Source organism: Kineococcus sp. AC630 (assembly GCF_979255925.1).
In genome coordinates this window covers 223,539-278,183 of record NZ_CEEDMJ010000003.1, presented here as the reverse complement: position 1 = coordinate 278,183, position 54,645 = coordinate 223,539, and the positions used below count along the sequence as shown (strand labels likewise).

The following is a 54,645-nucleotide window of genomic DNA, read 5'->3' as shown; positions in this document are numbered from 1 at the left end:
ACCGCCCTGGCCGGCGCACTCGACAGGATCGGCTTCAGCCGCGCGCAGTTCGCGGTCCTCATGCTGATCCTCGCCGGTGCCTTCTTCGACACCCTGGAGCAGAACTCGGTGGGGGCCATGGGCACCCACCTGAAAGACTCGCTCGGGATCACCGACGTCAACCTCACGACGATCAACACCGCCACCGTCCTCGGTGGTCTCGTCGGCCGCTTCCTGGGCGGCTGGCTCGCCGACAAGCACGGCCGACGCTTCTCCCTCAGCTTCAACCTGCTGATCTACAGCCTGGGCGGGATCATCAGCGCCCTGGCCGTGAACTACGAAGTGCTGCTGGCCAGCCGGTTCATCGTCGGCATCGGTCTCGGGGGCGAGTTCACCATCGGGATCGCGATGCTGTCCGAGATGGTGGCCACGAAGTACCGCGGGGGGATCGTCGCCGCGCTCAACGTCGGCGCCGGCGGTCTCGGGAACTTCCTCTCCTACGGCATCTTCCTCCTGCTGCTCGGCCCGCTCGCCCCGAGCCTGGGTGGCGACGGCCACGTGTGGCGCTGGACCTTCGTCCTCCTCGCCCTGCCCGCCCTGCTCGTCGTCCTCTACCGCCGACGCCTGCCCGAGACCCCGCGCTGGCTGCTCCAGCAGGGCCGCGTCGCCGACGCCAACCGCGTCCTCGCCGTGCTGTCCACGACCTCGCTGCGCTCCGTCCCGGCGGCCGAGGACGTCCCGCAGGTCCTCACCGCCGCCGACATCCCGGAGCACGTCGTCCGCAGTTCCCCCGCCGCGGTGTTCAGCCCCACGCTGCTCGGCCGCACCGTCCCGCTGGCCGCGGCGTCCTGGATGGCCTTCGGCTCGCAGGTCACGTTGAACTTCCTGATGCCGACGTTGCTCGTCGAACGCGGGTACTCCGTGTCGCAGTCGCTGCTGTTCACCATGATCATGAACGTCGGATCACTGCTCGGTGCCACGGTCGCGGCCCTCGTCGCCAACCGCTTCGGCCGACGGGTCGTCGTCAGCACCGCCGGGGTCCTCGGGTGTTTCACCGCGCTCGCCTTCGCGGGCTTCGGGAACTCCACCGCGCTCATCCTCGTCCTCGGCGCGATCTTCCAGTTCTTCACCATGGTGACCAACACGACGCTCGCCGCCTGGTCGCCGGAACTCTTCCCGACGGCCATCCGGGCCTCGGGCACCTCGATCGTCAACGGGATCGGCAACATCGCCGGCGCCGTGATGCCGTTCGCCGCCGTCGCCCTCTGGGGTTCGGCCGGGTTCGCCGGGGTGTTCGGGATGGTCGCGGTGATGTACGCCCTGCTGGTCGTCGCCGCCCGGTTCGCCCCGGAGACCCGGGGACGCACCCTGGAGGACGTCAACGAGAACGCCATCGCCACCGGCAGGATCGCCGTCCCGGTGGTCTGACCTACCTGACCGAGCACCACCCCGACCAGGACCGGGGTTCCCACCGGAACCCCGGTCCGCCCAGGAGGAACACCATGGACCAGCTCACCGTCTCCGCCACCGCCAACGGCCTGAACTACCTGCCCGAGTACTACGCCTCGGCCGCAGGACTCTTCGCGGCCGAGGGTCTCGAGGTCACCACCAAGGCCTGTGACCCGTGGACCGGAGTCCTCGACGACCTCGAGAGCGGCACGGCGGACCTCGCGCTCGGCGGGTTGTGGGTACCGGCCATGTACGTGGGAACCGAGCGCCGCCTCACCGTCCTGACGCAGCTGAACCACCAGTTCCCGATGGGGATCGTCACCCGGGAGCCGGTCGCCGACTTCGACCTCGGCTGGCTGACCGGCCGGGTCGCCCTGGCGCCCGGTGCCGGGGGCAGCGCGCCGTACGAGTTCACAGCCGGACTGATCCGCGAAGCCGGTCACGATCCGCGCCAGACCCGCTGGGTCCGAGACCTCTCGACCGCCATGCTCGTCGAGCTCTACCGGCAGGGTCTCGGCGACGCCATCGTGGCCGACCTCGTCACCGCCCACGAACTGCAGTCGGCCGGGTTCGGAACCATCGCGTTCCGCCACCTCGACGCCGGCGGGACCATGCCGAACAGCGTCTACTACACGCGCACCGACCGCCTCGAGGAACTGCGCGACCGCGTCGAACGCTTCGACACCGCCGTCTCCCACGCCATGGCCGCGCTCCCCGGGGCTGACCCGGCGGTCGTCGACGGGATCCTCGACGCGCGCTGGCCGGACAAGGATCCGGCCGTCCTGCGCGCCGCGGTCGCCGAGATGACCGCCAGCCAGGTCTGGGCCACGACGACCGTCGATCGTGACGCGAGCGACCGCTGGATGGGTATCCTCGCCGACGGGGGTCTGGTGACCTCGGCCCCCACCTACGAGGACCTCTTCGCACCCACCGGCGCACTGCGGTGAACCTCTTCCTGGGCCGTGAGCAGATCGAAGGGATGGTGACGACCTCCGAGGGGATCGCCGCCGTCGAAGCCATCCACCTCGATCTCGGTCTCGGCGTCATGACGCAACCGGCCCCGGTGGCCCTGACCTCGGCGATCGACGACGCGGTGCTGCTGCCGATGGCCGCCCGTTCCGACCGGTTGGGGATGGGACTGGTCAAGCTCATGGCCGACCTGCCCACCACGGCCACGCGCGGTCCGGTGCAGCGCTCGACGATCCTCGCCCTCTCCACGACGACCGGGGAGTGCCTGGGGGTCCTCGACGGCGGGACCGTCACCCGGCAGCGGACGGCCGCGGCCAGTGCTGTCGCGACCCGCCACCTCGCGCGGCCGGACAGCCGGGTCCTCGGCCTGATCGGTGCGGGGAACCTCGCCGTGGCCCACGTACTGGCGATCAGCACCGTCCTCGACCTCGACCGGGTCGTCGTCTGGTCGCGCAGCCCGAAGACCGTGGAGTCGTTCGTCCGCCGTCTGCGGGCCGCCGGTCGTGCGCTCGAGATCACCGTGGTCGAGGGTCCGGAGGACGTCGTACGGATCGCGGACGTGGTCTGCACCCTGACCCCCGCGCGCGAACCCGTCCTGCGGGGTGGGTGGTTGCGGCCCGGCCAGCACGTCAACGCCGTCGGTGCGCCGCCGCGCACCACCCACCGCGAGGTGGACGGTGAGGCGCTGCGCCGCAGTCGGTTGGTCGTCGACAGCGCCGCGACGGCGCTCAGCAAGTCCGGTGACCTCGTGCTGGCGATCGGTGAGGGTGCGATCGACCGTGACGCCCCGTTGCTCGAACTCGGGACCGTCGTCGCGGGTCTGGCGCCCGGTCGCAGGACCGAGGGGGAGATCACGCTGTTCAACTCCGTCGGCATCGCGGCGCAGGACCTCGCCCTCACCGCCGCCGTGCTCGAGGCCGTCCGGCGTCCCGCCCGCGAGCACGCCCTCGCGGGAGGTCCGGCGTGACCCGCATCGCGGTCGTGAACTGCAACACGACCACCGCGATGACCGAGGCCATCGCCGACCAGGCGGCTCGGGTCGCAGCGCCGGGGACGACCATCGTCGGGGTCACCCCGTCCTGGGGCGTCCCCTCGGCCGAGGGCTGGTACGACAGCTTCCTCAGCGCGGCTGCGGTGCTGGAAACCCTCCGGGAGCTCGAACACGTCGACGGGGTCGTGATGGCCGGGTTCGGCGAGCACGGTCGCGAGGGGGCCAGGGAACTCCTCGACGTCCCCGTGGTCGACATCACCGAAGCCGCCGCGCACACGGCGATGACGCTCGGTCGCCGCTACGGCGTCGTCACGACGCTGGACCGCACCGTCGGGCTCATCGAGGACAGCCTCCTCACGGCCGGGCTCTCGTCGCACTGCGTCGGGGTCAGCGGGACGGGGCTCGGGGTCCTCGAACTGGAGGCGTCCCCCGGACGCACCCGGGACGCCTTCGTCGCCGCGGCCCGCGACCTCGTCCGCCGCGGGGCCGAGGTCGTCTGCCTGGGGTGCGCGGGGATGAGCGGACTGGAGGAGTCGGTGCGGGAGGCCCTCGACGTGCCCGTCGTCGACGGTGTCGCCGCAGCGGTGACGACCGTGGAGGGGCTGGTCCGAATGGGCCTGCGGACGAGTCGCGCGGGCGGGTACGCCGCGCCCCTGCCCAAACGTCGCACGTCCGTGCCCGACGCGGTCCTGCTCTGACCGGCTCCGGCACCGAGCCGGGCACCCCGTCGTGACGGCTACTGTCGACGGCAGAGCCGTTCCCCACGTGGGGGTTGCGCGGTGTTCGCCGGAGGTCGCAGGGGTGGCACAGGGAGTGCGTACGGGAACGGCGATGCCCTTGGCGGTGCAGCTGTACCACCGGCTCCGCCGGGGCATCATCGTCGGCGACTACCCGCAGGGCAGCGTCCTCTACGAACAGCGCCTGGCCGAGGAGCTCGACGTCTCCCGGGTGCCGGTCCGCGAGGCCATGCCGCTGCTGGCCAACGAGGGGCTCGTCGAGGTGAACCCCCGGCGCAGCGCCGTGGTCACGACCTGGACACGCCGCCGGGTGCACGACGTCTTCGACACCCGCCTCGGCCTGGAGGTCGCCGCCGCACGCGGCGCGGCTCGCCGGGTGGCGGCGGGTGGTTCGCTGCGCGAGCTCGAGGACGCCGTCGCGCTCGCCGAGGCCCGGCTTGACACCGAGGAGGGCGAGTACGAGCAGGCCGACGCGAACTGCGCCATCCACCTCGCGCTCGTCGCGGCGGCCGGCAACGAGCTCATGGACTCCCTCATGCGGGCCGTCGGGGGTCGGATGACCTGGCTGTTCCTCAAGACCTCCGGCCGGGACCTGCACCAGCAGAGCGACGAGCACGCCGCGATCCTGGCGGCCCTGCGCGCGGGCAACGAGCGGCTCGCCGAGGCGCTCGCGTTCGCGCACATCGAGGCCGGCCGGGAGCCGACCCTGGCGACCCTCGCCCTCGAACACTGACCCGTCCCCGGAATCCCCGGGCCGCTCCGGAGGTTGACCTCAGGAGGAACCAGTCCCGTTCGAAAGGTCGCACCATGTCGTCGCTCGTGCTCTCGGTCCTGGACCTCGCCCCCATCGCACCCGGGGAGTCGGCGGGCGAGAGCATCGCCGCGAGCGTCGCGCTCGCCCAGACGGCGGAGGCCCACGGCTACCGACGGGTCTGGTACGCCGAGCACCACAACATGCCGTCCATCGCGTCGTCCGCCCCCGCGGTGATGATCTCGCACATCGGTGCGAAGACGACGTCGATCCGCCTCGGCGCCGGTGGGGTCATGCTCCCCAACCACTCGCCGCTGGCCATCGCCGAGCAGTTCGGCACCCTCGAGGCGATGTACCCGGGGCGCATCGACCTCGGTCTGGGGCGCGCGCCCGGTTCGGACGAGGCGACGACCTACGCGCTGCGCCGCGACCCGGCGGCTTCCGCGCAGTTCCCCGAGGACGTCGCCGAACTGCGCGCCTACTTCGCGGGTCAGTCGCGGGTGCCCGGGGTCGACGCGGTCCCCGGGACGGGGCTGAAGGTCCCCCTCTACGTCCTGGGCTCCTCGACGTTCGGCGCGCACCTGGCCGCTGCGCTGGGTCTGCCCTACGCCTTCGCGTCGCACTTCGCGCCGCAGCAGCTCGGTGCGGCGGTCGCGGCGTACCGCAACGAGTTCCGCCCCTCCGAGCAGCTCGCCGAACCGCACGTCATCGCCGGCGTGAACGTCGTGGCCGCCGACACCACCGACGCGGCCCGCGAGTCCTTCGCCGGGGTGCAGCGCCGGTTCGCGACGTCGCTCTTCGGCCGCGGCCGCACGTTCAGCGAGGCCGAGGTCGACATCCTCATGGAGACCGCCGCCGGCCAGCACGTCCGCCAGATGCAGGCCTACGCGGCGGTCGGCACCCCCACCGAGGTGCGCAGCTACCTCGAGGAGTTCGCCGCCTCCACCGGCGCCGACGAACTCATCGTCGCCCACCAGGCGCTGTCCACTCAGGCGCGGTTGCGGTCGGTGCAGCTGACCGCGGAGGCGTTGCAGCCCGTCGGGGTCTGACCTCAGCGCCGGTCCACGACGACCCGTCCTCCCTGGACCACGACCGGCAGGTGCCGGTGGGGTTCGGCGAGGACGCCGACGTCGGCCAGCGGGTCGCCGTCCACGAGGACCAGGTCGGCGTGGGCGCCGGGGGTCAGCTCGCCGATCTCGCCGGTCAGGCCCAGCAGTTCCGCGGCGACCGTCGTGGCCGACCGGAGGACGTCGAGGGCCGGCAGCACGTCGCCGCGGATGCGGAACTCCTGCGACTGGTGACGTTGCATGCCCCCCAGCAGGTCGGAACCGTGGACGATGCGGGCCCCGCCGCGGTGAGCCAGTTCGAGGGCGTGCAGCCCGGCGTCGAAGACCTCGGCGACCTTGCGCCAGCTGTCCTGCGGCAGGCCGAACTCGCGACCCTCCTCCTGCAGCGCCCAGTAGGTGACCAGGGTCGGCACGAGGAACGCGTCGTGCGCCCGCAGCAGCTCGACGCTGTGCTCGTCGATGAGGTTCCCGTGCTCGATGCTGCGCACCCCCGCGGTCAGGGCGTGCTCGACCGAACGGGCGGTGTAGGCGTGGGCGGTGACGTAGCGGTTCGCGGCGTGCGCCTCCTCGACGACGACACGAAGCTCCTCCTGGGAGTACTGGGTGGAGTCGATGCGGTCGGTGGGGGAGGAGACGCCGCCGCCGGCCATGACCTTCAGGTGGTGGGCGCCCTTGCGCAGTTCGTCGCGGGCCGCCACGCGCAACGCGTCCACGCCGTCGACGACGCGGCCGAGGGCCACGCAGCAGCCGGGGTCCTCCTGAGCGTGCTGCCCCGCGGTCCGGACGTCGCCGTGGCCGCCGGTCTGGCTGAAGGCCTTCCCCCCGTGGATCAGGCGCGGACCGGGAAACAGTCCTTCCGCCTGGGCCCGAACCAGTCCGTGGTCGGCGCCGCCGGTGTCACGAACGGTGGTGAAACCCCGGTCGAGGGTTTCGCGCAGGACACGCGCCGTGTGGGCCGTGACGTAGGTCGGTGCCCACGTCGTCAGTGCGCCCAGGTCGGCGGTGGCCGCGGTCACGTGCACGTGGCAGTCGATGAGACCGGGCAGGACATGCAGGCCCCGGGCCTCGACCACCTCCACGTCCAGCGCGGTGCGCACGTCACGACCGACCTCGACGACGCGACCGTCGACGGCGAGGACGTCGTGGTTCTCGAGGTAGGTCCCGGCGTGGACGTCCAGCACGTCCCCACCGCGGACCAGGACGGCAGCGTGGTTCACGGGTTCCTCCAGTGCGTGCGGTGCCACGCGAGCAGGGGCTCGCGGGCGAGGTCGGCCAGGGGTGCAGCCTTCAGGATCGAGCTCTCGTCGTAGGCGCCTTCGACGTCGAGCAGGCTGAGCGAACCCAGGGTCGTCCCGTCGTGGACGACCGGGAGGTTCAGGGTCGCGCCGCAGCCCAGCGCCTCGATGGCGGGCCAGTCGGAGAAGACGCCCGCGACGTCGGCGGGGTGCGCCCCGAGGAAGGTGCGTTGCTGGACCAGCACGTGCTGGGGCCAGGGCGCTCCGGGGGGCATGAACTTCTCTCCGCCGACGGGGTACTCCTCCGGGTGGGAGGTGTGGATGCGTTGCAGCGCGTACCGACCGGCGTCCCAGGCCAGGACGGTGAACAACCGCACGCCGACGAGTTCGTGCGCGAGGGCTTCGACGGGTGCGAAACCCGGGGCGGGCGCGACCGTCGTCTCCGGTCGGGTGCTGCGGGTCTGCGGGGTGCTCACGACTGGTCCCCTCCCCGTCGCTGTGCGACCGCTCGTTCGGCGTCGTGCACGGCGGGTGTCTCGGTGAGTTCCTCCAGGGACCGGCCGACCGTGGAGAGGCCGAAGACGAGGACGACGACGACTCCGACGACGAGCACCAGGGTGACCATGGTGAAGACGCCGCCGAACCCGAGGGAGGCGGAGGTCACACCGATGATGAACGGCGCGGTGATGCTGCCGATGCGGCCGAAGGCGCTGGACAGGCCGGTCCCGCTGGCCCGGATCCACGTCGGGAAGACCTCCGGGGTGTAGGCGTACAGCCCTGCGTAGGTGCCGTTCAGGAAGAACGAGAGAACGGCTCCGGCCAGGACGATCGTCACCGAGGAGTTCGCCTGGCTGAGGGCGAGGGCGCTCACCGACGACCCCACCAGGTAGGTCGCGATCGTGAACCGCCGGTCGAACCGTTCGTTGAACCACGCCGCGGAGAAGTACCCCGGGATCTGGGCCAGGTAGATGATGATCGAGAACTCGAAGCTCTTCGTCACCGTCAGGCCCCGGTCGACGAGCAGGGTGGGGATCCAGGAGAAGAACCCGTAGAACGCGAACGTCGTGACGAACCACATCGTCCACACGACGGCGGTCCGTCGGGCCATCGCCCGGCTCCAGAGGAACCGCAACGCCGAACCCAACGTGGGTGGCGCGTTCACCACCGCCGGGTCCCGGGGGGCGACGACGTCGGTCGGGACCGGCGGCAGCGGTCGTCCGGTCGCCCGTTCGACGGAGCGTTCCATGGCCACGACGACGTCCTGCGCCTCCGCGGTCCGGCCCCGCTGCAGGAGGAAGCGGGGGGACTCGGGGAGGCTGCGGCGCCACCACAGCAACAGCAGCACGGGGACGGCGGTGACGACCTGCGCCCAGCGCCACCCGTCGTCGAGGGGGACCACGAACCGGCCCAGCAGGGCGGCGGCGACGTAACCGAAGGAGAAGAACCCGGCGAGAGCGCCGATGAACCAGCCCCGTCGTTGCGCCGGGACGAACTCGGCCAGGAACGGCGCGATGATCGCGCTCTCCGCACCCGTGCCGAGACCCGCGAGGATGCGGGCCGTGACGAAGAACTGGAAGTCGGGTGCTGCGGCGGCGACGAGGGTGAAGACCGCGTAGAAGGCCAGAGCCCACATCATCACTCGCCGCCGCCCGATGCGGTCGGCGAGCAGACCGGCGATCGTCGCACCCACCAGGTACCCGATCGGCGTGGCCGAACCGATGATCCCGGACTGGGCGCCCGACAGCGCCCACGTCTCGCGCACCTCGGGCAGCAGGAAGGCGACGACCGCGCCGTCGAGACCGTCGAAGGTGTAGCCGAGGCCGCCGATCAGCAGGAGCAGGTAGTGCGGACGACTCAGCGGCAGCCGGTCGAGGCGTTGCAAGAGGTCCACGAGCACTCCTCGGGTGGGGCGTGGCAGGGGTGAAGTGACGCAAAGCTAGGTGCGTAGAACGGTTACCTGCAATAGTTCTTGCAAGAAATCTTCCCGTAACGTTCGACCGTGGACTCGCTGATCGACGACCCCGCCCCGGGTGACGACCTCGGGAGCTGGCTCGAGTCCTGCGCCCCGAGCGGAGGGTTGTCGGCGAAGTCCCGTGCGGTCGTGCACGTGCTCGTCACCAAGCCGCGCACCGCGTCCTACGGCGGGGCCGCCGAGGTCGCAGGACTGGCGGGAGCCAACGTCGCGACGGTGACGCGCACCGCGCAGGCCCTGGGGTTCGACGGCTGGCCCGCCCTGCAGCAGGAACTGCGCGCCCGTTACCTGTCCTCGCTCAGCGCTCCGCAGGTCGCCGCCGAACACGGCCGGCTCGCCGACCTGCCGGGGACCGCCTCGCTGCGCCGTGACGTCGACGACCTCGCCGTCGTGTCCCGGGGAGCGAGCGGTGAGACCGTCCTGGCCGTCGCGGCGACGATCGCGGCCGCCCGGCGAACCCTGGTGGTCGCCTCCGGCAGCTACGCCGGTGTGGGAGTTCCCCTGGCGCACAACGCCGCTCTCGCGGGGTACGACGTCCAGTACCTCGACGGGTCCTCGGCGGCGTCGGTCAACGCCCTCGCCGCCTGCGGGGAGGGCGACGTCGTCATCGCCATCAGCTTCTGGCGGCTCTACACGAGTGCGGTGCGCGCCGCTCGCGCCGCCGCCGCACGGGGGGCCGGGGTCTGCGTGATCACCGACTCCGCCAGCGGTCCGCTGGCCACGTACGCCGACCACGTCCTCCTGGTGCCCGCGGAGGGAGTGTCGTTCTTCCCCTCGCTGACCCCCGCGCTGGCGGTGGCCCAGGCCGTCGTCGCCGAACTCGCGGCGATCGACCCCGGGCGGACCCGGGCCAGCGTCCAACGCTCGGACGAGCTGTGGGACGAGTTCGGCCTGTTGGACCGGGCGCCGCGCCGGCCGTGACGGGTCGCGCGCCGGCCGGGGTCCTGACGGCTCGTCAGTCCTCGAACGGGTAGCGCTCGGACAGCTCCCGCCCGATCCGCCCCAGTTCCCGGCGCACCGGCCCCGGACCCTCCACGTCGAGGCCGGATCCCCAGCCGGCGAGGTGACGGGCCAGGTCCAGCGGGGTGGGTGCCGCGAGCCGGCACCGGGTGCGTTCGTCCCCCAGGTCCTCCTCGTCGGTGCAGTGCCGGCCGAACTGCTCGCGCAGCATGGGGAGGAACCGGTTCGGCACCACGACGGTGGCGGCGCTCAGCGCCCGGCGCCGCTCGACCTCGTCGACGACGCGCTGCCACTCGCGGGCGAGGTCGAAGTCGGCGGGGTGTTCGAAGCGTTCCCCGGTGGCCTCGACACCGCTGATCCGGTCCACCCGGAACGTCCGCCGGCCCGACCCGCCGTCGGCCACCAGGTACCAGACGTCGTCCTTGTCGACGAGGCCGAGCGGCTCGAGGAGTCGTTCGCTCGGGCCGCGCCGGTTCGCGTAGGTGAGGCGGACCCGGGTGCGGGCGACCACGTGCCGCTGCAACCGCTCCACCAGTGCGGGGCGGGTGCGTTCGGCGGCTCCCCAGCGAGCCGGGTCGACGACGACCGCCTCACCGGCGGCCTCGGCGTCGGCGCGGAAGGTCGCGGGCAACGCGCGGACGAGCTTGCGCAGCGCCGCCCGGGCGGCCGGGTCGGTCGCGGTCGGTCCGACGATGAGGAAGAGGGCGCGGGCCTCGTCGCCGGTGAGGCCCGAGAGGTCGGTGCGGGCGCCGCCGACCAGCGACCAGCCGCCCCCTCGCCCGGGCTGCGGGTAGACCGGGATCCCCGCGGTGGACAGCGCCTCGAGGTCGCGGCGGGCGGTGGCCAGTGAGGTCCGGAGCTCGGCGGCCACCTCCGCGGCCGTCACCCGCCCCCGCGACTGCAGGAGCAGGAGGACGGCTACGAGCCGGTCTGCGCGCACGTCAGGAGTCTGCCGTGGAAAGTGCTCAGGAGGTGAGCACTTCAGGCGCCAGGGTGAGAACCACGAACCACCCGAACCGATGGAGGACCCGATGTTGCGAGGGATGTCGACCGTGGCGCTGCTGGCGAACGACTTCGAGGGCGCCAAGCGCTGGTACACCGAACTGCTGGGCGTCGCGCCGTACTTCGACCAGCCCTGGTACGCCGAGTTCCGCATCGGCGACTACCAGCACGAGCTGGGCATCCTCAACGGGGAGTTCGCCGGGCAGCTCGGCGGGGTGCCGGCCACCGACCGGCCCGGTGGCGTCGTCCTCTACTGGCAGGTCGACGACCTCGACGCGGCGATCGTCCGCACCCTGGAGCTCGGGGCCACGCTGTTCCAGCCCGCCCGCGAGTTTGGGGAGGGTTTCACCGGGGCCTCCGTCGTGGACCCGTTCGGCAACGTCCTGGGGTTGATGCACAACGCGCACTACCTCGAGGTCCTCGCCGCCGGGACCACCGGGGACCCGTCCCCGGTCCGGTGAGCGACGCCGCCCCGTCCGGGAGGAGTCCGCGTGGGAGCATCGGGGCGTGCCCTCCGTCGCCCCGCACGCCCTCCGCATCCCCGCCTCCGCGATCCGCCGGATCTACGACCTGGCGCAGGGGATCGACGACGTCGTCTTCCTCAACGTCGAGGAACCCGACCTCCCCGTCGCCCCGCACGTCCTCGCCGCCGGGGCCCGGGCGTGGGAGCAGGACGTCACGAACTACACGCCCAACGGCGGGGTCGCCCCGTTGCGGACGGCGATCGCGGCGAAGCTGAAGCGGGACAACGACCTCGACGTCACGCCCGACCAGGTGTGGGTCACGGCCGGCGGGATGCAGGCCCTGCACCAGGCGATGTCGCTGACGCTGGACGCGGGGGAGGAGGTCCTGGTCCCCGACCCCGGGTACGTGAACTTCGCCATGACGGCGCGCCACGTCGGCGCGGTCCCGGTGCCCTACCGCCTCGACCCCGCACGAGGTTTCCGCCCGGACCTGGCGTCGTTGCGGGCGGCGATCACCCCACGCACCCGGGTGCTGCTGGTGAACTCCCCGTCGAACCCGTTGGGCACCGTCTACGAGGCGGAGGTCCTGCGGCAGTTGCTCGACGTCGCCGCGGAGCACGACCTGTGGGTGATCAGCGACGAGGTGTACGAGCAGTTCACCTACGGAACCCCGCACGTCAGCACCGCGTCGCTGGACACCGACGGACGCGTGCTCAGCGTGTTTTCGTTCTCCAAGACCTACGCCCTCACCGGGGCCCGGGTGGGCTGGCTGGTGGCGCCGCCGCAGTGGGACGCGTTGCTGCGCACCGCGCAGGAGGCGACGGTCAGCTGCGTCAACGCGCCCGCCCAGTTCGCCGCGCTCGCGGCGCTGGAGGGGGACCAGCAGGTCGTCGCCGACGCTCGTGAGCACTACCGAGGGAACCTCGAGGCCGCGTGCGACCTGCTCTCGCGCAAGGGGATCCGGTTCCAGCGTCCGGCGGGGGCGTTCTACCTCTGGATCGAGGTCGCGCACGCCAGCGGCGGCGACGTCTCGGCCTGGTGCGAGCGGTTCCTGGTGGAGCACAAGGTGGCCGTCGCACCCGGGTCGGCGTTCGGTTCCCAGGGTGAGGGGTGGATCCGGGTGTCGCTGGCCGGGACCCGCGACGACGTCGTGACCGGGCTCTCCCGGCTCCCGGACCCTTCCTGATCCGGTCGGGACCGGTCAGGCCGGCCGGGGGAGTGAGCCCCGGCCGGTCCCGATCCTCACCAGGCGTAGGCCTCCGGCGCGGGCTTGCTGCCGTTCGGGAACGGCGCCGGGAACAGCTCGTCGAGGCGCGCGAGCGCCTTCTCGTCGAGGACGAGGTCGATGCTGCGCAGGGACTTCGTGAGTTGCTCGACCGTGCGGGGCCCGATGATGGGGGCGGTCACCGCGGGCCGCGTCAGCAGCCAGGCGATCCCGACGTCCGCCGGGTCCTCACCCAGTTCGCGGCAGAACCCCTCGTACGCCTCGAGCGTCGCGCGGTTCTTCTCGATGCCCTCGGTGTTCGAGGTGCCCCGGCCTTCGTCGCCCTTCGCCTGCTTGGCGAGGACTCCGCCCAGCAGACCGCCGGCGAGCGGCGACCAGGGGATCACGCCGAGGCCGTAGTGCTCCGCGGCGGGCAGCACCTCGAGTTCCACCCAGCGCGACATGAGGTTGTAGAGCGACTGCTCGCTGACCAGGCCGACGACCTTGCGTTCCGCGGCGCTGGCCTGCGCGGCGGCGAGGTGCCAGCCCGCGAAGTTCGAGGAACCCGCGTAGAGGATCTTGCCCTGCTGGCGCAGGACGCTCATGCCCTCCCAGATCTCCTCCCAGGGCGTCGCGCGGTCGACGTGGTGCATCTGGTAGAGGTCGATGTGGTCGGTCTGCAGCCGCTTCAGCGAGGCGTCGCAGGCCTGGCGGATGTTGTAGGCGGAGAGCTTGCCGTCGTTGGGCCAGTCGGTCATGTCGCCGTACAACTTGGTGGCGAGGACGGTCTTCTCGCGACGCCCGCCGCCCTGGGCGAACCAGCGCCCGACGATCTCCTCCGTCTCTCCCTTGTGGCTGCCGTAGCCGTTGGCGCTGTCGAAGAAGTTGATGCCGTGCTCGTGCGCGGCGTCCATGACGGTGTGACTGTCGGCTTCGCTCGTGCGCGGGCCGAAGTTCATCGTTCCGAGGCACAGCGGCGAGACGCGCAGCCCTGTGCGTCCGAGGTGTCGGTACTCCATGCCGGAACCCTACGCGGGCGGCGTGGTGCGCGACAGGGGCCGCTGCGATCGTTCCCAGGTGGCCTCTCCCCGGTCGCCGTCAGCCGAGACGTTCCAGCCAGCGTCGCAGCAGAGCGCTCTCCTCGGGTTCCAGCGCCTCCGTCGGCGTGATCTCGAGGGTGGCGCGCAGTTGTCGGGCGGCGGCCGAGGTGCCCCCCGCGCCGGCGGCCGGGGGTTCCTGGAGCAACGACGTGAACACGGCGTCGCGCATCCGGTGCGAGAGCTCCGCGTCGAACAGTTCCGGTTGGGCGATCCGGTTCAGGGCGGCTCCCACGTTGGCCGAGAGGACCACTTGGGCGGCGTCGCGCGGTTCCGCACGGAGTCCACCGGTGGCCGCGACGCGGGTGAGGGCCTTCGTGAGCAGGTCGAAGACCCGTCGGCGCGCGACCGACCGGGAGCGGGGGCGCGGGACGAACATCAACTGGTAGAGCGCCGGGTTGGCCGAGGCCCAGTCCATGTGGTCGTCCCACCCCAGGCGCAGGTCGGCCACCGGGTCGGCCGATTCCGGGAGCTCCGCCTTGCGGGCCGCGTAGCGCTCGAAACCGGTGTCGGCGAGGGCGTCCAGCAGCCCCTTCTTGTCCCCGAACTGGCGGTAGAGGACCGGCTGGGTCACGCCCGCGGCCTCGCACACGGCGCGGGTGGCGATGTCGTGGTCCTCGGAGGCCACGAGGAGGCGCTCGGCCGCCTCCAGGATCGCCGCACGGGCTTCGCTGCTCATGTAGCGATGGTACGCGATAAGGGTAGCGTCGCTCCAGGGCGCGTGCTACGGTCGGTGTACCGACGATACGAACAAGGCGTATCGACGCTATGAGGAGGTTGTCGAGATGACCGACCAGCGCGTGGCCATCGTCACCGGGGGATCCCGCGGCATCGGCCGCGGCATCGCCACCACCCTCGCCGCCCGCGGGCAGGCCGTCGTCGTCGGCTACGCGGGTTCCGCGCGGGCCGCGGCCGAGGTCGTCGAGGAGATCACCGCAGCCGGCGGGAAGGCCGTCGCGGCCCAGGCCGACGTCGCCGACGAGCACGCCGTCGCGGCGATGTTCGACACCGCGCAGGAGACGTTCGGCGGGATCGACGTCGTCGTGAACTCGGCCGGACGGTTGTCGCTGTCCACCATCGCCGACCTCGACCTCGACGACCTCGACGCCCTGCACCGCACCAACGTCCGGGGCAGTTTCGTCGTCGCCCGCGAGGCCGCCCGCCGTGTCCGCGACGGGGGCGCGATCATCGGCCTCTCGACCTCCGTCGTCGGTCTGCAATTGCCCACCTACGGCGCCTACGTCGCCAGCAAGAGCGCCGTCGAGGGGATGACCATGATCCTGGCGCGGGAACTGCGCGGGCGGGACATCACCGTCAACGCGGTCGCACCCGGCCCGACGGCGACCGAACTGTTCCTCGACGGCAAGGACGACGCCACCGTCGCGCGGATGGCCGCGCAACCCCCGTTGGAACGTCTGGGGCAGCCGGCGGACATCGCCGAGGTCGTGGCCTTCCTCGCCGGACCGGGGCGGTGGGTGAACGGACAGGTCGTGCGCGCCAACGGCGGGATCGTCTGACGTCCCCCCACGTCCTCCCCCTCTGAAGACCCTCACCACGAAGAACCAGGAGAACACCATGCCCTTCGCCAACCTCAAGGTCCCCGCCGAGACCCTCACCCCGGAGTCGAAGAAGAAGCTCATCGACGCCGTCACCGACGCCTACGCCGACGTGTACGGCGAACGCGCCCGCGCGACCACCCTCGTGCTCGTCGAAGAGGTCGCCGACGGCGGCTGGGGTCTCGGGGGGAACGTCCTGACGGCGGAGGTGCTCGGCCGCAGCTGACGACGGCCCGCTACCGCCTCGGCGTCGCAGCCTCAGTCGGTCGTCGGCGCGACAGCGGACGTGGGCACGACGTCCCATTGCTCGACGATCTTCCCGCCGACGAGACGGTACAGATCGATGTGCGCTCGTCCGGTCCAGGGCTGTGCCGGGTCGGCGGTCTCGTGCCAGTGGACCGCCACCAGGTCGCCGTCGGCGGCCGTCCGGGCGATGACGGCCTGCTGACCGGACTGCAGACCGGGCGGATCGGTCGCGAAGATCTTCGTGACGACGGCCAGGTCGGCGTCCTCGGTGGCCCGGTCGGCTCGGTCCGGAGGTCGGAGGTGGGAGTCGAGGACGTGGTGGTGGAGAACGGCTGAGCCGCCGGTGCGTCGGCGGAGCTGCACCCTGAGACCAGCACGGCGATCGCGGCACCCGCGGTGAACCGCGCTCGGTGAGCGGTTCCCGTGCACTGCGGAACGGTGTCCGGCGCCGCGGCGTTCGGGCGAGGGCCGGTGATCCGGCTCACACGCCGTCAGGGCGTGACGGAGTCCAGCCAGCCGGACGGGAACCCCGCACGGCGTCGGGCCAGGGCCTTCGCCCGGGAAGCGGAGAGGTCGGCGAACGGCTCGACCTCGAGTTCCGTCCCGGCCCGGGTGAAGGTCCCGACGACGTTCCCCGCCACCACCACCGTCCCGCGGAAGATCCCGTTCCCGCCGGGGGTCACCCGCTCGGCGTGCCGGGGGGCCAGGACGTGCGAGCGGTCGGCGTAGCCGAGCAGGAACTCGTCGAACCCAGGCAGCAGGTGCAGGTCGCGCACGGCCCGGCGGTGGGTGGCGAGCAGTTCCGGGACCTCGGGATGGACGAGGTGCTCGACGTCGTCGACCAGGACCGCCTCGAACTCCTCGCGCACGGCGGCGAAACCCCGCCGGGCGGTGCCGAGCGGCAGTCCCGTCCAGGCGGCGAGGTCCACCGGGGTCGCGGGCCCGTGGGAACGCAGGTAGCGACGCGTCCACTCCGCCAACGGGTCCTCCGGCGTCCGTCGAGTCCGGACCCAGTCCCCGGCGAGCACGAACGTCTGTTCACGACCGGCCAACGGTCCCTGGCAGAGGGCGCCGAGGAGGCAGAGGTGGAGGAGCAGGTGGTACCCGCGGCCACCCGTCGTCGCCTGGCCGTGCCGTGCGAACTCGGCGAGGAGGTCGGCCCGGGTGGCCCGGCCCGTTCCCGCCAGGAACTCCGCGGCCACGCGGTGCGCGGTCTCGAGGTCGGCGTCGGCGATCCCCAGGTCCGCGCGACGACGTCTCGTCGCGGTGACCGTCCGACCCGCGCACAGCTCGAGGACCCAGAACAGGTCGGCCGCGGCGATCAGGTGCAGGGTGCCGCGCATCGGCCAGGACCGCACGACCTCGCCCGCGTCCAGCGCCCGCGCCAGGTCGGCCGTGGTCCTGGCCGGCGTCCGGACCGCGACGGCGGTCGCGGCGCCGCGCAGGTCCTGGGCCTGGACGGCGGCCAGGTGCTCGACCACGACGGTCGCCGACGCGAGCACCGGGACGACCCGTTGCGCCACCAGCCGCCAGGTCCCGACGTCGCGCGCTGCCAGTCGTGTCACCCGGACAAACTACCTGCGCACCTGACCCGGCCCACCGACCACCAACCCGCGGCGATCCCGGTCTCCTCCTCGGACGAGGAGTCCGGCTCGGGTCAGGGTTTCGGTGGGCTGACCAGCACGTCCTGCTCGGCCACCGTCCACCACATCTCGTGCAGCTCGTGGTAGCGGCTGCCGGGTTCCGTCCGGCCCTCCCACGGCTTGTCGATGATGTAGTGGATGTTCTTCACCTCGTCGAGGTTCCACAGCGCGGGGTGCTGGTGGGGGAGGGTCTTGAGGGCGTTGTAGACGTAGGGCACGGGACGCCAACGGCCGGCGAAGAACTCGTTGAGGAAGTCCTGCTCCGCGAACTGGTACTGCGAGAGGTCCGTCAGCCCGCTGAGGCGGGTCAGCATCGACGTGAACGCCTCGTGGTCGGGTTCGATGACGAGGAACCCGCCGTTGAAGTAGTTGTCGACCTCGTCGGGTTCCTCGGTGTGCTCGATCCCGCGGCAGTGCGTGTAGAAGCAGTTTTGCGGGGTCCACGACGCGGGGTAGCTGGCGATCCGGTTGGGGTTGCACCGGCAGGCGTGGCAGGCGGCGACCCCGCCGTCGGGGAGGTCGAGGTCGAACAGCTCGTCCATGCCGGCCACGACGAGCATGTCGGCGTCCAGCACGACGAGGCGCTCGAACTCGACCAGGTCCCAGGCACCGAGCTTCGTCCACACCTCCGCGAACCGGGCGTTGGCGTAACGCGCCTCGAGACGGCTGTCGGGCCGCAACGGCGGGAGTTCACGGACGAGGCAACCGTCGTCGACGAGTCGTTGCCGACTGGGGTCGTCGATGTTCGGGGTCACCATCACCACGAGCGGGTACCGGGTTCCCGAACGTCGCAACGAGGCGTGCAGGACCTGCACGCCCACCAGGTACTCCGGCTGCGTCAGCAGCGTGGCCCACGCCTTCATCGATGCACTCCCTGTTCGGTGCTGGATCTGTTCGGTGCTGGATCTGTGTGGTGCTGGATCGGTCGGTCCTGGTCGGGACGTGGTCGAGGAACCCTCGGTCGGACCCGGTTCGAGCGCAGGTCAGTCGAGCAGGCCGTCGGCGAACGCGTTGGCGAAGCGGTGCTCCGGGTCGAGCTCGTCGCGCACGTGGCGGAAGTCGTCCCACCGCGGGTACAGCGAACGCCAGTCGTAGAGCGGCTGCTCGAAGTACTTGCCCCAGTGCGGACGCCCACCCTCGGTGGCCAGCACCTCCTCCACCGCGCGGAGGAAGTCCATGCCACCCTCGGACAGGGTTCCGTCCTCGGCGTAGTAGACGACGAAACCGAAGTACACCGTCTCCTGCCCCTGCGACGGGCTGAGCCACGCGGTCGAGGGTCCGGTGCAGCGCAGGATGATCGGGTAGTGCATGTGCGGACGGGTCCGCGCGTGCCACTCCTTCAGGGCGGCGATGACCTCACCGGCACGGTGCAGCGGAACACCGATCTCCACGTTGATCTGCGGGGTCGCGATGCCCCGGCAGAACACCTGGTACACGTCACCGGTCACGTCGGAGAAGTCCTTGAAGCGGTTCACCGTGCGGTACGGCTTGCTGTCGGCGTCGGCCAGGCCGGTGTCGCCGCGCATGGTCGACAGGGCCGCGTCGATCGTGCGGTTCATGGCGTCGCTGGTCGTCTCGCGCTCGATGAGGCGCCCGCCGCCCGCGTGGTACTCACGCAGCTCCTCCTCGTCGGCCTCCTGCGCCGTCCACACGTGGACGAGGTTCTCGTCCGGGAACCACCACGCCTTGCTCATGGCGTGGTCGCGGTTCCACGTCAGCAGCTGCGTCTCCAGGCCGTCGGCGCTGACCGCGTCCTTGACGCAGGTGTAGACGAGTGACGGAACGGTGTGCAGCGTGACCGCGCTGACTGCGCCGAGGACCCCGAGGCCGAGCTGGACGGCGGGGAACGAGGGGTGGTCGCGGTCGAACTCGGCGACGGAGCCGTCGGCGAGCACCATCCGCACGCTCAGCACCGCGTCACCGATGGACGACTGGCGCAGGCCCTGCCCGTGCGTCCCCGTCGCCAGGGCGCCCGCCAGGGTTTGGGAAGCGATGACGCCGGGGGAGGAGGGCAGCATCCGGCCCATCGACGTCAGCACGCCGTAGATCTCCTGCAGCGACGTCCCGCCGGCGAACGTGGCGCTGTCCTCGTCGGTGCCCAGCAGGCCGCGCAGGCCGCTGGTGTCGATGAGCCGGTCGCCGCTCGCGGCGAGTTCCAGCATCCGGCCGGCGGACATCCGGGACCCGGTCAACCTCAACCGGCCCGCGCTCGAGGTGACCGCCTCGCGGAGTTCGGCCTCGGTGGTCGGCGACACGACGGCCGTCGACGGCGCGATGGTGGCGTTGCGGGCCCAGTTCCAGATTTCCGTCCCGTCGTCGGTTGAAGTGCTGCGACGGGGGTAGAGAGCCAAGGGGACGTTCATCGACGACTCCTGACGTGTGCGGACTTCGACCGGGCGGACGATCGGCCCGGGTGGCTCGGGGAACCTAACCCCCCTCGGGCCGGAGCGGCTCGGCGAGGACGCCGAAGGTGGCGCACGTCTCACTCCACCCTGCCCGCCGTGCGTCCGTCGTCCCTCTCGGCTACAAACTCCATGTGATGAACCCCGACGGCAGGACCGGTCTCCGCGCCGTCCTCTTCGACCGAGACGGGACCGTCGTCCACGACGTCCCGTACAACGGTGATCCCCAGCAGGTCCGCCTCGTCGACGGGGCGGTCGAGGTCTTCGCCCGGCTGCGTTCAACGGGACTGCGCACCGGAATCGTCACCAACCAGTCCGGGGTCGGCCGCGGGTTCATCACCCGCGAACAGGCCGACGCCGTCACCGCAGAGGTGGTGCGCCAGATCGGCGGGGTCGACGTCGTCCGCACCTGCCCGCACACCCCCACCGACGCCTGCCGGTGCCGCAAACCCGCGCCCGGTCTCGTCCTGGACGCCGCCGCTGCGCTCGGCCTGCGGCCCGACGAGGTCGCCGTCGTCGGTGACTCGCCCACCGACGCCGAGGCCGCCGAGGCCGCCGGGGCCCGGTCCGTGCTGGTCCCGGGCCCGCAGGCCGCCGACCTCACCGCCGCGCTCGACCTCCTGCTCAACCCCGTGCTCGCGAACCCCGTGCTCGCGAACCCGCTGGCCGCCGGGTGACCGGCCCGCGGATCCTCGCCGTGCGGCTCGACAGCGACGGCGACGTGCTGATGACCGGGCCGGCGATCGCCGCCCTGCGGTACGGACCGGACGGGGTCGAGGCCTCGCGCGTCGACCTGCTCGCCGCGCCCCCCGGCGCGGGCGCCGCCCGGCTGCTGCCGGGGGTGGACGAGGTCCTCGTCGCCGACGTCCCGTGGTCCGGTTACCACCCGCCCGCCCCGGACGCCGAGCCGCTGCTCGCGCTCGTCGAGACCGTCCGGGCCGGGCACTACGACGAGGTGGTCGTCTTCACCTCGTACCACCAGAGCGCGATGCCGATGGCCCTCATCGCCCGCCTCGCGGGGGTCCCCCGGGTGGTCGCGGCCACCGACGACTACCCGGGCAGCCTCCTCGACGTCCGGCACCGCCGCCCCGGCAACCCCGACGGGACCGGCGGGGAGCACGAGGTCGTCGCGAGCCTGGGCCTGGTCGTCACCTCCGGGCGGGCCGTCCCCGCCGACCCCCGGATGGCGCTGCGGCACCCGCTGTCGGAGCTGCCGGCGGACCTGCTCGCCGAACTCGGTGACGACCTCGCCGCCGGCCGTGTCGTCGTCGTCCACCCCGGCGCGTCGGTGCCGGCCCGGGCCCCCGACCCGGCGGTCGCCGCCGCCGCCGTGGCGGCCCTGGACGACGAGGGCTGGCGGGTCGTGGTCACCGGCGGGCCCGGCGAGGTGGACCTCGCCGCCCGGGTCAGCGCCGGACGCCCCCGGGTCGTCGACGCCGCCGGACGGACCTCGTTCGGGCAGCTCGCGACGCTCCTGGAGGCCGCCGCCGTCGTCCTCGTCGGCAACACCGGCCCCGCGCACCTCGCCGCCGCCGTCGGGACTCCCGTCGCGAGCTGGTTCTCCGCCGTGATGCCGGTGGAGCGCTGGGTGCCGTTCGGGGTCCCCGTGGTCGTGCTCGGTGACCTCTCCGCCCCCTGCCGCCTCACCCGGGCGCAGGTCTGCCCCGTCGCCGGACACCCGTGCCTCGACGTCGCCCCCCAAGCGGTGCTCGACGCCGTCGAAGCCCTGGCCACCGGCCAGGTCCCCGTCCCCCCGCCGTCGGCACCGCTGCCCCCGCAGGACGCCCGGCCCGGTGCGGAGCAGGCGCTGTGAGACGAGCGCACGAGCAGCAGCCCCCTTCCTCGAGCACCCAGGAGCACCGATGACCGACCCGACGCAGGACCGTCCCGCGGTGCGGTGGCTCGCCCGGCACCAACCGCAGGTCGCCGAGGCCATGACCAGCCTCGTCGCCCAGGGTGAGGTCCTCGACGGCTGGGCGGCGCGGCTCGTCGACGTCTACGCCCGCGGCGGCCGACTGCTCGCCGCCGGCAACGGCGGCAGCGCCGCCGAAGCCCAGCACCTCACCGCCGAACTAGTGGGCCGCTTCGAAGGCGAGCGGCGACCGCTGTCGGCGATCGCCCTGCACGCCGACACCTCCAGCACCACCGCCATCGGCAACGACTACGGCGGCGAAGAGGTCTTCGCCCGTCAGGTCGAGGCCCACGGCCGCCCCGGTGACGTCCTGGTGCTGCTGTCGACCTCCGGCAGGAGTGCCAACGTCGTCGCCGCCGCCGAGCGGGGACGCCGGTGCGGACTGCTCGTCCTGGCCATGACCGGCCCCGGTCGCAGCGCGCTGTCCGAGGTGGCCGACGAGACGGTGTTCGTCGGGGTCGAGGGCTCGTCCACCTCGGCCGTCCAGGAGGGTCACCTCATCGCCCTGCACGCGCTGTGCGCCGCCGTGGACGCGCACCTGCGGGGGGAGACGGCCCTCGCGGTCCCCACCACCTCCGGCACCGCCGCGTCGAGCACCGCCCCGCCCGCGGAAGCTCCGTCCGTGGCCCGCATCGTCGAGGGGGTTCGGGGGCCGGGAACCCGACACGTGGTCGTCGTCGGCGACAGCGTGCTCGACGTCGACCTCCTGGGCCGCAGCGACCGCATCGCCCCCGACGCCCCCGTTCCCGTCGTCGACCTCACCGACCGTCAGGAGAGCCCCGGTGGGGCCGGGTTGACGGCCCTGCTCGTGGCCGCGGGGGGCGCCGGCGTCGTCGGGACCACCACGACGCTGATGACCCCGCTGTCCGACGACGACGCCGGCCGACGCCTGCGAGCCGGTCTGGAGGACGCGGCGCACCCCGTCACCGTCGTCGGGCTCGGTCACCGCGGTGCGACCCGCACCAAGACCCGTGTCCGGGTCGCGGGGCAGTCCCTCGTCCGCCTCGACGAGGGCGGTCCGGGCACCCCCGAGGCGGTCGACGCCGGCGTCCTGGCCGCCGTGCTCGCGACCGCGGACGTCGTGCTGGTCAGCGACTACGGCGCCGGCACGACCCACGACCCCGTCGTCCGTGCCGCGCTCACCGAGGTCGCCCGCCGGGTGCCGGTGGTCTGGGACCCGCACCCCCGCGGCGGCGACCCCGTCCCGGGCTGCGCGCTCGTCTCCCCGAACCTGTCCGAGGCGAAGGCCGCAGCCGGGTCGCCCTCCCCGACCGCGCCCGACGAGCTGGCCGAGCACCTCGCCACCCGGTGGGGCGTGCAGGGCGTCGTCGTCACCACGGGTGCGCAGGGTGCGTGGCTCGCGGCGCCGGGCACCGAGGCGATGTTCGTCCCCGCGCCCGTCGTGGCCGTCGGTGATCCCTGCGGCGCCGGCGACCGGTTCGCGGCCTCGGCGGCCCTGTCGCTAGCCGCGGGGCGGTTGCCGTCGCAGGCCGTGGTCACAGCGGTGCAGGACGCCTCGGCGTGGGTCGCGGCGGGGGGCGCCGCCGGCTGGCGGGCCGCCCAGCACCAGCTCCCCGCCGACCCGGCGCCCGTGGCGGGTGGGTCGGCGGACGCCGTCGCGCGGGTGAGGGCCGCGGGCGGGACCGTCGTGGCCACCGGCGGGTGCTTCGACGTCCTGCACGCCGGGCACGTCGCCTGCCTGGAGGCGGCCCGGCGGCTCGGTGACACCCTCGTCGTCCTGCTGAACTCCGACGCCTCCGTGCGGCGGCTCAAGGGCCCCGGGCGCCCGGTCAACGACCAGGTCGACCGGGCCCGGGTCATCGCGGCGCTGGACTGCGTCGACGCCGTGGTGGTCTTCGACGAGGACGACCCGAGGGAGGCCCTCGCCGCGCTGCAGCCCGACGTGTGGGCCAAGGGCGGTGACTACGGCGGGGCGGAACTGCTCGAGGCGCCGCTGGTGCGGAGCTGGGGCGGACGCGTCGTCCTGCTGCCGTACCTCGCGGGCCGGTCCACCACCCTCACCCTCGCGCGGGGCGCCGCGCTGCCCACCGGCCCGGCGGGCGAGCACTGACGACCGCCCCCGGCCTCGGCGACCACCCCCTCCGCGATCTCGTACCGGACCGCTCCCGTCACACCGGTGCGAGATCGCCGCGGGGGTGAGGTGGGTGCCGTCGGCGGTCGATGAGCGCCGGCAGACGTTCCTGCGCCGCTTCGACCTCGAACCCCCCTTCGGATGCTGAGGCCGCCGATCCGCCGGTGCATCGAAACCCACCCGACCCGGCCCCGGCGTCCACCCGGTGACGAGAACAACAACCATGAATCGTGAGCAGGTGCCGCAGCCGGGCGTCACATCGCGAGCTCAGCGCAACAGGTTGAGACCCGAGACGACCGAGGCACCGAGCACCCAGTTCTCGAACTTCTTCTGGTCCAGCCGCTTCGCGATCCACCAGCCGATCAGCGTCCCCACCACCACGGCGGGCGCGAGGCGGAGGTCGAGCTGCAACGAGTCCAGGCTGAGGAGACCCAGGCCGATGCTGAACGGCACCTTGAAGCAGTTCACGATGAAGAAGAACCAGGCGCCGGTGCCGAGGAACGACATCACGCCGAGACCCATGGTGAACAGGTAGATCGACATCGGCGGACCGCCGGCGTTGGCGACCATCGTGGTGAACCCGGCGAGGAAACCGAAACCCAGGGACGTGAGCCGGCGGCCGCGGACGGTCATCGGCACGACCACCTCCTGCTTGCGCAACCGGTGCTGGCGCAGCAGGTGGATCGCGACGAGGAGGATCAGCAGCACGCCGATCGAACGGCGCATGACCGTGTCGTCGACCACGCGGACGAAACCCGCCCCGGCGACGACGCCGAGCGCGACGTAGGGGAAGAGGCGGACCAGCAACGCCCAGTCCGCGTGCCGGCGGTAGATCGAGATGGCGAACACGTCGCCGAGGATCAGCAGCGGCAGGATGATCCCGGTCGACTCCTTCGCCGGGAGGACCGCGGCGAAGATCGCTACCGCGATGGTGCCCGCACCCCCGATGGAGGTCTTCGAGATCCCGATCACCAGGGCCGCCAGGTAGAGGGGGATCAACTGCGGCGTCGAGAGGTCCAGCACCGTCGGAGCCTACGGTCCTCCCCGGTCCTTCCGGAGGGCGGTGTCGGAACCAGGAGGCAGACTCGGGGGGTGAGTGCGGAGGTGGGGGAGCGGGTACCGCTGCGGGGTGGTCGTCCCGATCCCACCCGCCCGAGCGTCATGCACCTCGACCTCGACGCGTTCTTCGCCGCCGTCGAGCAGCGCGACAAGCCCTCCCTGCGCGGCAAGCCCGTCGTCGTGGGCGGCACCGGTGGCCGGGGGGTCGTGGCCACGGCCAGCTACGAGGCCCGGGTCTTCGGGATCGGGTCGGCGATGCCGACGGCGCGCGCACGGCGGCTCTGCCCGAACGCCGCCTACCTCGCGGGTCGCTTCGAGGCGTACCGGACGGTCTCGCACCAGGTCATGGAGCTCGCGCACGCACTGTCCCCGCTCGTCGAGCCGTTGTCCTTCGACGAGGCGTTCGTCGACCTCTCGGCCGTCCACGAGGGCCTCGACGTCGCCGCGGTCACCGACATCGCGGAGCGCTTCCGGGCCGACGTCCGCCACCGCACCGGCCTGACCGTCTCGGTCGGGGTGGGGGCCAGCAAGCTCGTGGCCAAGATCGCCTCGGACCTGCGCAAACCCGACGCCCTCGTCGTCGTGCCCCCGGCCGAGCAGGAGGCGCTGCTGGCGCCGATGAGCGTGCGGAAGATCCCCGGCGTGGGTGCGGTGACGGGGGACCGGTTGATCCGGTCGGGGTTGAAGACCATCGGGGACCTCGCGGCCGCGGACGAGCGGGAACTGGTCCGGATGCTGGGGAAGGCGCACGGCAGCGGGTTGCTCGCCTTCGCCCGCGGGGTCGATCCGCGGCCCGTGGTCTCCGAACGCGAGGCGAAGTCGGTCTCGGCGGAGGAGACGTTCGCGGTCGACCTCACCGACCGGGCGGACCTCGACGAGCGGATCCGGCGGATGGCCGACCGGGTCGCGGTCCGGCTGGCGACGTCGGGGGTGTCGGGGCGGACCATCACGATCAAGGTCCGCCGCTACGACTTCAGCACCCTGAACCGCTCCCGGACCCTGCCGCACGCGAGCAGTTCCGCGAAGGAGATCAGCCACCACGCCACCGAACTCCTCGACGCGATCGACGTCGCCGACGGGGTGCGCCTGCTGGGCGTGGGGGTCTCGGGGCTCTCGGAGTACAGCCAGATCGACCTGCTCGCCGAGATCGAGGAGGACCCGGAAACCCTGCCCGACGAGGACGAGCCGGAGGGCTTGCAAGGCGTCGTGGAGGGCGGTTCGCCGGAACCCTACGGCCCGCCCGCCGCGACGGGGTGGCGCCCGGGGCAGGACGTCACGCACACCGGGTTCGGCGCCGGCTGGGTGCAGGGTTCCGGCGCGGGCCGGGTGACCGTCCGGTTCGAGGGCCCGCACACCCCGGTCGGACGCATCCGGACGTTCCGCGACGACGACCCCGACCTGGCCCCCGCCGACCCGCCCGTGTTCACCCCGGAACCGTCGTGAGACCTGCGGTCGCCCAGCGGCTCCTGGAGGTCCCCGGCGGCCTGGCGGCCGATCCGCTGCGCCGGTTCCTGCGCGCCCACGTCGTCCCCGGGGCCGAACGGCACCTCGACGGGGTGCACGAACGGGTGGTCCCGACCCGTCGCGGTCCGGTGGAGGTCCGGATCGACCTCGGCACGTCGCCGCGGTGCGCGACGGTCGTCCTGGGCGCTCCGGGTGACGTCGTCGACGAGGTGATCCCCCTCGTCCGCCGCTGGCTGGACCTCGACGCGGACCACGTCAGCGCCGAGGCGTGGCTGGGTGCGGACCCGCTCCTCGCGCCCCTCGTCGCGGCCCGCCCCGGGCTGCGGTTCCCGCGCGCCGTCGTCGGCGCCGAGACGGCCGTGCTCACCGTCCTCGGCCAGCAGGTCTCCCTCGCCGCGGCCTGCACGTTCGCCGGGCGCCTCGTCGCGGCGTACGGGACACGGGTGGACACCCTGGTCGCCTTCCCCGGACCGCAGGCGCTGGCCGCGGCCGGTGCCGAGGGGATCCAGGCCGTCACCGGGATCACCGGCGCCCGGGCCCGCACCCTGCACACCCTCGCGACGGCGATCGCGGACGGTCTCGACCTCGAGGCCGCGGCGCTCGACCCGGTCCGGGCGGCGGCGGCCCACGCCGAACTCCTCGCCCTGCCCGGCATCGGGCCGTGGACGGCGGACTACGTCGCGCTGCGCGTCTTCGGTGACTCCGACGCCTTCCTCTCCGGTGACCTCGTGCTCCGGCGGGCGCTCGGCGGGATGAGCGCGAAGGCGGCCGTGGCGCGGGCGGAGCCGTGGCGGCCGTGGCGGGGCTACGCCCTGCTGCACCTGTGGACGGCGGAGGTCTTCGCGCCCTGACCGTCACAAGATCGCCACACCGGCGGTGTTCCCACTACGGTGCGTCCGTGAACGGAACCGTGGTGGTCACAGGCGGTAGTCGCGGGATCGGTGCGGCGGTCGTGCAGGCGCTCGCGGCCCGCGGGATCCGGACGTGCTTCAGCTACTCCACGCACCGAGAGGCCGCGGACGTCATCGCCGCCTCCGCCGCCGACCTCGGGACCGAGAGCCTCGCGGTGCAGGCCGACGTCTCGATCGAGTCCGACGTGCGGCGCCTGTTCAACCGGGCCGAGGAACTCGGCCCCGTCGTCGGTCTGGTCAACAACGCCGGCATCACCGGCCGGCAGTCGCGGGTCGTCGACATGGACGTGGACCGGATCCGGCGGGTGCTCGAGGTCAACGTCGTCGGTGCCTTCCTCTGCGCCCGCGAGGCCGTGCGACGCATGAGCAGCACCGGCGGCGGCACCATCGTCAACGTCTCCTCCCGTGCGGCGGTCCTGGGCAGCGCCGGGGAGTACGTCGACTACGCCGCCTCCAAGGGCGCCGTCGACACCCTGACCGTCGGCCTCGCCCAGGAGGTCGCCGAGGACGGGATCCGCGTCGTCGGGGTGCGGCCCGGTCTGATCCGCACCGACATCCACGCCGGTTCCGGCGAACCCGGCCGCGTCGAACGGCTGCAGAAGAACGTCCCCCTCGGCCGGGGCGGGGAACCGGGCGAGGTCGCCGAGGCCGTCGTCTGGTTGCTCTCCGACGCCGCGAGCTACGTGACCGGGACGACCATCGACGTCAGCGGCGGTCGCTGAGCGGGCCCGTCGCGGCTGGGACACTGGCCGCACGACCACCCGGTCGGACCGCTTCCCCAGCCAGGAGATCCCCGTGAACCAGGACCGACGCTCCCGCCGTCGCCTCGGCCAGTACCTCGTGCTGCTGGTCCTCGTCGTCGTCGGGCTGGTCCTGCTCGCCCGCGGGCAGGACCTGTGGGCCTGGGGCGCCTTCGGTGCCGCCGGCGGGGGCGTCATCACCATCGCGCAGTCCCGCCGCCGGGAGGGCCGGGACCGCTAGGGCAGGAGCAGGTGCGGCCGCGCGAGCACGCTGTCGCGGAACGCCGCCGTCACCCGCGGCAGGGGTTCGTCGCGCCACACCAGACCCAGCGTCCGGGTCGACGACGGTCCCTGCAGCGGTCGTTCCACCACCCCGACGAAGGCCTCGGAGGTTCCCGGGTGGGCGGCCGGGACCACCGCGACACCCAGTCCCGCGGCGACCAGGCCGCGGAGGGTGTGCGCGTCCTGGCCCTCGAACGCGATCCGGGGCACGATCCCGGCCTGCGCGAACATCGCCTCCACCGTCTCGCGCAGGCCGTAGCCCGGTTCGAAGAGCACGAACTCCTCGTCGGCCACGGCGGTCAGCGCGATCGGCCCGGGCACCCCGAGCGGGTGGTCCCCCGGCACCGCGAGGACCAACGGCTGGTCGACCAGGGCCGCGCAGGCCAACCCGGGTCGCCGCGGCACCGGTGACGTCAGCACCAGGTCGACCTCGCCGGCCGTGAGCTGGTCGAGCACCGCCCCGGCCGCGCCCTGGTGCAGCTGGAAGCGGACGCCGGGGTGGTCCTGGCGGAACGCCCGCACCAGCGCCGGGACCGCGGCCGCCCCCAGCGTGTGCAGGAAGCCGAGCGCGATCCGGCCCGTGGTGGGGGAGTCGTCGTCGCGGACGGCCCGGATCCCGCGGTCGAGGTCGGCGAGCGCCCGCGCCGCCACGTCGGCCAGTGCGCGACCTGCGGCGGTGAGGCGGACCCCGCGCCCGTCCGGCACGAGGAGCGGGACCCCGACCGCGTCCTGGACCCGCGCGAGGGTCCGGCTGACGGTCGGCTGCTGCAGGCCCAGGGCGTGCGCGGCGCGGGTGACGTGCTCGTGCTCGGCGACGGCCACCAGCACCTGCAGCGGGCCCACCAGCTCGCGGAGTGCGTCCTTCACCCTCGAAGTGTGCATGAGTTCGAACCGCTTCATGCATTGGACGCATCGGTGCGGTGTTCCTACCGTCGAGGGGTGAGCCTCGACGACCGCACCCGCCCCGACACGCGACCGTGGGCCGGTCACGAACGCGGGACCCCCGGGTACCGCCGCGTCGTCATCGCCCTCTTCGCCGCAGGGGTCGCCACCTTCGCCCAGCTCTACTCCGTGCAGGCCGTCCTCCCCGCCCTGGCCACCGGGCTCCACCTCGACGCGTCCCGCTCCGCCCTCGGCGTCTCGGTCGCGACGGGGGCGCTCGCGGTCTCGGTGCTCGGCTGGAGCGCCGTCGCCGACCGGCTCGGGCGGGTGCCGGCCATGGTCGTCTCGATCGTCGCCGCGACCTTGTTCGGGCTCGCCGTCCCGCTGGCCGGCGGTCTCGCTCCGCTGCTGGTGCTGCGCGCGCTGCAGGGGGCCGCGCTCGGGGGACTGCCCGCCGTGGCCATGGCCTACCTGGCCGAGGAGGTCCACGCCCGTGAGGTCGCGCTCGCCGCGGGGGCCTACGTCTCGGGGAACTCCGTCGGCGGGCTGACCGGCCGGATCGTCTCCTCCAGCGTCGCCGACGTGCTCGGGTGGCGGTGGGGCGTGGCCGCCGTCGCGTTCGTCGGGGTCGCCGCGACGGTCCTGTTCTGCCTCGTCGTCCCGCGCTCACGGGGTTTCGTGCGCACCGCCCGCGTGGCCGGTCCCTCGCTGGCCGTCCGGGTGCGGGGTGCGCTCTCCGACCGGGGACTGCTCGTCCTCTACGCCCAGGCCCTGCTGCTGATGGGGGCGTTCGTCACGGTCTACAACTACCTCGGCTTCCGCCTGCTGGAACCGCCGTTCTCGCTGTCCCAGGCCGTCGTCGGGTTGCTGTTCGTCGTGTACCTGGCGGGCACGGCCAGTTCCTCGCTCGCCGGTCGCCTCGCGGGGCGGGGCCGGTTGCGCGTCCTCGTCGGCTCCGCCGCCGTGTTCGTGCTCGGGGCGTTGCTGACGCTGTCGAGCTCGATCGTCGTGGTCGTCGCGGGGCTGGTGCTGCTCACGGCCGGGTTCTTCGCCGCGCACGCCGTCGCCAGCGGCTGGGTCGGGGCGCGCGCCCGCCCGCGGTTCCGGGCCCAGGCCTCCGCGCTCTACACCTTCGCCTACTACGCCGGGTCGAGCGTCGTCGGCTGGCTCGGCGGGTTCGCGTTCGCCGATGGCGGCTGGGGCGTCGTGGTCGGGGTGGTCGTGGCCCTGGTGGTCGCCGCGGCGCTGCTGGCGACCCTCACCCTGCGCGCTGAGGACACGCGCGGCAGCATGGTCGCGTGACCGACCTCGCCCCGCTCGCAGACCTGCTCGCCGACGGGCGGGTCCTCGTCCTCGAGGGGGCCGGGATGTCCACCGGCTCCGGGATCCCCGATTACCGGGGGCCCAACGGGTCGCTGACCCGGCACACGCCGATGACCTACCAGGAGTTCACGGGTTCCGCCGAGGCCCGTCGTCGCTACTGGGGGCGCAGCCACGTCGGCTGGGAGCACTTCCGGCGCGCCCGTCCCAACGAGGCCCACCGGGCCGTCGCGGCCCTGGAACGAGCCGGTCTCGTGACCGGGACGATCACCCAGAACGTCGACGGCCTCGACCTGGCCGCCGGCACGCGGGAGGTCGTGGAACTGCACGGGAACCTCGACCGGGTGGTCTGCCTGAACTGCGCCGAGGTCACGGCCCGCGCCGAACTCGCCGTGCGGCTGGCGGAGGCGAACCCGGGGTTCGGTGCCCGGGTGGAGGAACTGCACGCGCTGAACCCCGACGGCGACGCCGACCTGAGCGACGCCCAGCTCGAGGGTTTCATCACGGTGGCCTGCCGCCGGTGCGGCGAGGACGCGCTCAAGGCGGACGTCGTGTTCTTCGGGGAGACCGTCCCCAAGGACCGGGTCGCGCGGTCCTTCGAACTCCTCGACGCCGCCCGCGTGCTGCTCGTCCTCGGGTCCTCCCTCGCCGTCATGTCCGGGTACCGGTTCGTGCTGCACGCGGCGAAGAACGCCCAGCCCGTCGCGATCGTCACCGCCGGCCCGACCCGGGGCGACGAGAAGGCCACGCTGAAGGTCGACGCTGCGCTGCAGGAGGTCCTGCCGGAACTCCTGGGCCGGTTGGGGGTCACCGCGGCGGTCTAGCATGGCCGGGTGCTGGCACGTCGCGAAGGCCGGGGAACCCCGCTGGTGCTGATCCACGGGGCGGGGGTCGACCACCGGGCTCTGCTGCCGCTGGAACAGCTCTTCACCGCCGACCCGCACCTCGACGGGACCTGGGAACGCTGGTACGTCGACCTCCCGGGATCGGGGGAGAACCGCTGGCACCCGGGGATCGACGGCAGTGACGCCGTGCTGGACCAGCTCGACGGGTTCGTGGGTGCCGAACTCGGCGACCGGCGGTTCGCCGTCCTGGGGAACTCCTGGGGCGGGATGCTGACCCGGGGTCTGGTGGAACGCCGGGCCGCGCAGGTCCTCGGGATGGGCCTGCTCTGCCCCGCGGTGGTCGCCGACCGGACCCGCCGCGACCTGCCGCCGCGACCCGTGCTGGTCCACGACCCCGACCTCCTCGCAGGTCTCGACCCCGGTGACCGCGCCGAGTACGAGCAGGTCTCGGTGGTGCAGACGGCCGAGAACTTCGCCGCGTTCTCCGCGACCGTGCTCGCCGGGGTGCGGAGCCTGCAACCCGGTTCGCTGGAGGCGATCGAGCAGAACTACGCGCTCAGCGTCGAACCTCGGGCGGTGTTCGCTCGTCCCTCCCTGGTCGTGACCGGCCGGCAGGACGACATGACCGGCTACCGCGACCCGCTGGCGCAGCTCGAGCAGTACCCGCGGGCGACGTTCGCCGTGCTGGACACCGCCGGTCACAACGCGCTGCTCGACCGCCCCGCGGCGTGCCGGGCGCTGGTCGCCGACTGGCTGGAACGGATCGAGCTCACCCCCTGACGCGCTCAGCGGGTCTCCGCGTCGGCGGACCCCTCCTACACTGGAGGGGCCATGCAGTGTGACTACTACGACGCCCACGTGTGTCGCTCCTGCACCCTGATCGAGCTCCCGTACCCGGACCAGGTGCGGGACAAGGAAGAACACTGCCGCGAGCTGCTCGCCGACCACGACGGCCTGCGCTGGCTGCCGAGCGCCCGCAGCCCGGAGGCCGGGTACCGGAACAAGGCGAAGATGGTCGCCGGCGGCACGCTCGAGCGGCCGACGCTGGGCATCCTCGACGCGGCGGGACGAGGCGTCGACCTGCGCGAGTGCGTCGTCTGCGCCCCCGGCATCCGCGACGTCCTGCCGGTGCTGGCCCGGTTCGTCACCCGCGCCGGGCTGGTGCCCTACGACGTCCCCCGCCGCCGGGGGGAACTCAAGTACGTCCTGGTCACCGAGTCCCCGACGGGTGAGCAGATGGTCCGCTTCGTGCTGCGGTCCCAGGACCGGGTGGCCGCCCTGCGCAAGCACCTGCCCTGGCTGCTGACGCAGGCTCCGCAGATCACCGTCGCGACCGCCAACCTGCTGCCCGAGCACAAGGCCGTCGTCGAGGGGGACGTCGAGATCCCCCTCACCGAGCGCACGACGTTGCGGATGCCGATGGGTTCCGTCGACCTCGACCTGCGCCCGCAGAGCTTCTTCCAGACGAACTCCCTGGTCGCGCAGGAGCTCTACGCCCAGGTGGCGCGCTGGGTCGACGAGGTCGCCCCCGCGAGCCTGTGGGACCTCTACTGCGGGGTGGGTGGGTTCGCGCTGCACTGCGCGGTACCGGGTCGAGCGGTGACCGGGATCGAGGTGAGCGCCGAGGCGGTCGAGAGCGCCCGCGCCGCCGCCGTCGGTCTGCCCGACGTCGAGTTCGCCGTCGGCGACGCGACCAGGTTCGCCCTCGACGCGCCGGAACCGCCGGAACTCGTCGTCGTGAACCCGCCCCGGCGGGGGATCGGCGCCGAGCTCAGCGGGTGGCTGGAGACCTCCGGCGTCCGCTACGTCGTGTACTCCAGCTGCAACCCCGTGACGCTCGCGAAGGACCTCGCGGCCATGCCGTCGCTGCGACCGGTGCGGGCCAGGATGCTCGACATGTTCCCCAACACCCAGCACGTCGAGGTCGTCACGCTGCTGGAACGCGCCTAGCCCAGCACTTCCAGGCGGAACTCGGCCAGATCGCCGAGCTCGAGCCCCTCCTTCGTGCGGACGGACTTCTTCACGGGCAGGACGTAGGTCTCGGTGACGCCGGGGAAGATCGACGTCGTCCACGTGGAGCGGCCGCAGGTGACCCGGACGGGGACGGCGCCGAAACCGGACCGCGGTCGCGGGACGTCCCGGACCTCCTCGCTCAGCTCTCCCGGCAGGCTCACGAACACCCACAGCTCCGTCCGCGCCTCCCACCGCCACAACCGCGCCGAGAACCCGAACTCCATGCCCGCATCCTCCCCGACCGGGAGTTCCGGCAGGATCGGGGTGTGGAGGACTTCCTGGGGGACCTGGCGGGTCGCGTGGCGATCGTCACCGGTGGTGGACGGGGCATCGGCTTCGCGTGCGCGCAGCGGCTGGCGCGGTCGGGGGCGTCGGTGGCGCTGCTGGACCTGCGTCCCGAGGTGACCGACGCGGCGGCGCGCCTCGCGACCGAGCACGGGGTCACCACCCTCGGCCTGGCGGTCGACATCACCGACCCCGACGCCGTGACGGCCGCGGTCGCCGAGGTCGCAGCCACGCTGGGGCTGCCTTCGGTGCTGGTGACGGCGGCCGGCATCCCCGGCAACGACGACGCCTTCGACGTCACCCGGGAACGGCTCGAGCAGGTCATGGCCGTCAACGTGACGGGGACGCTGCTCGTGGCCCAGGCCTTCGCGCGGACGTGCCGGGACGCCGACCGGGGCGGCAGCGTCGTCGTCGTGGGGTCGATCTCCGGACGGATCGTCAACGTCCCGCAGCGCCAGAGCGCCTACAACGCGTCGAAGGCCGCGGTCGAGTCCCTGATGCGCTCGCTCGCGCTGGAGTGGATCGGGTTCGGTGTGCGGGTCAACGCCGTCTCGCCGGGCTACGTCCGGACCGAGATGACCCGCTGGGACGTGGAGAACCTGCCCGAGCGCGTCGCGGAGTGGCGCTCCCGCATCCCCGCCGGCGACCTCGGCCGACCCGAGGACGTCGCGAACGCCGTGGCGTTCCTCGCGAGCTCGGCGTCGAGCTACGTCGTCGGTCAGACCCTGGTCGTCGACGGGGGCTACACGATCCTGTGAGTCCTCAGGACGGCGTCGCGGTCCCGTCCAGCCACCCCTGCAGGACGGTGCAGAGCGGCTGCAGGTCCCGGTCGAGCTCGGGCACCAGCTCCTCGGTGGGGTGCTCGACGGCCAGCCAGCGGCGCAGCACCGAGAGGTAGGCCGCGTGCACGGCCCCCGCGACGGCCTGCGGGGCGATGTCGAGGACGGCCATGTCGTGGCGGTGGGCCACGAACGAGGCGACGTGCTCGCGCCAGCGCGCCCACTGCTCCGACTCCCCCGAACGCAGTTCGGTGGACTCGTCGATGACCCGGAAGCGCTGCATCCACATGCCCTGGCCGTCGATCACCCGGTACAGGGCGCCGAGGACGGCCCCCCGGACGAGGTCGAGGGTCGCGTCCTCGCGGGCGACCGCCTCGTCGAGCAGCCCGGCGAAACCTTGGGTGTACTCGTCGAAGCGCCACCAGACGATCGAGGCTTTCGAGGGGAAGTACCGGAAGAAGCTCGTCTTGCTCACCCCGGCCCCGGCGGTGATCTCCGCCAGGGTCGTCTCCTCAAAACCCTTGCGCAGGAACAACTCCACCGCAACGGTCTCGATCTCCTCGCGGGAGGAGGCCGGAGGGCGTCCGCGGCGTGGGGCGGGGGTCTCCACCTGTTGCTCACTCACGTCCGACAGCGTGCCACAAGCACCCGCATCCGGAGTCACTCCGGGGGAGCTGTCCACCGGACGAACGGTCGTCGACGGGTGTCGACCACGCTCGGGACCGCGGGAGCCGTCGATGCCATAACCTCGCACCGTGGTGACTGTGACGACCGGTGCGGTGGAGCGGACGACCTACGTGGTCGTCGACGGCGAGAACATCGACGCGACGCTGGGTGCGTCGATCCTCGAGGGACGCCCCGCCCCGGAGCAGCGGCCGCGCTGGGAGCGGCTGATGGACTTCGCCCGCACCACGTTCCAGCAGCCCGCCAAGGGTCTGTTCTTCCTCAACGCCTCCTCCGGGCACCTGCCGATGTCCTTCGTGCAGGCCCTGCTGGCGCTGGGCTACCAGCCGATCCCGCTGGCCGGCGGTCCGGGCGAGAAGGTCGTCGACATCGGCATCCAGCGCACGCTGGACGCCCTCGTCGACCGCGACGGCGACGTGCTGCTCGGCAGCCACGACGTCGACTTCCTGCCCCAGATCGACCGGCTGCTCACCGGCGACCGCCTCGTCGGGATGGTCGGGTTCCGGGAGTTCATGAACTCCCAGTACGCCGGGCTGCACGAGCGCGGGCTGAAGGTCTTCGACCTCGAGGACGACGTCCGCGCGTTCAACGTCGTGCTGCCGCGGGTCCGGATCATCCCCCTCGCGGACTTCGACCCGTTGCGCTACCTCTGAGGTTCACCCCTCGTCGAGGACGGCCCCGGCCCGTTCCGGGCTGCCCTCGGCGAGGCCGCGGTCGATCGAGGCGCGGAACACGAACCACAGCACGATCCCGGCCAGGAGCACCGCCACCTCGGTGACGGTCAGCGCCCAGACGATCCCGCTCAGCCCGAACCAGACGTGGAACAGGACCACGGTCGGGACGAACAGGACGCCCTGCGTCAGCGACATGACCGTCGCGGGCACGGCCTTGCCCGTCGCCTGGAACAGCGAGGTGATGAGCCCGGTGAACCCGTTGGCGACCATCGCGACGAGCTGAGCGGTGATGATCGTGGCGCCGATGGAGAGGACCGAAGGGTCGGAGACGAACGCGGAGAACACCTGGTCGCGCAGGACGAACACCGTCACCGCGAAGACCAGCGCGATCCCGCCGACGGTCACGGCGGAACCGCGCACGGCCGCGGACAACCGGTTCCGGTCGCCCCGGCCGAAGGAGTGGGCGAGCAGCGGCAGGACGCCGAGGGTGACGCCCATGACGAGGAACTCCGGAACCTGGGCGATGCGGACCGCGACGCCCATGGCGGCCAGCGGGCCGTCACCGTAGTTCGCGGCGAGGTTGTTCAGGACCAGCGACGTGACGATGAGGAACGCCGCCTGCAGGAGTTCCCCGACCCCCACTCCCAGAACGGGTCTCACGACGTCACCGGCGAGGGTGAACCACTTCGGGGCGAGGCTGACGTGGTCGCTGTTGCGGGTGAGCCAGATCGCGAAGTAGACGACCGTGACGAGGTTCGCGAGGCCGGTCGCGAGGGCGGCCCCGGCCACGCCCCGGTGCAGGACGAGGATGAACAGGGCGTCGAAGGCGACGTTCGCGACGGTCGAGGCGATGAGCCCCACCATGACGGTGCGGGACGCGCCCTCGGCCCGGACGAGTTGTTCCAGGCACATCGCCGCGGCGAGCACGGGCACGAACGCGAGCAGGACGGCCACGAACTCCCGCGTCGCGTGCAGGGCGGTCGCGTCGGCGCCGAGCAGGATCACCAGGGGGTGCAGCAGGAGCAGCCCGAGGACGGCGACGACGATCCCGACGACGACGGAACCCCAGAGGGCGAAGGAGGAGGCGCGCCTGATCCCGGCGGCCTGGGTGGGGTCGTTCTCGGCCGCACCGAGCAGGCGGGACACGAGCGCCCCGCCGCCCACGCCGAAGACGTTCCCGACGGCCATGACCAGGCCGAGGACAGGCGATCCGAGGGTCACGGCGGCGAGGAGGGCGGTGTCGTGCTGGGAGCCGATGAAGCCGGCGTTCACGACGTTGTAGAGCGCGCCGACGATCAGCGCGGCGGCCATCGGCACGCACAGGTGCAGGAGCGCGCTGACGATCGGGGCGGAGGTGAGGTACCAGCGGTTGGTGCCCACCTCCGGGGAGGTGTCGGGTGGGTTCACGGCGGGCTCCGTTTCCGGGCAGGGTGGAGCGCACGCCGACCGGGGTGGGCGCGTCGCAGGAGGTGGCGGACTAGCGGGAGGGACGTTCCAGGTCGGCGGTGATCTTGGCGAGCAGGGCGTGCAGGGCGTCCCGCTCGGCCGGGTCGAGCGGAGCGAGGATCGTCTCGTCGGCCGCGGCCATGGCGGTGTCGAAGCCCGCGATCACCTCGGAGCCGGCCGGGGTGACGAAGGCGCGTTTGCTGCGTTCGTCGCCGGGCACCGTGCGTCGCTCGACGAGACCGCGGGCCTCGAGTCCCTTGAGCAGGCTCGAGACGCTCGCGGCACTGGTCCGGGTGATCTCCGCGAGGTCGCGTTGGATCGCCCCCGGGTTCTGGGTGAGGTAGCCGAGCACGAAGGCCTGCTCGTGACTGACCTCGCGGGCCCGGATCCAGTCCTCGCCCGCCTTGCGCTGAGCCCACCCGATCCAGCGGACCAGGTCGAGGGTGCTGGTGAGCTCGGGTGCGTCCATGGTCAGAACGCTAACTGTTAGATCTCTAACTGTCAACCCTCGAACTGACCGGACCACCCCCTCGCCGGTCAGCGCGCGAGCTTCAGGACCGTCTCCAGGGTGTCGGCCTCGTCCGCCGTCTTGTCGTCGCGGTACCGGACGACCCGCGCGAAGCGCAGGGCCACCCCGCCGGGGTAGCGGGTCGAGCGCTGCAGGCCGTCGAAGGCGATCTCGACGACCTGCTCGGGCCGGACGCTCACGACGTGGCCCGTGTCGTTGCGGGGGTCCTCCGTCTGCAGGTCGCGGAACCGCGCGGTCTGCCAGGTCAGCACCTCGTCGGTCATCCCCTTGAACGTCTTGCCCAGCATGACGAAACCGCCGGTCTCCGGATCGCGGGCACCGAGGTGGATGTTCGAGAGCCACCCCGTACGGCGGCCGGAACCCTTCTCGACGGCCAGCACCACGAGGTCGAGGGTGTGGACGGGTTTCACCTTCACCCAGGCGCCCCCGCGACGACCCGCCGCGTAGCGGGAGCCCAGGTCCTTCACCACGACACCCTCGTGACCGGCGGCGACGACGTCGTCCGCGAACCCGCTCGCCGCCTCCGCATCGGCGGTCACCAGGCGGGGAACCCGCCAGCGTTGCGGGACGAGACCGTCGAGGGCGTCGAGCCGCTCGCGCAGCGGGACGTCGAGGAGGTCGACGCCGTCGAGGTGCAGCACGTCGAAGAAGTACGGGGTGACGATCGTCCCCGACGTCTGAGCGGTCCGGGACGCGGTGTCCTGGAACGCCTTCGGCCGGCCGTCGTCACCGAGCGCCAGGGCCTCGCCGTCGAGGACGAACTCGCGCGCGGGGAGTTCCCGGACGATCTCGACGACCTCCGGCAACCGGGTGGTGATGTCGTCCAACGTCCTGGTCGCGATCCGGATCCCCTCGGGACCGCGGTGCACCTGGATCCGGATGCCGTCCAGCTTGGTGTCCACCGCCACCTCGCCGGTGAGACCCCCGACCGCTTCGGCGACCGACGTCGCGCTCGAGGCGAGCATCGGCAGCAGGGGCCGGCCGACGTGCAGCCGGAAACCGGCGAGTTCCCCGGCGCCGCCGTGCAGGGCGGCGACGACGGCGTCGACGGTCGAACCCGCCAGCATCGCGGCGCGCCGCACGTCCGGTCCGGGAACCCCGGCGACGACCGCCGCGGCGTCCTGGACCAGCGCGTCCAGCGCCCCCTGGCGCAGTTCCCCGGTCACGACGCCCCGGAGCCAGCGCTGCTCGTCGGCGGTCGCCCGGGCGAAGAGGTCGTCCACGGCGGCGGAACGCTTCGCCGCGGAACCGGCCCCGCCCAGGGCCGAGATGCTCTCGAAGCGGTGGTGCACGTCGTCGACGGTCAGCGACGCCGCCTCGGCCGGGTCGGGGAGAGCGCTGAGCCCGCGCCACCCCAGACCCGTCCTGCGCTGGCGCAGGCTGCCGCCGAGGTAGGAGGCGACCACGGCGGCCCGGTCGGTGTCGTCGCGGTCCAGCCGTCCCAGCAGGTCGGCGAGGGCGGCCACCTTCGCCGTCCGCGAGCGGGTGGCGGCGACGGTGGTCGAGGTGGCGACGACGTCGGCGAGCAGCACGGGATCATCCTGCCCCCGGCCCCGCGGGACGGTCCTCCCGAGGGTGCCTTCCGGTCCGCACCGATCCGTGGCAGGGTCGGTGATCTTGTCCCACCCCGGAGGTGCACGTGTTCCGCAACCTGGTCGACCACCCGGCCGTCCTGATCGTCCTCCCGCTGCTGCTGGGGCTCGTCGTGCTGGCGGTGGTGGTCTACCTCCTCTACCGGGTCGTGCGCGCCGCCGTGCGAGACGGTCACCGCGACGCCGACCGGGGACGGGACCCGAAGGACTGACAGGACGCCCGGCCGTGTGTGATCGTGTCGGGGTGCGGTGGTGCCGGGGCGAGAGGGCTCGTCGAGCGTCGGTGCACCGACGCCGGTCGAGCAGCTCCGGGGTCACCCCGGGGACAGCACGAGAGGTTCGGCACGACGTCGCAGGGACGTCAGCGCGCTCCGCGCGCCCTCGTCCCCGCAGCACAGGACCGGTCGCCCGGTACCACCGCACGCACGCATGACCGACAGTTCCGCCGACGCCGTCGTCGTCGCCCTGGCGGCCGCGTTCCTCGACGGGCCCTGGACCCCCGAGGGCCTCACGCACCGCGGTCGGGCCGCCGTCGGGTCGCCGAGGGCGGGGTGGGTCGCGAAGGTCGCCGCCGCGGTCCTCGGGCAGTTCCACCGACCGCCGCACGACGCACCGCGGGAACTCCACACCTGCATCCTGCGCAGCACCGCGTACGGGAGCGCGAAGCGCGCCGCCGCGAGGCGCGGGGTCCCGCTGCGGATGGCGCACCTGGCGGTCGGGACGACCCGGATGCGCGGCAACCGGTTCGGTGTCCCCGAACTGCACACCGTCCTCGACGTCGCGGAGTTCCTCGAGGTCGAACCGGAACACCTCGACTGGTTCGCGGACCTGCGGCGCTACCAGGTCCGGGCCGCCGGCCGGGCGCTGCACCACTACCGGTCCGCGTGGACCGCGAAACGCGGCGTCCCGCGACTGCTGGAGGCGCCGAAACCCCGGCTGAAGCACCTGCAGAGGCGGGTCCTGCACGAGGTCCTCGACCGGGTGCCCGCCCACGACGTCGCCCACGGGTTCGTCCCCGGACGGTCCGCGCTGACCGGGGCGTGGGACCACGTCCAGGCCCGCACGGTCGTGCGTTTCGACCTGGAGGGGTTCTTCGCCTCCGTCCCGGCGTCGCGGGTCTACGGCAGGTTCCGGTTGATGGGCTACGCCGAACCCGTCGCCCACGTCCTCACCGGACTCACGACCCACGTGACCCCGTTGACCGTCCTGCGCACGATGCCCGACGGCGGAGCCGCCGACGCGCGGTTCCGGTTGCGGCGCAACCTCTCCCAGGCGCACCTCCCGCAGGGGGCGCCCACCTCACCGGCACTGGCGAACCTCTGCGCGCACGCGGTGGACCGGCGTCTGGACGGGCTCGCGCGGGCGGTCGGGGCGACGTTCACCCGCTACGCCGACGACCTGACGTTCTCCTCCACGACCGGACTCGACCCGGCGGCGTTGGCGCGTTCGGTGAGCTGCATCGTCGCCGACGAGGGTTTCGTCCTGAACCCGGCGAAGACCCGCACCCGCGGCCGGGGTGCCCGTCAGCTGGTGACGGGGCTCGTCGTCAACGACCACCCGAACGTCCCGCGGGACGAGTTCGACCGCTTGAAGGCCGTCCTGCACAACTGCGTCGTGCACGGCCCGGCGTCGCAGAACCGGGCCGCGCACCCCGACTTCCGCGCCCACCTGGAGGGGCGCGTCAGCCGGGTCGAGTTCGTCAACCCCGCGAAGGGGAACCGACTGCGTCGGAACCTCGACCAGATCGCGTGGTGAGCAGGCCCTGGCGGACGAGCCGGCGCTCGAAGACGATCGTGCCGAACGGCGGGATGCCGGCGACGAGACCGACGAGCGTGGTCCGGCGCGTCCAGCGCAGCCGGACGGACGCCCACACCGTGGAGATCAGGTAGATCACGAAGCCCACGCCGTGGATCATCCCGACCACCGGGACACCCCCCTCGTGCGGGGCCTTCACGATCCACTTCAGGAACATCGCGACGAGCAGCGCGGTCCACGAGATCGCCTCGAACGTCGCGATCACGCGGAACCAGCGGGCGGCGAGCGGCCCGGACGGCATGGGGATCCTCCTCCTGGCGGGGTCGTTCCCCCAAGTCTGACGCCCCGTAGGAGACCCCCGGACCGCCCCCGGTGTGTGATCCCTCACCCCGAGCGGCCCGGTCAGGAGAAGACGGTCCGGTGCCACTCCTTGCGGGCGGTGCCCGTGCGGTCGAACATCACGTGCTTGACGGCCGTGTACTCGTCGAGGGAGTAGGTGGACATGTCCTTGCCGAAGCCCGACGCCTTCACCCCACCGTGCGGCATCTCGCTGATGATCGGGATGTGGTCGTTGATCCACACGCACCCGGCGCGCAGTTCCGCACTGGCCCGCATCGAGCGGTAGACGTTCTGCGTCCAGGCCGAGGCCGCCAGCCCGAAGGGCGTGTCGTTGGCGAGGGCGAGGCCCTCGTCGTCGGTGTCGAAGGGCAGGGCGACCAGCACCGGACCGAACACCTCCTCCTGCACGATCTCGGAGTCCTGCGCCGCGCCGACCAGCAGCGTGGGGGAGTAGAACGCGCCCGGACCGGACGGCGCGTGGCCCCCGGTCACGACCTTCGCCCCCGCGTCGACGGCCCGCTCGACCATCCCGGCGACCTCGTCGCGCTGGCGGACGTGGATGAGGGAGCCCATGTCGGTGGCGGGGTCCGTCGGGGACCCGACGCGGACCCCGGCCATGAGTTCCGCGGTCCGGGCCACGAAGTCGTCGAACAACGGCCGCTGCACGTAGGCACGGGTGGCCGCGGTGCAGTCCTGGCCCGCGTTGACGAGGGAGGCCGCGACCGCTCCCTGGGCGGCGGCCTCGAGGTCGGCGTCGTCGAACACGACGAACGGGGCCTTGCCGCCGAGTTCGAGGTGGACGCGCTTGCCGGTGCGCGAGGCCACCTCCATGACCCGTCGCCCCACCGCGGTGGAACCGGTGAACGAGCTCATGGCGACCCGCGCGTCGCCGACCAGGGCCTCCCCGGCCTCCGGCCCGGTCCCGGTGACGACGTTGAAGACCCCGTCGGGAAGGCCGGCGGCGCTGAAGACCTCGGCGAACAGCAGGGTCGTCAGCGGCGTGTTCTCGGCGGGTTTCAGGACGACGCTGTTGCCCGCGGCGAGCGCCGGCAGGACCTTCCACGCGGCCATCTGCAGCGGGTAGTTCCACGGGGCGATCGACCCGATCACGCCGAGGGGTTCGCGGCGCACGTAGGAGGTGTGGTCGCCGTCGTACTCGCCGGCCGCCCTGCCCTCCAGCACCCGGGCGGCGCCGGCGAAGAACACCGTGTTGTCGACGCTGCCGGGGACGTCGAACTCGCGCGACATCCGCAGCGTCTTGCCGGTCTGCGCGGTCTCGGCGGCGGCGAACTCCTCGCTCCGTTCCGCCAGCAGTCGGGCGGCGGTCGCGAGGACCTCGGCCCGGGCGGCGGGGGTGCTGCGCGACCACCCGGTGAAGGCCCTCGCCGAGGAGGCGACGGCCTCGGCCACGTCGGCCGCGGTCGCGGCGGCACCCGTGGCGATCACCGCACCGGTGGCGGGGTCCTCGACGACGAGCTGCTGCCCGCCGCCGGTCCTGCGGGATCCGTCGATGTACTGGAAGTCGTCCACGAGAGGCTCCTCGGGTGCGGATTCGTGGGCGTCAGACTGCCTGATCGACGGATCGCGCGGAAGAGCGGGTCGGGGACGACCGTCAGATCAGGACGCCGTCGCTCTCCTGGCCGTCCTCGGCGTGCGTGCGCTGCACGAGACCGGGGACGTCATCGGCCGCCATGGCGCTCCCGAACCAGTGCCCCTGGGCGCGGTGGACGCCGAGGGCCAGCAGCGGTCCCAGCTGCTCGGAGCGTTCGACGCCTTCGGCGAGGATCCGCAGGTCCATCGCCCGGCACAGGGCCGCGATGCCCTCGAGCAGCGACGTGTCCCCACTGGTCACCAGCGTCGTCAGCGAACGGTCGAGCTTGACGGTCGAGATCGGGAACCGGCGCATGTAGGACAGCGAGGTGTAGCCGATGCCGAAGTCGTCGAGGTCGAGCTGGAACCCCGCGGCAACGGTCTCGCGCAACGACTCCGCGATGCGGGGGTCGTCGGGGAGTTCCTCGTGCTCGGTGATCTCGAGGTGGATCCGTTCGGGGGCGATGCCGTGCGCGGCGGCCAGGGTGGTCATCCACCGGGCGAGGCCGTGGCGGTGCAGGCTGCCGACCCCGAGGTTCACGGCGAGGTGCAGCGGCGGGACACCGAGGGCGTCCCACTGCGCGAGGTGGCGCACCGCGCGCGTCGCGACGTGCTCGTCGAGGCGGGCCCCGAGACCGGCCGCCTCGGCGTGGTGGAGGAACTCGTCGGGCATCAGGAGCCCCGCACGCGGGTGGCGCCAGCGGACGAGCGCCTCGACCCCCACGATGCGCACGGACGACCCCTCACCGAGTTCGACGATCGGCTGGTGCACGACGACCAGTTCGCCGACGTCCACGGGGGACCCGTCGTGCAGCAACAACCGGCGGAGTTCCTGCTGCATGGTGAGCCCGCCGAGGACCCGTTCACGCAGTTCGGGCCGGTAGACCTGGGCGCGGCCCTTGCCGGCCTGCTTCGCCGCGTACATCGCGATGTCGGCGTCGACGAGGGCGACCTCGAGGGTCACCCCGGCGGGGAGCGGTGCGATGCCGATGCTGGCGCTGACCTGGTACGGCAGACCGCTGAACTCGAAGGGTGCGTCGAGGGCCGTGAGCATCAGGTCGGCCGGTCCCTCCTCGTCGTCGGGCGCGGTCCAGCAGACGACGATGAACTCGTCGCCGCCGGTGCGCGAGACGACGCCGCGCACCCCGACGGCCCGTCGCAGCCGGTGCGAGACCTCGACGAGCAGGGCGTCGCCGACGGCGTGGCCGCGGGTGTCGTTGATCTGCTTGAAGTCGTCGAGGTCGACCAGGCACAGGTGCAGGTCCTCGCCGCGCAGGCGCTGCTGCAGCCCGCGGGTGGCGCTGGGCAGACCCCGGCGGTTGACCAGGTCGGTGAGCGGGTCGCGGTCGGCGCTGCGTTCCGCCCGGCGCACCGCGAGCGAGGCGAGGGCGACACCGGCGCAGGCGAGGACGTAGCCGCTGGGCGCCACGACCTGGACGGCGACGTCGGGGAGGACGTGCAGGTTCCCGAGGACCCACAGCACGGGTACGGCGAGGAACACCGGGACGACGGTGAGCAGGCGCATCCCGTCGCGGCGCAGGGTGCCGCCGGCGTGGGGGGTTCCGAAGTGGCGCATGCTCGGGTGCGACGCGGCGGTGGCGAGCAGCACCATGGCGAGGCACTCCAGCGCGGGCAGGACGCGCGCCTGGCCGAGCAGGTCGCCGCGGGCGGTCACCAACGAGGCGATCGCGAGCAGCCCACCGGAGGCGAGCAGCACGAGTGCGGTGGCCGGGGCCATGCCGGTGCGGGTCGAGAGGATGCGGAGCAGGACGACGACGAGGACGACGTCGGCGGCCGTGCCGATGAGGACCGCCGGTTCGTCGCCGAGTCCGGTCTCGCGCAGCATCCCCAGGACCTGCACGACGACGAGTCCGCCGCCGCAGGAGGTGAGGAGGACGTCCGGCCAGGTCACGCGCGACGACTCCTCGCGGCGCAGCGTCCGGACCACGAACGGCACCAGGGCGAGGCCGACGACCTGGACGCCGACGACCCCCCAGCGGGCGACCCCGAGGTCGCCCGGGCGGAGGACGACGGCGACGGCGGCGACGAGGCCGGTGGTCACCAGGGCGATGACGACCCCCCAGGCCTGCGGCAGGGTCGGTCGGTGCCGGCGCACCCCCAGCGCGGTCACGAGCAGGGCGGCGGCGTGGACGAAGGCGGCGACGAGCCCCGGTCCGGGACCCGTCGCGTCGGGCAGGAACGCGACGGCGACGCTGAGGAGGCCCAGGACGGCCGGCACCACGACGGCGCGCTTCGACATCGGCTCCCCTTGGACGTCCCCACTCCCAGAAGCCCGGGATCACCTGACGTATCGGCGGGTCCCGGGGCCGACTCATTCGCCCGATCGGGGGTGCACCCCCGGTGGTGGACACGGTGGGTGACGGGAACACCCCGTGGGGGGCCCGGGGTTGGCGCCGACATGAGCGCATCCACGACCCCCCGCCGGCTGAGCCTCTGGGGCGGCGGCCCCTGGCAGGACCCGACCCGCGTGGCGGAGGCCCGCGAGGTCGCCGCGGAGGTCGAGGAGCTGGGGTTCGCGCGGCTGTGGTTCTCCGGCGGTTTCGAGCCGGGGATCCTCCCCGCGTTCGGTGAACTGCTGTCGGCGACCACCTCGCTGGGTGTCGCGAGCGGCATCGTGAGCATCTGGACGGCCACCCCGGCGCAGTCCGCCGCGGCGTTCGCGGACCTCGAGCGCGACCACCCGGGACGGTTCCTGCTGGGGCTCGGGAACTCCCACGCCCCCGCCGTCGAGGGGCAGGGGCGGTCCTACGAGAAGCCCTTCACCCGGACGGCGGAGTACCTCGACCAGCTCGACGCGCTGTCGCCGTCGGTTCCCACGGACCGGCGGGTCCTGGCGGCGCTCGGCCCGAAGATGCTGGAGCTGGCGCGGACCCGGGCGGCCGGGGCCCACCCGTACTTCACGACCGTCGAGCACACGGTGTCAGCGCGCGAGGCCCTCGGCCCCGAGCCGTTGCTGGCCCCGGAGGTGGCCGTCGTGCTGGAGACCGACCCGTCGAGGGCGCGGGCGATCGCCCGGGAGTACGCGTCCATGTACCTGGCCCTGCCGAACTACACGAACAACCTGCGCAGGTTCGGCTGGGGCGACGCGGACCTGCTGGACGGCGGCAGCGACCGGGCGATCGACGCCCTCATCCCCTGGGGCACGGTCGAGCAGGTCACCGCGCGCCTCGAGGAGCAGTTCACGGCGGGGGCCGACGAGGTCCCCGTGCAGGTGCTCGGGGGCGGCGGAGACTTCCCCCGCGAGCAGTTCCGCCTGCTCGCGGAAGCCTTCGCCGGCTGAGGTCACCGGGCGCCGCTCCGGCCGTCCTGGACCCCGCGGCGCGTTCAGTCCACGTCGAGGATCGACCCGATCCCGGTGACGTCCAGGAGGAAGCGCACCTGGTCCGGGGCGTGCCGCAGGCGCAGGCGGCGGGGCGCGATGCGCTGGGTGAGCCTCACCAGGAAGGCGATGCCCGAGGAGTCCATGAACGTGACCGCCCCGAGGTCGACCACGACGACGTGCTCGGCCTCGGCCCCGTCCAGGACGACGCGGGAGCACAGGGCGGAGAGTTCCCCCTCCAGGCCTGCGTCCACCTCGCCGCGCAGAGCGATCGTCGTGCACCGCGTGACGGGGTCGACGAGGAGGGTGCCCACCGCGTCGCCGGGGCTGGTGGTGTCCGGGCGTGAGCTCACCGGCCGCCGACCCCCCGCCGACGGCCCGCAGCTCGCTTCGCGGAGGTGCGGCTGCGGCGGCCGGCCAACGCCGACGCTCCCCGCAGGCCCCGGGACAACGCGGTGGGTCCTTCGGAGCGTTCGAGCCTCCCGGCGATCGCACCCATCGTCCTGATCCCCAGGGGTACCGCCACGGAGGCGATCACCCAGCGGCGCAGTCCCTGCGAGAGCAGAACCCACATCGTCGTCGTCCTTTCGAAGCCGCACCCGGGGCGGATCACGACCCCGGTCGACGTTGTGAGTGCTCGAACCCCTCGTTCGTCACGCCGTCGAGACCGTGACGTGCGTCACTTCCCCAGGTCTTCTAGTAGTCAAGAGTTCAACTGGCTCGTGGGCTCCGGAGGTGGTCCCATTCCTCGACGCAGTCGTTCCCGGCGCACGAAGAGGCATGGCGATGGTTCCCACAGCTCGACCCGGAGAGTCCGCGGAACCTCTCGTCGTCCTCGACGCCGGTGCGCTCCGCGGGACCTCACCCCGGTGGGGGACCAAGGAGGTCAAGGGCACGAAGGAGCACGGCGCCCGGCCCGCCGGCCCCGGCCTGCTCGCGGAGGCGGTGGTGATCGGGGCGGGTGCCCCACCTCCGCACGGCCGACCCCCGGGCGCCGTGGTCGGGGGAGGACGTGCTGCCGCAGGAGGGGGACCGGTGGAAGGACCGCAGGACGTGACGAGTGGTGGACCCGGGGGCGAGGCCCCGTCCGGGTGGGACCTGGAGGGTGTGCCCGACGAGGCACTGGCCCGCCGGGCCGGGCTCGGTGACAAGGCGGCCTTCGCCGTCCTCGTCGACCGGCACGGCCCGGGGCTGCACCGCCACGTGTCGAGGATGCTGCGCGACCGCGGTGCCGTCGAGGACTGCCTGCAGGAGACGCTGATCGCGGCCTGGAAGGGCCTGCGCGGGTTCCGTGGTCAAGCCAGCGTCCGGACCTGGCTGTTCACCATCGCCCGGCGACAGGTCTTCGCCCACGGCCGGCGCGTCCCGGAGTCCGGCTCGCTGCCCTACGTCGACCCCGCCGAGGTGCTGGACCGGATCGCGGACCTGCGAGACGATCCCGCCCGGACCAGCGTGGAGTCCGGGTTGCTCGAAGCCGTCGACGTCGCGCTGACCCTGCTCCCCGAGCGGCAACGTTCGGCCTGGTTGCTCAAGGAGGTCGAGGGTTTGAGCTACGCGGAGATCGCGATCGTCCTGGACGTCGGCCCCACCGTCGTCCGGGGCCTCCTCGCCCGCGCGCGGACGACCCTCGCGAGCACGTTGGAGGACTGGCGGTGAGCGGCGAACCCCGGGTGGACTTCCAGGACCTCGGCGCCCGGCTGATCCGCCAGCACACCGAGAACGGCTGGGTGGCGCTGCGCGACGACCTGCTCGACCGCGCCCTGCGGAGCTTCCGGCCCTCCGCGCCGGTCCGCGGTCGTCACGGCGCCGGTGACTTCTTCGTCGCCGCGGACGCGCTCGTCGCCCTGCTGCGCCGCAGCGTCGACGCGGAACCGCAGGCCGCGGCCTCGGACATCACCTGCGAGACGGACGGGTCGGACGTCCTCGTCTCGGTCACGATCCGGCTCGTCGCCGCCTACGGAGCGCACCTGGTGACCCTCGCCGACGCGGTGCGGGCCCGGGCCCTGGTGGAACTGCAGGAGGTCCTCGGGGTCCTCGCCCCGGAGGTCGCCCGGATCCACACCCACGTCCACGTCGAGGACGTCCACCGCGACCCGCGGATGCTCTGACCGCGGGTTCCCGGACGGTGGGCGCCGGTGTCGGGGACGCGTACTGTGCGAGAACCGCACGAGGCGCTGAGCCCCGTACGTCACCCGGTCCGAGCAGGAGGGCGCACGGCTGGAGTCGACGGCCACGCGGTACCCCGCCGTCCGCGGCGAACACCCGGCCCCCGGGTGGACAGGAGACGCACCATGGACAAGTCGCCCCGCAACACCAGTGCGAAGAAGACCGGCAAGTCCCTCAAGGAGAAGCGCGTCGACAAGAAGGCCAAGAGCGCGTCGCGCAGCGCCTCCGACGCGGTCAGCGACAGCGTCAAGGGCACCAAGCGCTGAGACCGGTGCCGCCGCGCAGCACCGGTGCTGCGCGGCGGCGGTCAGTCGTGCGTCGAGGTCTCGTGACCGCTGTGGCCGACGGGTTCGAGCTGGAAGGTCGCGTGCTCCACGGCGACGGGGAAGTGCTCGGCCACGCACTCCTGCAGCCGGTCGAGGATCTCGGGTGCGTGACCGTCGCGGAAGCAGGACTCGTCGAGGACGACGTGCGCGGACAGCACCGGCAGGCCCGAGGTGATCTGGCTGGCGTGCAGGTCGTGGACCGCGTGCACGTGCGGGAGTTCCAGCAGGTGCCGGCGCACGTCCTCCAGGTCCAGCCCCGGCGGGGTGGACTCCAGCAGCACCGCCGTCGTCTCCCGCAGCAGACCCAGCGTGCGCGGGACGATGAGGACGCCGATGAGCAGCGACACCAGGGCGTCGGCGCGGGTCCAGTCCGTGAGGGCGATGACCCCGGCGGCGACGATGACGGCCACCGAGCCGAGACCGTCGTTGACGACCTCCAGGATCGCGGCCCGCACGTTGACGTTGCGCTCACCCCCACCGCGCAGGAGCAGCCACAGGGCGATCACGTTGCCCAGCAGGCCGATCACCCCGAACGTCAGCATCGCGCCGGAGTGCACCTCCGGTGGCTCCAGCAGGCGTCGGACCCCTTCGACGAGGACGAAGACGCCGATCGCCAGCAGCGCGGCGGCCTGCAACGTCGCGGCGAGGACCTCCGCGCGCCGGTAACCCCAGGTGCGCTGGGCGGACGCGGGACGCGCCGCGAGCGTCGCGGCGATGAGGGCGATGACCAGGCCCGCGACGTCGGTGAGCATGTGTCCCGCGTCGGCCAGCAGGGCGAGGCTGCCCGAGACGAACGCCCCGATCGCCTCCGCGACGAGGACGGTGGCCGTGACGGCGAGCGCGGCCGCCAGCCTCCGACGGTTCTGCTCGGCCGCCCCGTGACCTCCGTGGCCCCCGTGGCCCCCGTGGCCGTGGCCGTGGCTCACGACGCGACCTCCTCGTGGGCGTGTTCGGGGCAGACCTCGTCGTTGACCGCGAGGACCACGCCGAGCAGGTCGCCCAGCGCGTGCGTCATCCGGGCGTCGGCGATCTCGTACCGCACGCGTCGTCCCTCCGGCACGGACACGACGAGGCCGCACCCGCGCAGGCAGGCGAGGTGGTTGGACAGCGACTGGCGCGAGACCCCGAGGAGTTCCGCGAGTTCGGCCGGGTACCCGGGCGCCTCGCGCAGCGCGAGCAGCAGCCGGGACCGGGTGGGGTCGGAGAGGGCGTGGCCGAAGCGGGCCAGGACCTGCGCGTGCGTCGCGATCACCCTCTGACAGTACATCGTCGGATGAACTGACGGGGCCCGGCGGGACGGGTAGCTTGCGCAGCGCCCACCACCGCTCACCGCTGCGCACCCCGGAGGAACCCACGTGACGATCGAGGACACCGTGCTCGGACACCCGCAGGCGGTTCCCGGGCCGCACGGCGACGTCGACCTGCGCGTCTACCGACCGGCCGGCACCCCCGACGCGGCGCTCGTCTGGGTCCACGGCGGCGGGTTCGCCGCGGGGGACCTCGACATGCCGGAGTCCGACGCCGTGGCCCGTGCCCTCGCCGGCGCCGGGGTGCTCGTCGTCGCCGCCGGCTACCGGCTCGCGGGCCCGGGCACGTTCTACCCCGTCCCCTCCGACGACGTCCTCACCGCCTGGCGGTGGGGCCTGGAGCACGCCCTCGGGGCGGGGGTCGCCCGCGACCGCGTCCAGCTGGGCGGGGCGAGCGCGGGCGGGAACCTCGTCGCCGGCGCGGTGCTGCGCCTGCTCGCGGCCGGAGAACCCGTCCCGGCGGCCGTCTTCCTGGCCTACCCCACCCTGCACGCGGTCCCGCCGCTCGCCTCCCCGGCTGCGGACGCCGCGGTGCAGCGACTCCCGGAGGACGAGCGTTGGCCGGCGCCGACCGTCGAGGCGATGTACCGCGGTTTCGTCGGTGGGGATCCGGCGACGGCGCCCGCCGCCGCCCTCCCCGGCACCGCCGACCTCACGGGTTTCCCGCCCGCCTTCGTCCTCACCAGCGAGGTCGACGGCCTGCGGGGTTCGGCCGACGAGTTCGTCCGGCGGCTCGCCGCGCAGGGGACGTCGGTGCTGTCGGTGTGCGAACCGGGGACGGAGCACGGGCACCTGAACCGGCCGGGACCGCAGTTCGACGCCAGCCTCCGGCGGGTGGCGACCTGGCTCCGCAACGCCCCGGAGCTGGCGGGCTGAAGAACATCCACGGAAAGGGTAGGAAACTTTCCTAACCCCTGCTAGCGTCCTCGCACGGTCAAGCTCCGACGTGGGTGGGAGGTCCTCGGCATGGCGACGCACGACGACCTCCCGGGAACTCCACGCCTGCTGCGGGCGATCAACGACCGTGCGGCCCTGCGTCTGCTCCTGGAACACGGCCGGTTGTCCCGCACCGAACTCGGAGCCCTCACCGGGTTGTCCAAACCGACCGCCTCCCAGATGCTCACGAGGCTCGAGGCCGCCGGTCTGGTCCTGCCCGTCGAGGGGACCGCCACCGGCGGACCGGGGCGGGTCGCCCAGCTCTACGAACTGAACCCCACCGCCGGTTTCGCGCTCGCGGTCGACGTCACCCCGGGATCCACCCGGGCCGTCGTCGTCGACCTCCTCGGGAACCACGTCGGCGACGCCGACCTCCCCCGCACGGGGGACGACGCGGTGGACCTCTTCCGCCGGGCCCGGGAACGGGCGCTGGCCGCCGCGGGTGTCGGAGCCACCGACATCACGCACACCGTCGTGGCCCTGCCCGGCGCCTACGACAACGCCACCCGCACGCTGCGCCACGCCCGGCACCTGCCCGGCTGGCACCGCGACGGGGTCTTCGCGGAACTCGGGGAACTCCTCGAGGGCCGGGTCGAGTTCGAGAACGACGTCAACCTGCTGGCCCTGGCCGAACTGCACCAGGGCGCCTCCGTGGGCACGGGAACCTCCGTCCTGCTCTGGTCCGCCAGCGGCATCGGCGCGGCCGTGGTCGTCAGAGGTCGGTTGCACCGCGGGGCCACCGGCAGTGCCGGGGAACTCGGGTACCTCCCCGTCCCGGGTGCGCCGCTCGTCCGCGAGGTGAACCAGGACACCGGAGGGTTCGAGCAGTCCGTCGGTGAACCGGGACTCCTCGAACTCGCCCGCCACCATGGGGTCCCGGGCGGGAGTCCGGAACAGGTCGTCGCGGCGGCGCCTCCCGGCGGGGAGTTCCTCACCGAGCTCGCGACCCGCTACGCCACCGGGATCGCCGCCGTCGTCGCGGTGCTCGACCCGGAGGTCGTCGTCTTCTCCGGGCCGGTCGCCGAGGCCGGTGACGAGGTCCTGCGCGCGCTCGTGGAACGGGAGGTCGCCGCCCTGGCGATGCGTCCCGTCCCCGTGCGACTCGGCACGATCCTGCACGACCCGGTGCTCACGGGAGCGACGCACGTCGCCGTGACCCGACTGCGCGACAACGTGTTCGACTCCGCCGGCGCGCCCGACGCGCGTTCCGGCGAACGCACCGCCGGTTCCTGACGAACCACCGCACGACCACCCCGTCCCGCGGGGTGGCGCGTCGTCGTACCTCGATCCCGACCCCGTGAGGGTTCCCCAGAGCTCCCGCCACTTCGTCGTACCCGGGAACGGGTGCGCAGAAAGGACCGGACGTGTCGAAACTCCCCGCTCGCCGCCCCGCGCTCAACCGCCTCGGAGCGGCGCTCGCCGTGTTCTCCCTCGCCGCCCTCGGGGCGTGCGCACCGTCCTCGAACGGCGGCGACGGCACCAGCGCCGACGACCAGCAGACCATCACCTTCTGGCACGGCTGGAGCCAGGACACCGAGACCGCCGCGATCGACGCCAACATCGCGAAGTTCGAGGAGCTGCACCCCGACATCGAGGTCAAGACCGTCGGTGCGGTCACCGACGACAAGATCCTGCAGGGCATCCGCGGGGCCGACGCCCCCGACGTCGTCTCCTCCTTCAACACCCTCAACGTGGGAGCGTTCTGCGGCGGCGCCCTCGTCGACCTGAACCCGCTCATGGCGAAGGACGGGATCGAGAAGGACACCACCTACGTCAAGTCCATGACGCAGTACAGCTCCTACGACGGGGTCCAGTGCACCGTCCCGCTGCTGAGCGACAACTACGGACTGTTCTACAACACCGACATGTTCGCGGCGGCCGGGATCCAGGGACCGCCGAAGACCTGGACGGAACTCCAGCAGGACGCGGTGAAGCTCACGAAGGGTTCGGGGGACAGCTACTCCCAGCTCGGCATCATGCCGAACCTGCACGGGTACGAGAACGGCACCGGACACTCGATGGTCCAGTGGGGCGCCACCTACTTCGACACCGACGGCAAGGCCGTCATGTCGAAGGACCCCGCGGTCACGAACTTCCTGACCTACTGGAAGGGCCTGGAGGACTCCCTCGGCGGGTACGCGAACCTGGAGAGGTACCGGACGACCTTCGGTGAGGAGTTCTCGCCCGAGAACGCCTTCGAAGCGCAGGAGGTCGCCATGCAGATCGACGGTGAGTGGCGGACCCAGAACCTCGCGACCGACCAGGTGCCGTTCGGGTGGGCCACCGCCCCGATGCCCGTCCCCGACGACCGGCTCGACGAGTACGGCCGGGGGTGGACCTCGGGCACGGTCGTCGGCATCCCCGCCCGGAGCAAGCACCAGCAGGCCGCCTGGGAACTCGTGAAGTTCCTGACGACGGACACCGACGCCCTGGTCGGTTTCGCCAACGCCATCCACAACGTCCCCTCCACCTACGCCTCGCTGCAGTCGCCGGACCTCGTCAAGGACGACAAGTTCCAGACCTTCCTCGACATCGCGGCGAACCCGCTGACGACCTCGCCGGTGGTGACCAAGGACGGCGACCAGTACCTGCAGATCTTCGAGGACTTCGCCTACCGCTGGGAGTCGGGTGAGGTGACCGACCTCCAGGCCGGTTTGCGCGAGGTCGACCAGCGCATCGACGCGGCGATGGCCCAGGCCGGTGAGTAGCGCACTCGCCGCCGGCCGGCGTCGGGGGGTCTCCCGCTCGCGGTGGGTCGTGCTGGCCTTCATCTCCCCGTTCGTCCTCGGCGTCGTCCTGTTCTTCGGCTACCCGCTGGTCTCGACGATCGTGTACTCCTTCGAGAAGTACGACCAGATCAACCCGCCCACCTGGGTGGGGACGCAGAACTGGCACTACGTCTTCGACGAGTACCCGAGGTTCTGGACGGCGCTGCGGAACACGGCCTGGCTGGTCGTGGTGATGGTGAGCCTCCGCCTCGTCTTCGGGCTCGCGGTGGGGATGCTCATCGTCCGCGTGCGCGCCGGGGTGGGGATCTTCCGGACCGTCTTCTACCTGCCCTACCTGGCACCCCCGGTGGCCTCGACGCTGGTGTTCGTGTTCCTGCTGAACCCCGGCAGCGGGCCGGTGAACGGCCTGCTGGAGGCGGTGGGCGTCCCGGCCCCGGCCTGGTTCACCGACCCGAACTGGTCGAAACCGGCGTTGGTGCTGCTGTCCCTGTGGGGCATCGGGGACCTCATGGTCATCTTCACGGCCTCCCTGCTGGACGTGCCGCGCGAGTTGTACGAGGCGGCCGAGCTCGACGGCGCCGGGGCGTTCGGCCGGTTCTGCTTCATCACGTTGCCGACGATCCGGCCCATCCTGCTCTTCACGACGGTGACGGGCGTCATCGCCACCATGCAGTACTACACGCAGGCCCTGGTCGCCGGGCAGGCCGCGAGCGGTCAGCTGAGCTCCGCGGGCAGCCGGGTCGAACCCGGCTACCCGAACGGTTCGACGCTGACGCTGCCGCAACTGGTCTACAACCTCGGCTTCCAGAACTTCGACACCGGCTCGGCGAGCGTCATCGCGGTGGTGATGTTCGTCCTGGCCATGGCGTGCACCGTCCTGCTGCTGAAGGCCGGCGGCGGGTTCCTCAAGACCGGGAGGGTCGG

At 72.7% G+C, this 54,645-nt stretch carries 58 protein-coding genes (2 of these 58 running past the window's edge); 34 read left to right on the top strand and 24 right to left on the bottom strand.

What is annotated here, in order from left to right; all coding sequences use genetic code 11:
* From AC0I8G_RS05070 to AC0I8G_RS05045, 6 genes are all read left to right on the top strand, one after another.
* Window positions 1-1,407 carry the 3' portion of an MFS transporter gene (locus AC0I8G_RS05070; protein WP_471728950.1) on the top strand. The gene continues 51 nt to the left of window position 1, outside the view, so the window shows 1,407 of its 1,458 coding nt (coding positions 52-1,458); its start codon lies off the left edge, out of view; its stop codon occupies window positions 1,405-1,407.
* A 74-nt stretch (window positions 1,408-1,481) separates the two neighbouring features.
* Complete coding sequence (locus tag AC0I8G_RS05065; protein ID WP_471728949.1) at window positions 1,482-2,375, top strand: ABC transporter substrate-binding protein; 894 nt, start codon at window positions 1,482-1,484, stop codon at window positions 2,373-2,375.
* Entirely contained in the window at window positions 2,372-3,364 is a 993-nt protein-coding gene (locus tag AC0I8G_RS05060; protein ID WP_471728948.1) for an ornithine cyclodeaminase family protein, read from the top strand. Before AC0I8G_RS05065 ends, AC0I8G_RS05060 begins: the two co-directional genes overlap by 4 nt.
* Before the next feature lie 38 nt (window positions 3,365-3,402).
* Window positions 3,403-4,086: an aspartate/glutamate racemase family protein gene (locus AC0I8G_RS05055; RefSeq protein WP_471728974.1), complete on the top strand. Its 684-nt coding sequence runs from the start codon at window positions 3,403-3,405 to the stop codon at window positions 4,084-4,086.
* A gap of 133 nt (window positions 4,087-4,219) precedes the next feature.
* Window positions 4,220-4,858 (top strand): GntR family transcriptional regulator, encoded by a 639-nt coding sequence (locus AC0I8G_RS05050; RefSeq protein ID WP_471728947.1) that lies wholly within the window; start codon window positions 4,220-4,222, stop codon window positions 4,856-4,858.
* 74 nt (window positions 4,859-4,932) lie between these two features.
* A complete protein-coding gene (locus tag AC0I8G_RS05045) occupies window positions 4,933-5,925 on the top strand; it encodes an LLM class flavin-dependent oxidoreductase (protein ID WP_471728946.1) in 993 nt (330 codons plus the stop codon).
* 2 nt (window positions 5,926-5,927) lie between these two features.
* Here AC0I8G_RS05045 and AC0I8G_RS05040 read toward each other — a convergent pair whose 3' ends face one another.
* Genes AC0I8G_RS05040 through AC0I8G_RS05030 form a run of 3 tightly spaced genes read right to left on the bottom strand, consistent with a single transcriptional unit; the run spans window position 5,928 to window position 9,069 of the window.
* Window positions 5,928-7,160, bottom strand: coding sequence for a metal-dependent hydrolase family protein (locus AC0I8G_RS05040; RefSeq protein ID WP_471728945.1), 1,233 nt, complete (start codon window positions 7,158-7,160; stop codon window positions 5,928-5,930).
* The gene (locus AC0I8G_RS05035) at window positions 7,157-7,654 is read right to left on the bottom strand and encodes a GAF domain-containing protein (RefSeq protein ID WP_471728944.1); all 498 of its coding nucleotides are present in this window, start codon (window positions 7,652-7,654) and stop codon (window positions 7,157-7,159) included. Before AC0I8G_RS05035 ends, AC0I8G_RS05040 begins: the two co-directional genes overlap by 4 nt.
* Window positions 7,651-9,069 carry an MFS transporter gene (locus AC0I8G_RS05030; protein WP_471728943.1) on the bottom strand — a complete coding sequence of 473 codons (1,419 nt, stop codon included), beginning with the start codon at window positions 9,067-9,069 and terminating at the stop codon, window positions 7,651-7,653. The genes AC0I8G_RS05035 and AC0I8G_RS05030 overlap by 4 nt, the downstream gene beginning before the upstream one ends.
* 108 nt (window positions 9,070-9,177) lie before the next feature.
* Here AC0I8G_RS05030 and AC0I8G_RS05025 point away from each other — a divergent pair, with 108 nt between their 5' ends.
* Window positions 9,178-10,071 carry a MurR/RpiR family transcriptional regulator gene (locus AC0I8G_RS05025; protein WP_471728942.1) on the top strand — a complete coding sequence of 298 codons (894 nt, stop codon included), beginning with the start codon at window positions 9,178-9,180 and terminating at the stop codon, window positions 10,069-10,071.
* Between the two features lie 34 nt (window positions 10,072-10,105).
* On the opposite strand, the gene AC0I8G_RS05020 is transcribed toward AC0I8G_RS05025, so the two are convergent.
* Complete coding sequence (locus AC0I8G_RS05020; RefSeq protein WP_471728941.1) at window positions 10,106-11,050, bottom strand: helix-turn-helix transcriptional regulator; 945 nt, start codon at window positions 11,048-11,050, stop codon at window positions 10,106-10,108.
* Window positions 11,051-11,141: 91 nt separating this feature from the next.
* Here AC0I8G_RS05020 and AC0I8G_RS05015 point away from each other — a divergent pair, with 91 nt between their 5' ends.
* Both AC0I8G_RS05015 and AC0I8G_RS05010 read left to right on the top strand, forming a co-directional pair.
* Window positions 11,142-11,573, top strand: coding sequence for a VOC family protein (locus AC0I8G_RS05015; protein ID WP_471728973.1), 432 nt, complete (start codon window positions 11,142-11,144; stop codon window positions 11,571-11,573).
* A 46-nt stretch (window positions 11,574-11,619) separates the two neighbouring features.
* Window positions 11,620-12,762 carry a pyridoxal phosphate-dependent aminotransferase gene (locus tag AC0I8G_RS05010; protein ID WP_471728940.1) on the top strand — a complete coding sequence of 381 codons (1,143 nt, stop codon included), beginning with the start codon at window positions 11,620-11,622 and terminating at the stop codon, window positions 12,760-12,762.
* A 56-nt stretch (window positions 12,763-12,818) separates the two neighbouring features.
* Here the strand turns inward: AC0I8G_RS05010 and AC0I8G_RS05005 are convergent, their stop codons facing one another.
* Together AC0I8G_RS05005 and AC0I8G_RS05000 are read right to left on the bottom strand one after the other, a co-directional pair.
* Entirely contained in the window at window positions 12,819-13,799 is a 981-nt protein-coding gene (locus AC0I8G_RS05005; RefSeq protein WP_380261911.1) for an aldo/keto reductase, read from the bottom strand.
* Window positions 13,800-13,878: 79 nt separating this feature from the next.
* Window positions 13,879-14,556, bottom strand: coding sequence for a TetR/AcrR family transcriptional regulator (locus AC0I8G_RS05000; RefSeq protein ID WP_471728939.1), 678 nt, complete (start codon window positions 14,554-14,556; stop codon window positions 13,879-13,881).
* A 106-nt stretch (window positions 14,557-14,662) separates the two neighbouring features.
* Between AC0I8G_RS05000 and AC0I8G_RS04995 the strand changes: the two genes are divergently transcribed.
* Window positions 14,663-15,394, top strand: coding sequence for an SDR family oxidoreductase (locus AC0I8G_RS04995; RefSeq protein WP_471728938.1), 732 nt, complete (start codon window positions 14,663-14,665; stop codon window positions 15,392-15,394).
* 58 nt (window positions 15,395-15,452) lie between these two features.
* On the top strand, window positions 15,453-15,659 hold the full coding sequence (locus AC0I8G_RS04990) for a 4-oxalocrotonate tautomerase family protein (RefSeq protein ID WP_380261905.1): 207 nt from the start codon (window positions 15,453-15,455) through the stop codon (window positions 15,657-15,659).
* Between the two features lie 32 nt (window positions 15,660-15,691).
* Here the strand turns inward: AC0I8G_RS04990 and AC0I8G_RS04985 are convergent, their stop codons facing one another.
* The 4 genes from AC0I8G_RS04985 to AC0I8G_RS04970 all read right to left on the bottom strand — a co-directional run bounded on the left by AC0I8G_RS04985 (window position 15,692) and on the right by AC0I8G_RS04970 (window position 19,685).
* On the bottom strand, window positions 15,692-16,042 hold the full coding sequence (locus AC0I8G_RS04985; RefSeq protein WP_471728937.1) for a hypothetical protein: 351 nt from the start codon (window positions 16,040-16,042) through the stop codon (window positions 15,692-15,694).
* 128 nt (window positions 16,043-16,170) lie between these two features.
* On the bottom strand, window positions 16,171-17,244 hold the full coding sequence (locus AC0I8G_RS04980) for a winged helix DNA-binding domain-containing protein (protein WP_471728936.1): 1,074 nt from the start codon (window positions 17,242-17,244) through the stop codon (window positions 16,171-16,173).
* 92 nt (window positions 17,245-17,336) lie between these two features.
* Entirely contained in the window at window positions 17,337-18,185 is an 849-nt protein-coding gene (locus AC0I8G_RS04975; RefSeq protein WP_471728935.1) for a glycosyltransferase family 8 protein, read from the bottom strand.
* A 120-nt stretch (window positions 18,186-18,305) separates the two neighbouring features.
* Window positions 18,306-19,685: a D-arabinono-1,4-lactone oxidase gene (locus tag AC0I8G_RS04970; protein WP_471728934.1), complete on the bottom strand. Its 1,380-nt coding sequence runs from the start codon at window positions 19,683-19,685 to the stop codon at window positions 18,306-18,308.
* A 176-nt stretch (window positions 19,686-19,861) separates the two neighbouring features.
* Between AC0I8G_RS04970 and AC0I8G_RS04965 the strand changes: the two genes are divergently transcribed.
* Genes AC0I8G_RS04965 through AC0I8G_RS04955 form a run of 3 tightly spaced genes read left to right on the top strand, consistent with a single transcriptional unit; the run spans window position 19,862 to window position 23,707 of the window.
* Entirely contained in the window at window positions 19,862-20,401 is a 540-nt protein-coding gene (locus tag AC0I8G_RS04965; RefSeq protein WP_471728933.1) for a D-glycero-alpha-D-manno-heptose-1,7-bisphosphate 7-phosphatase, read from the top strand.
* A gap of 20 nt (window positions 20,402-20,421) precedes the next feature.
* Window positions 20,422-21,537: a glycosyltransferase family 9 protein gene (locus AC0I8G_RS04960; protein ID WP_471728932.1), complete on the top strand. Its 1,116-nt coding sequence runs from the start codon at window positions 20,422-20,424 to the stop codon at window positions 21,535-21,537.
* A 49-nt stretch (window positions 21,538-21,586) separates the two neighbouring features.
* Window positions 21,587-23,707 (top strand): PfkB family carbohydrate kinase, encoded by a 2,121-nt coding sequence (locus AC0I8G_RS04955; protein WP_471728931.1) that lies wholly within the window; start codon window positions 21,587-21,589, stop codon window positions 23,705-23,707.
* A gap of 288 nt (window positions 23,708-23,995) precedes the next feature.
* Here the strand turns inward: AC0I8G_RS04955 and AC0I8G_RS04950 are convergent, their stop codons facing one another.
* Window positions 23,996-24,748: a sulfite exporter TauE/SafE family protein gene (locus AC0I8G_RS04950; RefSeq protein ID WP_471728972.1), complete on the bottom strand. Its 753-nt coding sequence runs from the start codon at window positions 24,746-24,748 to the stop codon at window positions 23,996-23,998.
* A 72-nt stretch (window positions 24,749-24,820) separates the two neighbouring features.
* Here AC0I8G_RS04950 and AC0I8G_RS04945 point away from each other — a divergent pair, with 72 nt between their 5' ends.
* The 4 genes from AC0I8G_RS04945 (at window position 24,821) to AC0I8G_RS04930 (ending at window position 28,143) form a co-directional block, all read left to right on the top strand.
* On the top strand, window positions 24,821-26,230 hold the full coding sequence (locus tag AC0I8G_RS04945; protein ID WP_471728930.1) for a DNA polymerase IV: 1,410 nt from the start codon (window positions 24,821-24,823) through the stop codon (window positions 26,228-26,230).
* On the top strand, window positions 26,227-27,102 hold the full coding sequence (locus tag AC0I8G_RS04940) for an AlkA N-terminal domain-containing protein (protein WP_471728929.1): 876 nt from the start codon (window positions 26,227-26,229) through the stop codon (window positions 27,100-27,102). The genes AC0I8G_RS04945 and AC0I8G_RS04940 overlap by 4 nt, the downstream gene beginning before the upstream one ends.
* 47 nt (window positions 27,103-27,149) lie before the next feature.
* Window positions 27,150-27,884, top strand: coding sequence for an SDR family oxidoreductase (locus tag AC0I8G_RS04935; RefSeq protein ID WP_471728928.1), 735 nt, complete (start codon window positions 27,150-27,152; stop codon window positions 27,882-27,884).
* Window positions 27,885-27,957: 73 nt separating this feature from the next.
* Complete coding sequence (locus tag AC0I8G_RS04930) at window positions 27,958-28,143, top strand: hypothetical protein (RefSeq protein ID WP_328293461.1); 186 nt, start codon at window positions 27,958-27,960, stop codon at window positions 28,141-28,143.
* Here AC0I8G_RS04930 and AC0I8G_RS04925 read toward each other — a convergent pair.
* Window positions 28,140-29,051 (bottom strand): LysR family transcriptional regulator, encoded by a 912-nt coding sequence (locus AC0I8G_RS04925; RefSeq protein WP_471728927.1) that lies wholly within the window; start codon window positions 29,049-29,051, stop codon window positions 28,140-28,142. The two genes, AC0I8G_RS04930 and AC0I8G_RS04925, sit on opposite strands and share 4 nt — an antisense overlap.
* A 72-nt stretch (window positions 29,052-29,123) precedes the next feature.
* Here AC0I8G_RS04925 and AC0I8G_RS04920 point away from each other — a divergent pair, with 72 nt between their 5' ends.
* The 4 genes from AC0I8G_RS04920 to rlmC are packed head-to-tail and all read left to right on the top strand — an operon-like array spanning window position 29,124 to window position 33,181.
* Entirely contained in the window at window positions 29,124-30,368 is a 1,245-nt protein-coding gene (locus tag AC0I8G_RS04920; protein ID WP_471728926.1) for an MFS transporter, read from the top strand.
* Window positions 30,365-31,210: an NAD-dependent protein deacetylase gene (locus AC0I8G_RS04915; RefSeq protein ID WP_471728925.1), complete on the top strand. Its 846-nt coding sequence runs from the start codon at window positions 30,365-30,367 to the stop codon at window positions 31,208-31,210. Before AC0I8G_RS04920 ends, AC0I8G_RS04915 begins: the two co-directional genes overlap by 4 nt.
* 9 nt (window positions 31,211-31,219) lie before the next feature.
* A complete protein-coding gene (locus tag AC0I8G_RS04910; RefSeq protein ID WP_471728924.1) occupies window positions 31,220-32,011 on the top strand; it encodes an alpha/beta fold hydrolase in 792 nt (263 codons plus the stop codon).
* A gap of 51 nt (window positions 32,012-32,062) precedes the next feature.
* Window positions 32,063-33,181 carry a 23S rRNA (uracil(747)-C(5))-methyltransferase RlmC gene (gene rlmC / locus AC0I8G_RS04905; protein ID WP_471728923.1) on the top strand — a complete coding sequence of 373 codons (1,119 nt, stop codon included), beginning with the start codon at window positions 32,063-32,065 and terminating at the stop codon, window positions 33,179-33,181.
* On the opposite strand, the gene AC0I8G_RS04900 is transcribed toward rlmC, so the two are convergent.
* Window positions 33,178-33,468 carry a DUF1905 domain-containing protein gene (locus AC0I8G_RS04900; RefSeq protein WP_471728922.1) on the bottom strand — a complete coding sequence of 97 codons (291 nt, stop codon included), beginning with the start codon at window positions 33,466-33,468 and terminating at the stop codon, window positions 33,178-33,180. The genes rlmC and AC0I8G_RS04900 overlap by 4 nt on opposite strands.
* Window positions 33,469-33,510: 42 nt before the next feature.
* Here AC0I8G_RS04900 and AC0I8G_RS04895 point away from each other — a divergent pair, with 42 nt between their 5' ends.
* A complete protein-coding gene (locus tag AC0I8G_RS04895) occupies window positions 33,511-34,287 on the top strand; it encodes an SDR family NAD(P)-dependent oxidoreductase (RefSeq protein WP_471728921.1) in 777 nt (258 codons plus the stop codon).
* A gap of 4 nt (window positions 34,288-34,291) precedes the next feature.
* On the opposite strand, the gene AC0I8G_RS04890 is transcribed toward AC0I8G_RS04895, so the two are convergent.
* Window positions 34,292-34,933 carry an acyl-CoA-like ligand-binding transcription factor gene (locus AC0I8G_RS04890; RefSeq protein ID WP_471728920.1) on the bottom strand — a complete coding sequence of 214 codons (642 nt, stop codon included), beginning with the start codon at window positions 34,931-34,933 and terminating at the stop codon, window positions 34,292-34,294.
* A 130-nt stretch (window positions 34,934-35,063) separates the two neighbouring features.
* Between AC0I8G_RS04890 and AC0I8G_RS04885 the strand changes: the two genes are divergently transcribed.
* Window positions 35,064-35,645, top strand: coding sequence for an NYN domain-containing protein (locus tag AC0I8G_RS04885; RefSeq protein WP_471728919.1), 582 nt, complete (start codon window positions 35,064-35,066; stop codon window positions 35,643-35,645).
* Between the two features lie 3 nt (window positions 35,646-35,648).
* Here the strand turns inward: AC0I8G_RS04885 and AC0I8G_RS04880 are convergent, their stop codons facing one another.
* From AC0I8G_RS04880 to AC0I8G_RS04870, 3 genes are all read right to left on the bottom strand, one after another.
* The gene (locus tag AC0I8G_RS04880) at window positions 35,649-37,073 is read right to left on the bottom strand and encodes an MATE family efflux transporter (protein WP_471728918.1); all 1,425 of its coding nucleotides are present in this window, start codon (window positions 37,071-37,073) and stop codon (window positions 35,649-35,651) included.
* Between the two features lie 70 nt (window positions 37,074-37,143).
* Window positions 37,144-37,581, bottom strand: a complete 438-nt coding sequence (locus AC0I8G_RS04875; RefSeq protein WP_471728917.1) for a MarR family winged helix-turn-helix transcriptional regulator — start codon at window positions 37,579-37,581, stop codon at window positions 37,144-37,146.
* A 68-nt stretch (window positions 37,582-37,649) separates the two neighbouring features.
* Entirely contained in the window at window positions 37,650-39,173 is a 1,524-nt protein-coding gene (locus tag AC0I8G_RS04870; protein WP_471728916.1) for an ATP-dependent DNA ligase, read from the bottom strand.
* Between the two features lie 107 nt (window positions 39,174-39,280).
* On the opposite strand from AC0I8G_RS04870, the gene AC0I8G_RS04865 reads away from it, so the two are divergent.
* Together AC0I8G_RS04865 and AC0I8G_RS04860 are read left to right on the top strand one after the other, a co-directional pair.
* A complete protein-coding gene (locus tag AC0I8G_RS04865; RefSeq protein ID WP_380261835.1) occupies window positions 39,281-39,445 on the top strand; it encodes a hypothetical protein in 165 nt (54 codons plus the stop codon).
* Window positions 39,446-39,662: 217 nt separating this feature from the next.
* Window positions 39,663-40,988 (top strand): reverse transcriptase family protein, encoded by a 1,326-nt coding sequence (locus tag AC0I8G_RS04860; RefSeq protein ID WP_471728915.1) that lies wholly within the window; start codon window positions 39,663-39,665, stop codon window positions 40,986-40,988.
* Here AC0I8G_RS04860 and AC0I8G_RS04855 read toward each other — a convergent pair.
* From AC0I8G_RS04855 to AC0I8G_RS04845, 3 genes are all read right to left on the bottom strand, one after another.
* On the bottom strand, window positions 40,933-41,289 hold the full coding sequence (locus AC0I8G_RS04855; RefSeq protein ID WP_471728914.1) for a DUF3817 domain-containing protein: 357 nt from the start codon (window positions 41,287-41,289) through the stop codon (window positions 40,933-40,935). The two genes, AC0I8G_RS04860 and AC0I8G_RS04855, sit on opposite strands and share 56 nt — an antisense overlap.
* A 101-nt stretch (window positions 41,290-41,390) precedes the next feature.
* Window positions 41,391-42,857, bottom strand: coding sequence for a gamma-aminobutyraldehyde dehydrogenase (locus tag AC0I8G_RS04850; protein WP_471728913.1), 1,467 nt, complete (start codon window positions 42,855-42,857; stop codon window positions 41,391-41,393).
* Window positions 42,858-42,939: 82 nt separating this feature from the next.
* Window positions 42,940-45,177, bottom strand: a complete 2,238-nt coding sequence (locus AC0I8G_RS04845; protein WP_471728912.1) for a putative bifunctional diguanylate cyclase/phosphodiesterase — start codon at window positions 45,175-45,177, stop codon at window positions 42,940-42,942.
* Window positions 45,178-45,336: 159 nt separating this feature from the next.
* Here AC0I8G_RS04845 and AC0I8G_RS04840 point away from each other — a divergent pair, with 159 nt between their 5' ends.
* Window positions 45,337-46,218: a TIGR03620 family F420-dependent LLM class oxidoreductase gene (locus AC0I8G_RS04840; protein ID WP_471728911.1), complete on the top strand. Its 882-nt coding sequence runs from the start codon at window positions 45,337-45,339 to the stop codon at window positions 46,216-46,218.
* A 44-nt stretch (window positions 46,219-46,262) separates the two neighbouring features.
* Here AC0I8G_RS04840 and AC0I8G_RS04835 read toward each other — a convergent pair whose 3' ends face one another.
* Entirely contained in the window at window positions 46,263-46,610 is a 348-nt protein-coding gene (locus tag AC0I8G_RS04835; RefSeq protein WP_471728910.1) for an STAS domain-containing protein, read from the bottom strand.
* Window positions 46,607-46,831: a hypothetical protein gene (locus AC0I8G_RS04830; protein ID WP_471728909.1), complete on the bottom strand. Its 225-nt coding sequence runs from the start codon at window positions 46,829-46,831 to the stop codon at window positions 46,607-46,609. Before AC0I8G_RS04830 ends, AC0I8G_RS04835 begins: the two co-directional genes overlap by 4 nt.
* A gap of 212 nt (window positions 46,832-47,043) precedes the next feature.
* Between AC0I8G_RS04830 and AC0I8G_RS04825 the strand changes: the two genes are divergently transcribed.
* From AC0I8G_RS04825 to AC0I8G_RS04815, 3 genes are all read left to right on the top strand, one after another.
* Window positions 47,044-47,913, top strand: a complete 870-nt coding sequence (locus AC0I8G_RS04825; protein ID WP_471728908.1) for an RNA polymerase sigma factor — start codon at window positions 47,044-47,046, stop codon at window positions 47,911-47,913.
* Window positions 47,910-48,365: a hypothetical protein gene (locus AC0I8G_RS04820; protein WP_471728907.1), complete on the top strand. Its 456-nt coding sequence runs from the start codon at window positions 47,910-47,912 to the stop codon at window positions 48,363-48,365. Before AC0I8G_RS04825 ends, AC0I8G_RS04820 begins: the two co-directional genes overlap by 4 nt.
* Window positions 48,366-48,548: 183 nt before the next feature.
* A complete protein-coding gene (locus tag AC0I8G_RS04815) occupies window positions 48,549-48,689 on the top strand; it encodes a hypothetical protein (protein ID WP_328293433.1) in 141 nt (46 codons plus the stop codon).
* A gap of 41 nt (window positions 48,690-48,730) precedes the next feature.
* On the opposite strand, the gene AC0I8G_RS04810 is transcribed toward AC0I8G_RS04815, so the two are convergent.
* Window positions 48,731-49,675 (bottom strand): cation diffusion facilitator family transporter, encoded by a 945-nt coding sequence (locus AC0I8G_RS04810; protein ID WP_471728906.1) that lies wholly within the window; start codon window positions 49,673-49,675, stop codon window positions 48,731-48,733.
* The gene (locus AC0I8G_RS04805; protein WP_471728905.1) at window positions 49,672-50,016 is read right to left on the bottom strand and encodes an ArsR/SmtB family transcription factor; all 345 of its coding nucleotides are present in this window, start codon (window positions 50,014-50,016) and stop codon (window positions 49,672-49,674) included. Before AC0I8G_RS04805 ends, AC0I8G_RS04810 begins: the two co-directional genes overlap by 4 nt.
* Window positions 50,017-50,104: 88 nt before the next feature.
* Between AC0I8G_RS04805 and AC0I8G_RS04800 the strand changes: the two genes are divergently transcribed.
* The 4 genes from AC0I8G_RS04800 to AC0I8G_RS04785 form a co-directional block, all read left to right on the top strand.
* Window positions 50,105-50,932, top strand: coding sequence for an alpha/beta hydrolase (locus tag AC0I8G_RS04800; protein ID WP_471728904.1), 828 nt, complete (start codon window positions 50,105-50,107; stop codon window positions 50,930-50,932).
* A gap of 90 nt (window positions 50,933-51,022) precedes the next feature.
* The gene (locus AC0I8G_RS04795) at window positions 51,023-52,225 is read left to right on the top strand and encodes an ROK family transcriptional regulator (protein WP_471728903.1); all 1,203 of its coding nucleotides are present in this window, start codon (window positions 51,023-51,025) and stop codon (window positions 52,223-52,225) included.
* 131 nt (window positions 52,226-52,356) lie between these two features.
* Complete coding sequence (locus AC0I8G_RS04790) at window positions 52,357-53,700, top strand: extracellular solute-binding protein (RefSeq protein WP_471728902.1); 1,344 nt, start codon at window positions 52,357-52,359, stop codon at window positions 53,698-53,700.
* Window positions 53,693-54,645, top strand: the 5' portion of a protein-coding gene (locus AC0I8G_RS04785; protein ID WP_471728901.1) for a carbohydrate ABC transporter permease. 4 nt of this gene lie beyond the right edge of the window; only the first 953 of its 957 coding nucleotides appear in the window; it begins with the start codon at window positions 53,693-53,695; its stop codon lies beyond the right edge, outside the window. The genes AC0I8G_RS04790 and AC0I8G_RS04785 overlap by 8 nt, the downstream gene beginning before the upstream one ends.

What these genes read in the sequence shown, in the direction of transcription:
- AC0I8G_RS04860 (WP_471728915.1), top strand. Translation starts at nt 39,663, where the DNA reads ATGACCGACAGTTCCGCCGACGCCGTCGTCGTCGCCCTGGCGGCCGCG.
- AC0I8G_RS04955 (WP_471728931.1), top strand. Translation starts at nt 21,587, where the DNA reads ATGACCGACCCGACGCAGGACCGTCCCGCGGTGCGGTGGCTCGCCCGG.
- AC0I8G_RS04795 (WP_471728903.1), top strand. Translation starts at nt 51,023, where the DNA reads ATGGCGACGCACGACGACCTCCCGGGAACTCCACGCCTGCTGCGGGCG.
- AC0I8G_RS04840 (WP_471728911.1), top strand. Translation starts at nt 45,337, where the DNA reads ATGAGCGCATCCACGACCCCCCGCCGGCTGAGCCTCTGGGGCGGCGGC.
- AC0I8G_RS04990 (WP_380261905.1), top strand. Translation starts at nt 15,453, where the DNA reads ATGCCCTTCGCCAACCTCAAGGTCCCCGCCGAGACCCTCACCCCGGAG.
- AC0I8G_RS04875 (WP_471728917.1), bottom strand. Translation starts at nt 37,581, where the DNA reads ATGGACGCACCCGAGCTCACCAGCACCCTCGACCTGGTCCGCTGGATC.
- AC0I8G_RS04975 (WP_471728935.1), bottom strand. Translation starts at nt 18,185, where the DNA reads ATGAAGGCGTGGGCCACGCTGCTGACGCAGCCGGAGTACCTGGTGGGC.
- AC0I8G_RS04815 (WP_328293433.1), top strand. Translation starts at nt 48,549, where the DNA reads ATGGACAAGTCGCCCCGCAACACCAGTGCGAAGAAGACCGGCAAGTCC.
- AC0I8G_RS05000 (WP_471728939.1), bottom strand. Translation starts at nt 14,556, where the DNA reads ATGAGCAGCGAAGCCCGTGCGGCGATCCTGGAGGCGGCCGAGCGCCTC.
- AC0I8G_RS05065 (WP_471728949.1), top strand. Translation starts at nt 1,482, where the DNA reads ATGGACCAGCTCACCGTCTCCGCCACCGCCAACGGCCTGAACTACCTG.
- AC0I8G_RS04970 (WP_471728934.1), bottom strand. Translation starts at nt 19,685, where the DNA reads ATGAACGTCCCCTTGGCTCTCTACCCCCGTCGCAGCACTTCAACCGAC.
- AC0I8G_RS04830 (WP_471728909.1), bottom strand. Translation starts at nt 46,831, where the DNA reads ATGTGGGTTCTGCTCTCGCAGGGACTGCGCCGCTGGGTGATCGCCTCC.
- AC0I8G_RS04845 (WP_471728912.1), bottom strand. Translation starts at nt 45,177, where the DNA reads ATGTCGAAGCGCGCCGTCGTGGTGCCGGCCGTCCTGGGCCTCCTCAGC.
- AC0I8G_RS04855 (WP_471728914.1), bottom strand. Translation starts at nt 41,289, where the DNA reads ATGCCGTCCGGGCCGCTCGCCGCCCGCTGGTTCCGCGTGATCGCGACG.
- AC0I8G_RS05050 (WP_471728947.1), top strand. Translation starts at nt 4,220, where the DNA reads ATGCCCTTGGCGGTGCAGCTGTACCACCGGCTCCGCCGGGGCATCATC.
- AC0I8G_RS04995 (WP_471728938.1), top strand. Translation starts at nt 14,663, where the DNA reads ATGACCGACCAGCGCGTGGCCATCGTCACCGGGGGATCCCGCGGCATC.
- AC0I8G_RS05015 (WP_471728973.1), top strand. Translation starts at nt 11,142, where the DNA reads ATGTTGCGAGGGATGTCGACCGTGGCGCTGCTGGCGAACGACTTCGAG.
- rlmC (WP_471728923.1), top strand. Translation starts at nt 32,063, where the DNA reads ATGCAGTGTGACTACTACGACGCCCACGTGTGTCGCTCCTGCACCCTG.
- AC0I8G_RS04900 (WP_471728922.1), bottom strand. Translation starts at nt 33,468, where the DNA reads ATGGAGTTCGGGTTCTCGGCGCGGTTGTGGCGGTGGGAGGCGCGGACG.
- AC0I8G_RS05005 (WP_380261911.1), bottom strand. Translation starts at nt 13,799, where the DNA reads ATGGAGTACCGACACCTCGGACGCACAGGGCTGCGCGTCTCGCCGCTG.
- AC0I8G_RS05045 (WP_471728946.1), top strand. Translation starts at nt 4,933, where the DNA reads ATGTCGTCGCTCGTGCTCTCGGTCCTGGACCTCGCCCCCATCGCACCC.
- AC0I8G_RS05055 (WP_471728974.1), top strand. Translation starts at nt 3,403, where the DNA reads ATGACCGAGGCCATCGCCGACCAGGCGGCTCGGGTCGCAGCGCCGGGG.
- AC0I8G_RS04825 (WP_471728908.1), top strand. Translation starts at nt 47,044, where the DNA reads ATGGTTCCCACAGCTCGACCCGGAGAGTCCGCGGAACCTCTCGTCGTC.
- AC0I8G_RS04965 (WP_471728933.1), top strand. Translation starts at nt 19,862, where the DNA reads ATGAACCCCGACGGCAGGACCGGTCTCCGCGCCGTCCTCTTCGACCGA.
- AC0I8G_RS04805 (WP_471728905.1), bottom strand. Translation starts at nt 50,016, where the DNA reads ATGTACTGTCAGAGGGTGATCGCGACGCACGCGCAGGTCCTGGCCCGC.